Here is a 56766-nt window from a genome sequence, read left to right as displayed (position 1 = left end):
GGTACGCCGCCCTCAGCAGCCTGACCACGCGCTGCCGGCGAATGCCCGGAACTCCTCGTCCCGGCCCTTCTTCCGCTCTCCCATGAACACCCCCTCGCCCTTCCGGAGCCCGCGGCGGCCCCGGACCGTTGCCCGGCGTTCGCGATTCCGCACCGGCGGCTGTGACACTGGAGGGGCTCGAAAACCGAGGTGCGCTCCGCCGTACCTCCTTGCGAACCTAGAGGGATGCCCGCAGTGAGTTCTCCCGCAGTCCAGTCCGCCCCCGCACCCGCCGAGGGTCCCGGCATCGGTGAGCTGGCCGCCCGCCTGCCCGAGCTGACCCTGCGCGACCAGGTGCGGATCGGGCGCCGGCTGGAGGGGGCCCGTCGGGTCCGCAAGCCCGAGGCCCGACAGAAGATCGCCGCCGAGATCGCCGCCGACATCGACCGCGCCGAGCTGGTGGTCGAGCGGCGCCGGGGCGCCGTCCCGGAGATCAGCTATCCCGCCGAGCTGCCGGTCAGCCAGAAGAAGGACGACATCCTGGCGGCGATCCGGGACCACCAGGTGGTGATCGTCGCGGGCGAGACCGGCTCCGGCAAGACCACCCAGATCCCGAAGATCTGCCTGGAGCTCGGCCGCGGCGTGCGCGGTCTGGTCGGCCACACCCAGCCGCGCCGGATCGCCGCCCGGACGGTGGCCGAACGCGTCGCGGAGGAGTTGAACAGCCCGCTGGGCGAGGCGGTCGGCTGGAAGGTCCGGTTCACCGACCAGGTCGGCCAGGACACCCTGGTCAAGCTGATGACGGACGGCATCCTGCTGGCGGAGATCCAGACCGACCGCGACCTGCGCCAGTACGACACCCTGATCATCGACGAGGCGCACGAGCGCAGCCTCAACATCGACTTCCTGCTCGGCTACCTCAAGCAGCTGCTCCCCCGCCGCCCCGACCTCAAGGTCGTGATCACCTCCGCGACCATCGACCCGGAGCGCTTCGCCCGGCACTTCGGCGACGCCCCGGTCATCGAGGTGTCGGGTCGCACCTATCCGGTCGAGGTCCGCTACCGGCCGATCACTGAGGACGCGGACGACGACGACACGGCCGAGGCCGACCGCGACCGGGACCAGATCCAGGCGATCTGCGACGCCGCCCAGGAGCTCCAGGACGAGGGCCCGGGAGACATCCTGGTCTTCCTCTCCGGCGAGCGCGAGATCCGTGACACCGCCGACGCCCTCACCAGGCTCAAGCTGCGGGGCACCGAGATCCTGCCGCTGTACGCCCGGCTGAGCTCGGCCGAGCAGCACCGGGTGTTCCAGCGCTCCAACCTGCGCCGGATCGTGCTGGCCACCAACGTGGCCGAGACCTCGCTGACCGTCCCCGGCATCAAGTACGTGATCGACCCGGGCACCGCCCGGATCTCCCGCTACAGCCACCGCACCAAGGTGCAGCGGCTGCCGATCGAGGCGATCAGCCAGGCCAGCGCCAACCAGCGCAAGGGCCGCTGCGGCCGCACCTCGGACGGCATCTGCATCCGGCTGTACTCGGAGGAGGACTTCCTCTCCCGTCCCGAGTTCACCGACGCCGAGATCCTGCGCACCAACCTGGCCTCGGTGATCCTGCAGATGACCGCGGCCGGTCTCGGCGACATCTCCGCCTTCCCGTTCCTGGACCCGCCGGACTCCCGCAACATCAAGGACGGCGTGCACCTGCTGCACGAGCTGGGCGCGCTGAACCCGGAGGAAAAGGACCCGCGCGACCGCCTGACCCCGCTCGGCCGCAAGCTCGCCCAGCTGCCGGTGGACCCGCGGATGGCCCGCATGGTGCTGGAGGCGGACCGCAACGGCTGCGTACGCGACGTCATGGTGATCGCCGCCGCGCTCTCCATCCAGGACCCGCGGGAGCGGCCCGCCGAGAAGCGCCAGGCCGCCGACGACCGGCACCGCCGGTTCAACTCGGAGACCTCGGACTTCCTCTCCTACCTGGCGATGTGGCGCTACGTCCGGGAGCAGCAGAAGGAGCTGTCGTCCTCGGCCTTCCGCCGGATGTGCAAGGCCGAGTTCCTGAACTACCTCCGGATACGGGAGTGGCAGGACGTCTACACCCAACTGCGCACCGTGGCGAAGCAGTTGGGCGTCACCATCGAGGAGCCGCATCCGGACGCCGAGCCGGACGCCGACCGGATCCACCAGTCGCTGCTGGCCGGCCTGCTCTCCCACGTCGGCCTGTACGACGTGGAGAAGCGCGAATACGCCGGTGCGCGCGGCGCCCGCTTCGCGGTGTTCCCGGGCTCCGGCCTGTTCAAGAAGCCGCCGCGCTGGGTGATGTCGGCCGAGCTGGTGGAGACCTCCCGGCTGTGGGCGCGGATCAACGCGAAGATCGAGCCGGAGTGGGTGGAGCCGCTGGCCGGCCACCTGATCAAGCGCAGCTACAGCGAGCCGCACTGGGAGAAGAAGGCCGGCGCCGTCCTCGCGTACGAGAAGGTGACCCTCTACGGGGTGCCGATCGTGGCCCAGCGCAAGGTCAACTACGGACGGATCGACCCGGAGCTCTGCCGGGAGCTGTTCATCCGCAACGCCCTGGTCGAGGGCGACTGGGAGACCCACCACCGGTTCTTCGCCGAGAACCGCAAGCTGCTCGGCGAGGTCGAGGAGCTGGAGAACCGGGCCCGCCGCCGGGACATCCTGGTGGACGACCAGACCCTCTTCGACTTCTACGACGCCCGGCTGCCCGACGAGATCGTCTCCACCCGGCACTTCGACTCCTGGTGGAAGAAGACCCGGCACGAGCAGCCGGACCTGCTGAACTTCGAGAAGTCGATGCTGATCAACGACGCCGCGGACGGCGTCACCGAGGCCGACTACCCGGACTACTGGCAGCAGGGCAAGCTGCGCTTCAAGCTGACCTACCAGTTCGAGCCGGGCAGCGACGCGGACGGCGTGACCGTCCACATCCCGCTGCCGGTGCTCAACCAGGTCACCGCGGAGGGCTTCGACTGGCAGATCCCCGGGCTGCGGGAGGAACTGGTCACCGCCTACATCAAGTCGCTGCCGAAGGCGATCCGGCGCAACTTCGTGCCCGCGCCGGACTTCGCCAAGGCGGCGCTGCGCGAGGTGAAGGACCGCCAGGAGCCCCTGCTGCCGTCCCTGGAGCGCGCCCTGAAGCGTCTGACGGCCGTCACCGTGCCGCCGGAGGCCTGGGACGACGACCGGGTGCCGGACCACCTCAAGGTGACCTTCCGGGTGGTGGACGGCCGCCGCAAGCTCGCCGAGTCCAAGGACCTGGAGGAGCTGCGGCTGCGGCTCAAGCCGAAGCTCAAGGAGACGCTCTCCTCGGCGGCCTCCGGCCAGGGCATCGAGCAGAGCGGCCTGACCGCGTGGCCGGCCGGCCTGCCGGTGCTCCAGCGCACCTTCGAGCAGCGCTCCCGCGGCCACTCACTGCGCGCCTACCCGGCGCTGGTGGACGAGGGCGGGTCGGTGGGCGTCAAGCTGTTCGACACCCCGCAGGCGCAGGAGCAGGCGATGTGGGAGGGCACCCGCCGACTGCTGATGCTGACGGTCAACTCCCCCGCCAAGTCGATCCAGGGGCGGCTGGGCAACCAGGCGAAGCTGGCGCTGTCGCACAGCCCGCACGGCTCGATCGGCGCCCTGTTCGAGGACGTCGTGTCGGCCGCGACGGACCGGCTGATGGCCCTGGCCGGCGGCCCGGCCTGGGACGAGGCGGCCTTCGGCAAGCTGCACGACAAGGTGCGCGCGGACCTCTACGACCTGTCCGCGGACACCACGCTGAAGACGGCCACCGCGCTGATCGCCTTCCACAAGGCCTCGACCCGGCTGAAGACGGTGAGCAGCCCGGTGCTGCTGAACGCGGTGAACGACGTCCGGCTGCACCTGGCCTCGCTGGTGCACCCGGGCTTCGTGACGGCCACCGGCTGGCAGCGGCTGCCGGACCTCAAGCGCTACCTGCTGGCGGTGGACCGCCGGCTGGAGGCGCTGCCCAACCACCCCCAGCGGGACGCCCAGCAGCTGCTGAAGGTGCAGCAGGTGCAGCAGGCGTACGGGGAGCTGCTGGCGGCGGTGCCGGCCGGGCGGCAGCCCTCCGAGGAGGTCCGGGCGATCCGCTGGATGATCGAGGAGCTGCGGGTCAGCTTCTTCGCCCAGTCGCTGGGCACGCCGAGCCCGGTCTCGGAGAAGCGGATCATGAAGGCGATGGACGCCGCGCGGGCCACGCTCTGAGCTGTGGGCGGGCCTTCAGGAGCCAGTTCGACCTGGGGGCCCGCCATGGGCTACGATCTGTCTTGTTCGCAGCGCGGCAAGCGAGTGAACGAGATCAGAAAACTCTGGTCCCGTGGAGCAGTTGGTTAGCTCGCCACCCTGTCAAGGTGGAGGTCGCGGGTTCAAGTCCCGTCGGGATCGCCGTAAGCGCGAGAGGCCCGGAACCGTCAGGTTCCGGGCCTCTCGCTTTTCGTCGTCCGGTACTACCTCGGACCGGGTCCTGCTCGCAAGTGACAGTGCGTGTGACGGTCGCCACGCGACCCCTCCGGAGATCGGGCCCGGAACGGCCTGCGAGAGACGCCACTAATTTAATATGTAAAATTGCACTTCTATTCACTGTAAATCCCCCCCACCCCGTGAGCATCAAATCGTTATGCGGAGTTCAACATTCCGACGGCTGGAAGGCCTCCGGAGTACGACCGCGGAGCACGACAAAGGGACCGCCAACCGGACCCGGCGGAGTCCGGTTGGCGGCCCCTTTAAAGAGCCTTTGGCCTATCAGGCCTCAGTGCGCTGGGCGGGAATCCCGGCCAGCAGAGCGCGCACCTCCGCCTCACGGTAACGGCGGTGACCGCCGAGCGTGCGAATCGACGTCAGCTTGCCGGCCTTGGCCCAGCGGGTGACCGTCTTCGGGTCCACGCGGAACATGGTGGCAACCTCTGCCGGCGTCAGCAGGGGCTCAGCATCAGGGGTACGAGCGGTCATGAGCGGCCTCCTCGGGAGAACCGAACCAGGGCGGTTCTATCCTTCAAATTCTGCACCTTGGCCCGCGATGCCCGAAATGGCATAGACGGGCCGAGTCGGTTATAGGACGAACGGCTTGTCCTGGTGTCTACAACTACACCATCCGTCCAGCCCTATCGACCAAACCGCCAAAATTGACCCCTCACGGGTTCAAGGCCGACGGATGGCGATGGACCACCCCATAACGGACAGTCACGCGCCAGTAACGTCCGGTTACGAGGGGACCAGACCCTCCGTTTCCCCGCAAAGCACGCATCGACTCCAGAACCACCCAAAAGTGGGCACGCTCACGTGAAGTGGGGCTGGTTGTCCCATTTTTGCACATAGGGGTAAGTTCGCGTCAACGGTGAGTAGTGTCACGTTCGGCAGCTATTGACCCGAACCGGGACTTTGGTCAGCACGGTCACGGACCAAGGGCCCGACACAGTCATACACGGCCGGTCGGACGTCAGTTCGCGTGCCGCAGGGCCTGCACCCGGCGCCACCGCCCCGTCAGTTCCGCGTACACGCGCAGCGCCTCCGCCGTGTCCCCGGCCCGCAGCGCCCGCAGCCCCTCCTCCAGCTCCCCCGCCGAACGGTCCGCCAACAACCGCTCCGGCCCCAGCAGATGCACCAGCCCCCCGTAGTCCAGCTCCACCAGCGAACGCGGATGGAACTCCTCCAGCCACCGCCCGACCTGCTCCGCCCCCCGCGTCAACCGCCCGTCCGGCACCGCCTCGCGCAGCGCCCGGAAGGCCCGCGCCACCCGCCGCCGCGCCTGGGCCATCGGCACCAGGTAGAACAGCGCCGCCGGCCGCTCCCCCGCTCCTTCCCCCTCCTCCTCCGCTCCCCCCGGCACGAAGCACCGGTCCTCGTCCCCGAACGGCAGGAACCAGCTCACCGGCACCTCCCACCGGCTGGTCAGAATCCACGGCCGGGCGTCCGGGTGCTCGGCCAGCCAGCGCTCCCGATCCACCTCGGCGGCCGCCCGGACCACCGGTGGCACCGCGGTGTCCAGCAGGGCCACCGGAGCCCCCTCCCGCAGCTCCTCCAGCGCCTGCCAGCTGCGCAGCCTGGTCGCCCACGGGCACACGTACAGTACGCCGTCCACGGCCCGCAGGTACGCCCGCCCGCTCTCCCGCTCCGGCAGCGCCCGCGGTGTCCGGGCGGCCAGCTCCGCGAGTGCCGCCCGCTGCTCCTCCAGCACCGCCGCCGCCACCGGCCGCGCCGCCTCCGCGGCGTCCGGGCCGTGCTCCGCCGCGTACGCCTGCCAACGCGCCCGTTCGGGCTCCGGGTACGCGGCCAGCGGCTCGTAGACGCGCAGGTGGGCGGCGTAGGGCGGCTGTACGGAGGTGCGTACGACGGTCACGTCCTGCATGGTCGCACGCGCCGCCCGGGCCGGGGAGGGCACGGCGCCGAACGGTTCGCGCGCGCACCGCTGACGACCCCTCGTCTCACTCCTCGGACAACCGGTACAAGCTCGGACAAGAGGGCGGATCGGCACCCGGCACGCGACTACGCTTCGCCTTAGGCGCCCGCACCACAGCAGCGGGCCTTCCTTACTGGAGTCACCACAGTGACCGACGTGCAGACCCCCGCCTCGCACCCCGCACCCGGAGTGCTCAGCAGGATCTTCCGTACCGAGCAGGACGGCGCCCTCGGCGACGGCCACGAGCAGGTCGTCCTCTGCCACGACCGCAGCTCCGGACTCAAGGCGATCATCGCGATCCACTCCACCGCGCTGGGCCCGGCCCTCGGCGGCACCCGCTTCTTCCCGTACGCCTCCGAGGAGGCGGCCCTGGAGGACGCGCTGAACCTCTCCCGCGGGATGTCCTACAAGAACGCGCTGGCCGGGCTGGACCTCGGCGGCGGCAAGGCCGTCATCATCGGCGACCCGGAGAAGGACAAGAACGAGGCGATGCTCCGCGCCTACGGCCGCTTCGTGGAGTCCCTGCGCGGCCGCTACGTCACCGCCTGCGACGTGGGCACCTACGTCCAGGACATGGACGTCATCGCGCGCGAGACCGAGTTCGTGACCGGCCGCTCGCCCGAGCACGGCGGCGCCGGCGACTCCTCCATCCTGACCGCCTTCGGCGTCTTCCAGGGCATGCGGGCCTCCGCCCAGGCCCGTTGGGGCCAGCCGACCCTGCGCGGCAAGCGCGTCGGTGTCGCGGGCGTCGGCAAGGTCGGCCACTACCTGGTCGGCCACCTGGTCGCGGACGGCGCCACCGTCGTCATCACCGACGTCTCGGAGGCCGCCGTCAACCGCGTGCGCGCCGCCCACCCGGAGGTGGAGGTGGTCGCCGACACCGCCGCCCTGCTCCAGGCCAAGCTGGACGTCTACGCCCCCTGCGCCCTGGGCGGCGCGCTGACCGACGCCTCGGTGGCCGCGCTCGGCGAGCTCGGCACCTCGATCGTCTGCGGCGCCGCCAACAACCAGCTGGCCCACCCGGGCGTCGAGAAGGACCTGGCCGACCGCGGCATCCTCTACGCCCCGGACTACCTGGTGAACTCCGGCGGCGTGATCCAGGTCGCCGACGAGATCGAGGGCTTCAACTTCGAGCGGGCCAAGAACAAGGCCACCAAGATCTTCGACACCACCCTGGAGATCTTCACCCGGGCCGCCGCCGACGGCATTCCGCCGGCGGTCGCCGCCGACCGCCTCGCCGAGAAGCGGATGCGCGAGATCAGCGCGCTGCGCACGGTCCTGCTGCCGGGCGCCCGCCGCGCCTGACCGCCCCGGTCGCGGTGACCGGATGCGCGGGGGGCCCGCCCTCCCCCGTCCGCCCCGGATGCGCGGGGGACCACTTAGTGGCCCCCCGCGCATCACGATGTGGAACCGGATTCTCACTTCTCCGCCCGAACGGGTGATCCGACGCCTCCCTAGGGGGGATAATCGGTCCTGGAACGACGGACCTCGAACACCTACGGACAGCGTGCAAAACGCCGCAAAACATCCCCTGACCTGGGCAGACCCGGTCTCGGGTGCGGGCGGTGCGCGCCACGTCACACCGACGACGTACCGTCCAGCGGCGGAAACAGGTACCGTTAATGCTCCAAGGGACGGTCCTCCCATTCGGGCAGGCCGGTCCTGATCATGAACACGTGTCAGACTCGGGGCCGTGAGCCCCATCGTTGAGGGGGTCGACCCATGGGGCGCGGCCGGGCCAAGGCCAAGCAGACGAAGGTCGCCCGCGAGCTGAAGTACAACAGCGGCGGGTTCGACGCTAACCGTCTGTCCCACGAGCTGGGCGTATCGCCGTCCACCGCTTCGATCGACCCTGAGCCGATCGAGGAAGAGGACGACGACCCGTACGCGGAGTACGCCGCCCGCTACGGCGCCGTCGACGACGAGGACGACAACGAGCCGGGTGCCGGGTCGTCTCGGGCCTCCCGCCGCTCGTAACCCACAGCATCACCGGACCGGTCCGGGCGCCTCGAGCGCCGGGCCGGTCTTCGGCGTTCCCGCGCAGCCCCGTACGGCAGCAGTCCCGTGACGCCGCCCGGTAGCGCCGCCGCCCGTGACGCACCGCTCCGCGGACGCGAAGAGGGCCCCTCCGGCGTACCGGAGGGGCCCTCTCGCTCGTTCGGAGCCTTCGGCGGCTCAGTGGGGGCCGCCAGGGCCTGGGCGACGGCTTCCAGACGGCCCGGGGACCGTCAGCCCGCGGTGAAGCCCTCGTAGGCGTTGTAGAGGGCCGCGCCGCCGTCGTGCCCGTCGGTGCGCTCGACGACGTCACCGAGCAGCCAGGCCTCGACGCCGCGGTCCTCCAGCAGCGACAGCACCACGTCCACCGAGTGCGGCGGGACGACCGCGACCATGCCGACGCCCATGTTGAGCGTCTTCTCGATCTCCAGGGTGGCCACCTTGCCGACCTCCGCGACGGTCCGGAAGACCGGCAGCGGGGTCCAGGTGCCGCGGTCCAGGCGGGCGTGCAGGCCCTCCGGGATCACCCGGGCCAGGTTGGCCGCCAGCCCGCCACCGGTGACGTGCGAGAAGGCGTGCACCTCGGTGGCACGGATCAGCGCCAGGCAGTCCAGCGAGTAGATCCGGGTCGGCTCCAGCAGCTCCTCGCCGAGGGTGCGGCCGAACTCCTCGACCTTGCGGTCCAGCTTCCAGCCGGCCTCGTTCAGCAGCACGTGCCGGACCAGCGAGTAGCCGTTGGAGTGCAGGCCGGAGGCGGCCATCGCGATCACCACGTCGCCGGCCCGCACGCGCGCGGCGCCCAGCAGCTCGTCGGCCTCGACGACACCGGTGCCGGCGCCCGCGACGTCGTACTCGTCCGGCCCGAGCAGCCCCGGGTGCTCGGCGGTCTCGCCGCCCACCAGGGCGCAGCCGGCCAGGGCGCAGCCCTCGGCGATGCCCTTGACGATCGAGGCGACCCGCTCCGGGACGACCTTGCCGACGCAGATGTAGTCGGTCATGAACAGCGGCTCGGCGCCGCACACCACGATGTCGTCCACGACCATGCCGACCAGGTCGTGGCCGATGGTGTCGTGCTTGTCCATGGCGGCCGCGATGGCCACCTTGGTCCCCACGCCGTCGGTGGCCGAGGCCAGCAGCGGCCGCTGGTAGTCCTTGAAGGCGGACACGTCGAAGAGGCCGGCGAAGCCGCCCAGCCCACCGACCACCTCGGGGCGGTCGGCCTTCTTCACCCACTGCTTCATGAGCTCGACGGCGCGGTCGCCCGCCTCGATGTCGACGCCGGCGGCGGCGTAGGTGGCACCGGTCTGGTTGGAGGTCACTGCGTGCGGCCCTTCCGGGTCTGGTGGGGGTGGTTCGTACAGCGGAGGGGGGTGGAACGGCGGTGGGGCCCCGGTTCGCGGGGCCCCACCGTGGGAGCGCTTACGGCCTGCGCAGCGCGTCGGCCGCGCCCGCCCCGCCGAGCAGCGACTGGACGCCGTCCAGGTCGCTGCCGCTGGTCGGCTTGCCGCGCACGGCGGGCTCCTGCCGGCCGCCCTTGATCTCGGCCTCCAGCAGGAGCTTGCCGAGGAGCGCCGGGTCCGGCAGCTCCATCGGGTACTCGCCGTCGAAGCAGGCCCGGCAGAGCCTGTCCTTGGGCTGCTTGGTGGCCTCGATCATGCCGTCGATCGAGATGTAGGCGAGCGAGTCCGCGCCGAGGGTGCGGCCGATCTCCTCGATGGTCATGCCGTTGGCGATCAGCTCCGCGCGGGTGGCGAAGTCGATGCCGAAGAAGCAGGGCCACTTCACCGGCGGCGAGGAGATCCGGATGTGCACCTCGGCGGCGCCGGCCTCGCGCAGCATCTTCACCAGAGCGCGCTGGGTGTTGCCGCGCACGATCGAGTCGTCCACGACCACCAGGCGCTTGCCGGCGATGACCTCGCGCAGCGGGTTCAGCTTGAGCCGGATGCCGAGCTGGCGGATGGTCTGGCTGGGCTGGATGAAGGTGCGGCCCACGTAGGCGTTCTTCACCAGGCCGGAGCCGTACGGGATGCCGCTGGCCTCGGCGTAGCCGATCGCGGCAGGGGTGCCGGACTCGGGCGTCGCTATCACCAGGTCGGCCTCGACCGGGGCCTCCTTCGCCAGGCGGCGGCCCATCTCCACGCGGGAGAGGTGGACGTTGCGGCCGGCGATGGAGGTGTCGGGTCGGGCCAGGTACACGTACTCGAAGACGCAGCCCTTGGGCTTGGCCTCGGCGAACCGGGAGGTGCGCAGGCCGTTCTCGTCGACGGCGATCAGCTCGCCGGGCTCGACCTCGCGGATGAAGGAGGCGCCGACGATGTCCAGCGCCGCCGTCTCGGAGGCGACCACCCAGCCGCGCTCCAGCCGACCGAGCACCAGCGGGCGGATGCCCTGCGGGTCGCGGGCGGCGTAGAGGGTGTGCTCGTCCATGAAGACGAGCGAGAAGGCGCCCTTGACCTCGGGCAGCACGACCTTGGCCGTCTCCTCGATGGAGAGGTCCGGGTGGCCGGCCAGCAGCGCGGTCACCAGGTCGGTGTCGTTGGTCGCGGCGCTCCGGCCGGAGCGGGAAACGTGCTCCTCGCCGGGGAGTTCGGCGACCATGGCCGCCAGTTCGGCGGTGTTCACCAGGTTTCCGTTGTGCCCGAGGGCCAGCGAACCGTGCACGGTCGCCCGGAAGGTCGGCTGGGCGTTCTCCCAGACCGAGGAACCGGTGGTCGAGTAGCGGGCGTGTCCGACGGCGATATGCCCGTGCAACGACCCCAGCGAGGCCTCGTCGAAGACCTGGGAGACGAGTCCCATGTCCTTGAAGACGAGAATCTGGGAGCCGTTGCTCACTGCGATGCCCGCGGATTCCTGACCGCGGTGCTGCAGGGCGTAAAGGCCGAAGAACGTGAGCTTGGCGACCTCCTCGCCGGGAGCCCAGACACCGAAGACGCCACACGCGTCCTGGGGGCCTTTCTCACCGGGAAGAAGATCGTGGTTGAGTCTTCCGTCACCACGTGGCACGCCTTCGAGTCTAGGGCAGTTGGCACACGCTTCCGGAACCCCGGACTGCCGGGTTGTCCCGTCGCGCGGGAGTAACGCGCGTAGACAAAACCCCTTACCCGCTGGGGATTTCGGGTGGGGGGAATTCCGGCGGGCGGCGGTTGGCCTTGTGGTTCGCGCCCGTTGGGCGCTCCGGCGGGTAGTTCTGTACACAGAGCGCCGGTTGCGGGACGCGGGCGAACGTGAGCCTGCTCACCCGGGGTTCAGCCGGGGTTCACGCGGGGGCCCGTGGGCGGAGGCCGTCAGGCGGCCGGCAGCAGCAGGCCCCAGGAGTCCGGGTGCACCGTCCAGGTCCGGGCCCGGACGGGGCCGATCTGGTGGCCGTCCGCCTCGTAGCCGAAGCCGCGCCCCACCACCGAGACGCTCGCCGCCCGGGCACGCACCAGCGCGCCGGAGGCCCGGACCACCACTTCGAGGACGCCCGTGCCGTCGGCGGGGGCGTGGGCCGCGGCATTCGCGCCGCCGTTCGTGCCGCCGTTCGCGCCGCTGATTCCGTCGCCGCTCGCGCGCCCGCCGTTCGCCACACCGCCGTTCGGGCCGCCGATCGAGCCCCCGTTCGGGCCGCCGTTCGGGCCCCCGCCGCAGCGCAGGTTCAGCTGGACCAGCCGCACCGGCCGGTGCACGTCCGCCAGCAGCCGCCCGTCCGCCTCGACCCGGACCCGGGGGTTGTGGTCCACGGCTTCGTCGGTGAGTGCGGTCCCCTGCTCGGCCGCAGCCAATTTCGCCCATAGCGAACGCCAGCCCCCCGAACGGCCCACCAGACGGCGGGTGCCGGCCCCGGTGATCCGCACCCCGCCGAGGGCCACCCCGCCGCAGTCGTCCACCAGCAGGTCGAAGGTGCGCGGCGCACCCCAGAGCACCGCCCGCGCGGCCCGCACCGGCTCCCCCGGCACGCCGAGCGCCCGGGCCGTCGCGAGGTCCTCCGCCCGCCCGACCGGAACCATGCCCACCGGATCCGCGCCCAGCTCACGGTGGCGATGCAGGGCTTGCAGCACGCGCTGGAGGGCGAGGTCCGAACCGATCACCACCGGTCGCCGCCGACCCCGGTGCGAAAGCACCCGGTCGAGTTCGGACGGACTCTCCGGGTAGGCCACCTTCACGTCCGTACCCCCGCAGAGCACGTCCTTCGCGATCCGCACCGACTCGCCGTCGGTCTGCCGGGCCATCGGGTCGAGGAGCAGCAGGATCGGCTCGGGGCCGCTGGTTGCAGGCGTGGACAGGGACGACACGACCGGTCCTTCCTCAGGTAATCTCTCGGTGCAAGAGCCCCTTGCGCCGTAGCGCCAGGGGCTTCGTCTATCTCGGGGCAGACAGCGGCCTACGCAGGATGCCCCAACCGGAAGGGGTGTACGCCTGTGCCGGCACTCGTGCTCGTTGGCGCTCAGTGGGGGGACGAGGGCAAGGGGAAGGCCACCGACCTCCTCGGCGGCTCCGTCGACTACGTCGTCCGCTACCAGGGCGGCAACAACGCCGGTCACACGGTGGTCATCGGCGACCAGAAGTACGCCCTGCACCTGCTCCCCTCCGGCATCCTCAGCCCGAACGTCACGCCGGTGATCGGCAACGGCGTCGTGATCGACCCGGCCGTGCTGCTCTCCGAGCTCAGCGGCCTGAACGAGCGCGGCATCGACACCTCCAAGCTGCTGGTCTCGGGCAACGCCCACCTGATCACGCCGTACCACCGCACCCTGGACAAGGTCACCGAGCGCTTCCTCGGCAAGCGCCGGATCGGCACCACCGGCCGCGGCATCGGCCCGACCTACGCGGACAAGATCAACCGCGTCGGCATCCGGGTCCAGGACCTGTTCGACGAGTCGATCCTGCGCCAGAAGATCGAGGCGGCGCTGCACGACAAGAACCAGATCCTGGTCAAGCTGTACAACCGCCGCACCATCCCGGCCGACCTGGTGGTCGAGGAGTACCTGGGCTACGCGGAGAAGATCAAGCCCTTCCTCGCCGACACCACCCTCGTCCTGGACGAGGCGCTAAAGGCGAACAAGGTCGTCCTGCTGGAGGGCGGCCAGGGCACCCTGCTCGACGTGGACCACGGCACGTACCCCTTCGTGACCTCGTCGAACCCGACCGCGGGCGGCGCCTGCACCGGCGCCGGCATCGGCCCCACCAAGATCGACCGGGTCATCGGCATCCTCAAGGCCTACACCACCCGCGTCGGCTCCGGCCCGTTCCCGACCGAGCTGTTCGACGAGGACGGCGAGGCGCTGCGCCGCATCGGCGGCGAGCGCGGCGTCACCACCGGCCGTGACCGCCGCTGCGGCTGGTTCGACGCCGTGATCGCGCGCTACGCGACCCGGGTCAACGGCCTCACCGACTTCTTCCTGACCAAGCTCGACGTGCTGACCGGCTGGGAGCGGATCCCGGTCTGCGTCGCGTACGAGATCGACGGCAAGCGGGTCGAGGAACTCCCGTACAACCAGTCCGACTTCCACCACGCCAAGCCGGTCTACGAGACCCTGCCGGGCTGGAGCGAGGACATCAGCAAGGCGAAGACCTTCGCCGAGCTGCCCAAGAACGCCCAGGCGTACGTGAAGGCGCTGGAGGAGATGTCCGGCGCGCCGATCTCCGCCATCGGCGTCGGCCCGGGCCGGGACGAGACGATCCAGATCAACTCGTTCATCTGAGCCTGAGCACTGGCCGGCACCGGCTGAGCGCTTCGAGGGCCCTGTGGGACGCGAGTCCCGCAGGCCCTTCGCCGTGCCACCCCCCCGGCGTTTGAACTAGAACAAAAACCCATTGCATCTAGTGCAGTGGCGCGCTACGTTCGGATCATGACCGCGAAGTCGCCCACGCCCGTCCCCCTCACCGGCCGCCACATCCGCCTGGAGCCGCTGGACCGCCGCCACCTCGCCGACCTCTGGGCCACCGTCGGCTCCGACCCCGAGGTCTGGCGCTGGACGATGTCCCTCCCGCCCGGCTCCGAGCAGGAGCTCGGCGCGATCCTCGACGAGCGCATCGCGGAGGCGGCCCGGGGCGAGGCGGTGCACTTCGCCGCCGTGGACCTCGCGAGCGGCACGGCCGTCGGCATCACCGGGTACCACGACATCAGCACCAAGGACGAGTCCGTGGAGATCGGCGGCACCCTGTACGCCCGCTCGGTCTGGCGCACCGCGGTCAACACCGAGGCCAAGCTGCTGCTGCTCACCCACGCGTTCGAGGACCTGGGCATGGGCCGCGTCTTCTGGAAGACCGACGCCCTCAACGAGCGCTCCCGCAAGGCGATCGAGCGTCTCGGCGGCCGGTTCGAGGGCGTCTTCCGCCGCCACCGCCTCCGCCCCACCGGCAGCTGGCGCGACAGCGCCTACTTCTCGATGCTCACCGACGAGTGGCCGGCCGCCAAGTCCCGTCTGACGGAACGCCTTTCACGCGGCTGACCGCCCCGCCGCCGCTCCGGCACGCGGGTCCGCCGCCCCGGGCCGGCGTCCCGGACCTCGCCGGGGCGCGGCTACTTCCGCTCGCCGGCAGCCGAGTGGCGGGCGATGAACTCGCCCTTCACGGGGCGTGGTTCGCGGGGCTGGACGTTGACCAGCCAGACCAGCCAGCCTACGAAGAGGACGGCGAGCAGGAGCGCGGACAATCCGGCGACGAGAAGGGCATTCACCGGGTCGGCGAATTCCGGCGGGGAAGTCGCGGGCGGTGCGCCCCGCCGGGAAGAAGGCGGAGAGGCGGGAGAAGGGGCACGGCTGTCTCCGGTCGGTGATGCCGAACGCCCTGACCATGCACCTCGCGTGTCATTACGGCCGACTGGCAGGGCTGTAGGCGACTTGGCGACTGTTTAGACGACAACAAGTCAGTGAGTGACACGGATGACCATAGGGTCAGGGTGCCAGAGTTGCTACTGAGGGAGTGAACGTTCACTCCATCGTGGGGTATCCCCCGTTTCGCTGGCTAGGACCGGATCACCACGGCACACTTCACCGGAAGCATCGACCGCCAGCCGCGATCCGGAGAAGAGAGTCATGCCACCCCGCTTGTCGCCGACCGTGCGCCAGCAGCGCCTCGGGATCGAGCTGCGCAAGATGCGCGAACGCGTGGGCGTGACGCCCAAGACCCTGGCCGCCACGATCGGCACCGACCTGCCCAAGATCTCCCAGATGGAGAACGGGAAGTCGGGCATCAGCGCCGAACGGCTGCGGACCTGGGCGCGCGTCTGCGGCTGCCCCGACGGCCCGTACCTGGACGCGCTGATCGCCATGACCCAGGACCGGCGCAAGTACTGGTGGGACGGCTACCGGGGCAAGATGCCCAGCGGGATCGTCGACATCGCCGAGATGGAACACCACGCGGAGTCGCTGTCCATCCTGAACAGCACCTTCATCCCCGGCCTGCTCCAGACTCCGGAGTACGCGGCCGCGGTGTTCGAGCGCCTCCCCCCGCAGGCCCGGGCGGAGGCGGAGGTCCGGAGGGCGTTCCGGATCCGGCGCCAGCGGATCTTCGTCGACCACCCGAAGCCGTACAGTGCGATCCTCCACGAATCCGCGCTGCGAATGCAGTTCGGCGGCCCGGAAGTGCTGCGCGAGCAGTTGCGGAGCCTGCTGGAGAATTCCGAACGGCCAGGCGTGGAAATCCGGGTGATCCCGTTCAGCGTCCCCACCTACACCGGGTCCGGGGAGAGCCTGTACCTCGCCCGGGGGCCGGTTCCGGAGCTGGACACCGTCCAGATCGACCTCTCCCACGGGCCGAAGTTCGTGCACAGCGAAGCGGAATTGGTCTCCTACCGCCTGATCAAGGAGAGGACCGCGGCGATCGCGCTCGAGCCGGACGATTCCCGGCTCTTCATCCAGGCCTTGCTGAAAGACTTCGCATGAGTGCGTGGCGCAAGGCGTCCGCCAGCGGCGAGAGCACCGACTGCGTCGAGGTCAGGACCGCGGGCGGACTGGTGGAGATCCGGGAGTCGGACCGGCCCGAGGTGATCGTCCGGACCACTCCGCGCCAGTGGGCGGCGTTCGTCCGCGGGGTGAAGGCCGGGGAGTTCGACCGGTACGCCGAGTTCACCCGGCCGTGAGCCCGGCGCCCGCGCGCACGGGCCCGCACCGCCCACGCCCGTACGCGGGTCCGGCGGCGGTAGGCTTGGCAGCCCACTGGACCCCTGCGCCTGGCACAGCACTCCGGGTGGGGTGCGCGTGCGGGAGAAATCGGAGCATCCGAGGATGGCTCGGCACCTGATCACCAGCGCCCTTCCGTACATCAACGGGATCAAGCACCTGGGCAACATGGTCGGGTCCATGCTCCCGGCGGACGTCTACTCCCGCTACCTGCGGCAGCGCGGCCACGAGGTGCTCTACATCTGCGCCACCGACGAGCACGGCACGCCCGCCGAGCTGGCCGCGCAGGAGGCCGGGCTCCCGGTCGCCGAGTTCTGCGCCCGGGCCCACGACGCCCAGAAGGCGGTCTACGACGGCTTCGGGCTCTCCTTCGACCACTTCGGCCGCAGCTCCTCGCCGCAGAACCGGGAGATCACCCAGGAGATCGCCCGCGAACTGCACCGCAACGGCTTCATCGAGGAGCGCTCGATCCGCCAGGTGTACTCCAACGCCGACGGGCGCTTCCTGCCCGACCGCTACATCGTCGGCACCTGCCCGCACTGCGGCTACGACAAGGCGCGCGGTGACCAGTGCGAGAACTGCACCCGGGTGCTGGACCCGACCGACCTGCTGGAGCCGCGCTCGGCCATCAGCGGCAGCTCCGACCTGGAGGTCCGGGAGACCCGCCACCTGTTCCTGCTCCAGTCGGAGCTGACCGAGGACGTCGAGCGGTGGGTCGCCGGCCGCGCCGACGACTGGCCGGTGCTGGCCTCCTCGATCGCCCGCAAGTGGCTGACCGAGGGCCTGCAGGACCGCGCGATCACCCGCGACCTCGAGTGGGGCGTCCCGGTGCCGGCCGACGTGTGGCCCGAACTCGCCGCCGAGGGCAAGGTGTTCTACGTCTGGTTCGACGCTCCGATCGAGTACATCGGCGCCACCAAGGAGTGGGCCGACGCGGCCCCGGCCGGCCAGCCGCGGGACTGGAAGTCCTGGTGGTACGAGGCCGACGAGACCGTCCGCTACACCGAGTTCATGGGCAAGGACAACGTCCCGTTCCACACCGTGATGTTCCCCGCCACCATCCTCGGCTCGCGCCGCCCGTGGAAGAAGGTCGACTACGTCAAGGCCTTCAACTGGCTGACGTACTACGGCGGGAAGTTCTCCACCAGCCAGAAGCGCGGGATCTTCAGCGACGTGGCGCTCGAGCTGCTGCCGGCCGACTACTGGCGCTACTTCATGATGGCGCACGCGCCCGAGTCGGACGACTCCAGCTTCACCTGGGACCTCTTCGCCGCGGTGGTCAACAAGGACCTCGCCGACACCCTCGGGAACTTCGTCAACCGGGTGCTCTCCTTCAGCCGCAAGCGCTTCGGCGACGACGTCCCCGGCGGCCACCCGGCGGGCGAGGCCGAGCAGCGCCTCGGCGAGCAGATCGCCGCCCTGCTGGCCGACTACGAGGCCCAGCTGGACGGACTCAACTTCCGCAAGGCGGCGCAGGCCCTGCGCGCGCTCTGGAGCGCCGGCAACGCCTACCTGGACGAGAAGGCCCCCTGGCTGCAGGTGAAGACCGACCCGGAGGCGGCGGCGCTGACCCTGCGGACGGCGATGAACCTGATCCACCTGTACGCGGTGGTCTCCGAGCCCTTCATCCCGACCGCGGCGGCGGCGATGCGCGGCGCCTTCGCCCTGCCCGAGGACGCTCCGGCGGCCACCCGCACCTGGGTCGGCGCGGCGGAGGCCCGGTCGCTGGACCTCGTCCCGGCCGGGACGCCGTTCACGGTGCCGCCGGTGCTGTTCGCCAAGATCACGGACGAGGACCTGGCGGCCTGGACGGAGCGCTTCGGCGGCACGGAGGGCTAAGGGCCGCCCGTGGATTCCGGGGCCGGGCTCCGGAGCCGAGGTGGTGCAGGAGGCCGGCCGGGCAGGCAGCATGGTGCAGTGGCGGCGGGCGGGGCCTACAGGTCCTACCCGGCCGTCTCCTCCGCCACCCAGGCCAGGTAGCCGGGGCTGCCGGAGACCACCGGCACGGTGATCACCTCGGGCGTTTCGTACGAGTGCCGCCCGGCGACGAACCCGGCCAGGCGGTCGGCGAGTTCGGCCCGGGTCTTGAGGTCGATCCGCCACTCCTCGGCGTCCCGCACCTCGCCCTCCCACCAGTACACCGACCGGACGGGGTACACCTGGGCGCAGGCCGCCAGGCGCTCCCGCACCACGGCGGCGGCCAGTGACCGGGCCTGCTCCTCGCTCCCGTGGGTGGTGGTCACCACGACGAAGCCCCGCCGGTCCGCTGTGCTGTCGTTCGCTGTCATGCCCCGACGGTATCCCGGAGCCCCGCCGCCGCGGCCTCGGAAGCGCGGCGGCGGGGCGGCTCGGGGTGCCCGCCCGGGGGTCCGGGGTCAGGGCCTGCGGGCGGTGTGGACGGTCATGGCCGAGAGGTAGAAGGCGTCCGGACGGTTCAGGATGCCCGCCGGGGCGTCCTCGTCGAGCAGGGCGTCCAGGGTGGCGCGGTCCTCCGGGGTGAGCACCTCGGCCAGCTGGTCACGGCGGCGGTCGAGCTGGGCGTGCAGGTACTCGCGGACGGGGCGGCCGAGCGGCGCCGGGTGGTCGACCAGGAAGGTGCGGGTGCCGCTGGGGGTGAGTCCGGCCCGCCGCAGCATGGCCGGCCAGTCCTCGATCTCCTCGGTGGCGTCGGGCAGTTCGGCGCGCATCGCGCTGAAGCCGTCCTCGTGGGCCGCGTCCAGCCGGGACTGGAAGCCGGGCCGGCCGAGGCCGAAGTCCCGGGGCAGGAAGCGCGGCGGCAGACCGCTCTCGGCGACGGCGAGCAGCCCGCCGGGGCGCAGCCGCCCGCCCAGCGCGGTGAGCGCGGCCTGCTGGTCGCCGAGGTGGTGGATCGCGTTGCCGGACCAGATCAGGTCGGCCTCACCGAGCTTGTCGAACTCGGCTGGCAGATCGGCCTGTTGGGTGCCCAGCCGGCCGCCGGAGCGGGCTCGGGCGCGTTCCAGCAAAGCGGCCGACTGGTCGACGGCCACCACCTCGGCCGCCGGGAAGACGTCGGCGAGCATCCCGGCGATCACTCCGGGGCCGCTGCCGACGTCGAGGACCCGCCGGACGGCGCCCTCGCCGGCCAGGCCGGACAGCCAGCGCGCGGCCTCGGCGACGGCGCCGGCGCGCAGGTAGGCCTCCTGTTCCAGGTAGGCGGCGAGGGCGTCCCAGTCGAGGTCGGCGGCGGGGACGTGGCCGTGGCCGTGGCCGTGGCCGTGCTGGTGCTGCTGCTGGTACTGGTGCTGCTGGTGCTGGTGCTGCTGGTGCTGGTGCGGGGACATCGGTCTCCTCCGGTGGTGGGCTGACGAGAGCTTCCCGCTCAGGCGGGTACGGCGGCGCCGGACGCGCGGTGGTGGGCGACCGCCCGCTCGACCTCCTCCGCCACGAGGTCGTGGTTCAGCGCGAAGGCGGCCGCCGCGCCCATCCCGGCGGCGGTGACCAGCTGGGCGCGCGGGTCGGCGACGTTCCCGACCGCCCAGACGCCGGGCACGCTGGTGCGTCCCGTCCGGTCGGTGGTGACCCAGCCGTCGTCGGTCCGCGCGCAGTCGAGGCCGAACAGCAGCGCGTCCCGGGGCACCAGCCGGGGGAAGACGAACACCGCCTCGCGCGGGACCACCCGTCCGTCGGCGAGCTCGACGCCGTGCAGCCGCGCCTCGTCGGCGACCAGCCGGACGGGCCGGCCCTCGACCACCCGGACGCCCCGGGCGGCGAGCCGCTCGCGGTCGGCGCCGGTCAGCGCCAGGGAGTGCGCGAACAGCAGCACGTCCGGCGACCACTGCCGCAGGAGCAGCGCCTGGTCGACCGAGCCCGGCTCGGTGCCGAGCACGCCGAGCGGGCGGTCGCGGACCTCCCAGCCGTGGCAGTACGGGCAGTGCAGCACGTCGCGGCCCCACCGCTCGGCCAGGCCCGGCAGGTCGGGCAATCCGTCGCGCAGCCCGGTGGCCACGACCACCCGGCGGGCGTGCAGCACCGGCCCGCCGGCCAGGTGCACCGTGAAGCCGGGCTCGGCCGTTCCGGCGCGTTCGATGTGCTCGACCCGCCCGTCGATCAGGTTCACCCCGTAGCGGGCGGCCTCCTCGCGCCCGACCGCCAGCAGGGCCGCCGGGGGCATGCCGTCCCGGCTCAGGTAGCCGTGCAGGTGGGCGGCGGGGGCGTTGCGCGGCTCGCCCGCGTCCACCACCGCGACCCGCCGCCGGGCCCGGCCCAGCACCAGGGCCGCGTTCAGTCCCGCCGCCCCCGCGCCGACCACCACCGCGTCGTAACGCTCCGTCGTCCTCGTTCCGCTCATGGCGTTCACCTCCGACGCCAGGCTGCGACCGGCCCTCCGGTATCGGCAAGCTTTGTTGCCGTCCCAGCAAAAGCCTCCGGCGAGAGCCTCCTCCGGGGCCGTCGGTCAGCCGCCGGTCCGCCGCCAGTACCAGCGGGCCGCCACCGCCAGCGCCGCCCCGTACCCGGCGAAGGCACCGGCCCCCACCCACGCCACCTGGAGCGTCTGCGCGGTCGTCGCGAACTCGCCCCGCCGGATGCCGATCACTCCCGCGCTGCACAGCGCCAGGTAGCCGATCCCGACCAGCCCGTACGGCGCCAGCGTGGCCGCGCCCAGCAGCGCCGGGGTGAGCGGCAGCCAGCGGGGCACCCGGCGGCCGCGCAGCGGCAGTGTCCAGCGCGGGAAGACCCGCCCCCATGGCCGGACCAGCCCCCACAGCAGGAACACCCCGATCGCCGCCAGCAGCGCGGTGCCGTCCAGTCCCCAGGACTCCAGGGTCAGCCAGATCCCGGAGGAGCCGTTGTGCACGTAGCCGGCGTACATCTCGTCGCCGCTGACCCCGGCGAAGGTGCCGCCGAACGCCCAGACCAGCTTCATCACCACGTACGGCACGAAGGCCAGGCTCCCCGCCCAGGCGGCGAGTTGGACGGCCGCCGGAGCCGACTCCCCGGAGTTCTCCGGCGCCCCAGCCGTCGATGCCCGAGCCATCGGCGCCGCGGCCGTCGGCGCCCCGGCCGCGAGCGGCCGCGAGCGGGCGGCACCGGCCAGCAGCAGCGCCCCCGCCGCCGCCAGCGCCTTCTGCACCGCATCCGGGACGCTGTCCACGCCCTGCCCGAACAACAGCGTCACCACGTCCATCAGCAGGCTCCAGGCCGCCAGCACGGCCAGCCCGCACAGCGACCACAACACCCGCGTCACCCACCGCGCCGACCGCATCCGCCCGGCCGCCCACCCGGCCACGGCCGCCGCCAGCCCCACCCCGGCGACCAGCCACCCCGTCCAGCGGGCGCTCCACAGCTCCGTGCCGCTCAGCGCGCAGCCCACCCCGAACGCGGCGTAGCCGACCCCCCAAACCGCCGCCACTCGACCGCCGCTGACCAACCCTCGCTCCGTCATGGCCCCAGGCTCGCCCGCGCCGCCGCGCACCGGCCTCCGCCGGGACGACGATCCGGCTCCCCCTCCCGAGGGATCCCGGGACACCCCGGCACAGCACTTGCCTTGGAGCGCACTCCAACTCCTAGCCTCTGACCCGTCACCGCATCACCGACCCACCACCAGGGAGTACGACATGCGCTACCGCGTCCTCGGCGGCACCGGCATCGAGGTCAGCGCCTACTGCCTCGGCACGATGATGTTCGGCGCGATCGGCAACCCGGACCACGACGACTGCGCCCGGATCATCGACACCGCGCTCGACCGGGGCATCAACTTCGTCGACACCGCCGACATCTACTCGGCCGGCGAGTCGGAGGAGATCGTCGGGAAGGCCCTGGCCGCCCGTGGCGCCCGGGACGACGTCGTGCTCGCCACCAAGGCGCACTTCCCGATGGGCGAGGGCCGCAACCGCGGCGGCAACTCCCGGCGCTGGATCGTCCGCGAGGTCGAGGAGAGCCTGCGCCGACTGCGCACCGACTGGATCGACCTCTACCAGATCCACCGGCCGGACCACACCACGGACATCGAGGAGACCCTCTCCGTCCTCGGCGACCTCGTCCGGGCCGGAAAGATCCGGGCCTTCGGCTGCTCGACCTTCCCTGCCGAGCAGATCACGGACGCCCATCACGTCGCCGAGCGCCGGGCCCTGCCGCGCTTCCGCACCGAGCAGCCGCCGTACTCGCTGCTCGCCCGCGGCGTGGAGCGGGACGTGCTGCCGGTGGTGCAACGGCTCGGCATGGGCGCGCTGACCTGGGGTCCGCTGGCCGGCGGCTTCCTCACCGGCCGCTACCGCAAGGGCCGGGAGATCGACCTCAGCCGCGGCCGCGCCGCCCTCAACCCGGGCCGCTTCGACCCGGCGCTGCCCGCCACGGCCGCCAAGCTGGACGCGGTCGAGGCCTTCACCGAGCTCGCCGAGGAGCTCGGCCGCACCCTGCCCGAGCTGGCCGTGGCCTTCCCGCTGGCCCACCCTGCGGTCACCTCGGTGATCATCGGCCCGCGCACCATGGAGCAGCTCGAGTCCGCCCTCAAGGGCGCCGACCTGGTCCTGGACGACGCCGTGCTGGACCGGATCGACGCCATCGTCCCGCCCGGCACGGACCTCTACCGGGCCGACGGCGCCTGGCAGCCGCCGGCCCTCACCACGCCGGGCCTGCGCCGCCGCCCGACCGCCGAGCGCTCGGCGGGCTGAGGTCCCAAGGTCCGGAGCGTTCCACGCACCCGGCGGGTCAGCGCTCGGCCGCCCGGGCGGGCTCGGCCCTCGGCGCGGCGAAGCAGTGGACCAGGACAGTACGGCCCGACGCCCACCGCTGCTCGCCGCTGCCGAGCGGGGTCCAGCCGAGGCGCCGGTAGAGGGCCACGGCGGCGGTGTCGGTAGCGAGCACGTCCAGCACCGGGTGCAGCCCGAGCGCCCGCGCGTGCACCACGGCGCGCGCCAGCAGATGGGCGCCGGCGCCGTGGCCGCGCGCCGTCGGGGCGACGTACAGCCGGCCGATCACGGCGGTCAGTTCCGGGCGCCCGCCCGTCCGCAGGCTCCACAGCCCGGGGGCCGCATCGCCCGGGGCGCTGCGGCAGAGCCCGACGTGCCCGGTGAGCCGGCCGTCCGCCTCGGCCACCCAGGCGGCCAGCAGGCCGGCGGGGGTGAGCCAGGCGGCGGGCCGCTCGGGCCAGTCGGCGGGATAGCCGTCGACGGCGTGGACGTCGGCCAGCACCCGGGCGCAGTCGGCGAGGTCGGCGGCGCGGCGCCGTCGCACGCCCACCCCCGTACCGTTCCACCGGGAGCCGGACGCGACGACGTTGGCGCGTTCTTCAAGGTCAGCCATGCCGGTACGTTACCGGCCGCTCCTCACCGCCGCAGCAGGTCGATCACCCCGGTCAGGTCCTCCTCACCGCTGCCGAGCTCCAACCGGCGCTCCATCAGCCGGAAGTAGGGCTCCAGCAGTTCCGGGCTCACCCCCTGCTCCTCGGCGGTGCGCAGCAGCGTGCCCTTGCCCGCGACCTGCATCGCCAGGTTGGACACCACGCCCTTGGTGTAGTCGCCGCTCTCCAGTTGCTCGGCGGTCGTGGCGATGCTCCCGGACATCGCCGTGACGTAGTCGCGGAGCAGCGGCGCGAGGTCGCCCGGTGCGACGGCCTCGCCGCGGAACAGGGCGAAGGCGTGCGCGACGCCGGCGAACATCCCGTACATCGCGCTGAGCAGCGCCACGTCGTGCAGCGCCGCGTACCCGGCGTCCTCGCCCACGTACCGGGTGCCGGCCGGGGCGGCGAGGGTCGCCGGTGCTCCTCGAACAGCTCGGCGGAGCCGCTGTAGAAGACGTACGGCCCGGCCGCCGGGACGCCGATCATCGGCGGGACGGCCATGATCCCGCCGTCCAGGTAACGGGCGCCGCGGCGCCCGGCCCAGGCGGCGCGGGCCCGGGCCTGATCGGGCGTGCTGGTGATCAGGTTGACCAGGTCCTTGCCGGTCAGGTCGATGTCGGCCAGGGCCTCGTCCACGGAGGCGTCGTCGAGCAGGCAGACGACGACCAGCCGGTTGGCCGCGACGGCCTCGGCGGCGGTCGCGGCGACGGTGGCGCCGCGGACGGCGAGGGCGTCGGCGCTGGCAGAGGTGCGGTTCCAGACGGTCAGCGGGTGCCCGGCGGTGAGCCAGGCCCCGGCCAGCGCGGTACCCATCGCGCCGAGGCCGAGCAGGGTCAGCGGGGTCAGCGGGGTCGGGCGGATTTCGTCAACGGTGTTCGGTGCCATGCCGATCAGCCTCCGCGCCGGCCCGGTGGACGATCAAGTACGCACTTCGGAGTGGGTGGTTACCCTGGGGTGAGCATCGAGGTCGGAAGGGGTGGGCATGGCGACGGTGCGGAGGCCGGGGTCGTACGTCTGCGGGGTCGACGCCGCGATGGACGTCATCGGCGGCAAGTGGAAGGTGCTGATCCTCTGGGCTCTGGGCGAGCGCCCGAACTGCCGGTTCGGCGAGCTGCGCCGCCTGGTGCCGGGAATCACCGAGAAGGTGCTGGCCGCCCACCTGCGCGAGCTGGAGGCGGACGGCATCGTGCACCGGCAGGCGTACGAGGAGGTGCCGCCCCGGGTCGAGTACGCGCTGACCGAGGCGGGGCGACGGCTCAACGCGGCCCTGTCACCGCTGGGCGACTGGGGGCGGGAGCACGTCCTCGGCGGGGCGCCGCACCCGGTGTAGCCCGGGCGCGGGCGCCGGGGGCTCAGTCCTCCTCCGCCGCCAGGTGGTCCACGCAGGCCGCGACGGCGAGCAGCAGACCGGTGTCGGCGCCGTCCGCGATCTCCACCCCGTAGGTGTCGCGGATCCGGAACCACTTGCGCGAGATCCGGGCGAGCTCGTCGCCGTGGTCGTTCTCGATCCGGTAGTCCTTGTCGATCAGATCGCCGTGGATCTTCAGCTCGCCCCCCGAGGCCAGCTCTACCAGGTACTTGTCCCGGAACGGGGTGAACAGCTTCTCCCGGACGGTCGCGATCGTCTCGCCGTGGGCGTCCTCGATCCTCATCGCGTCGCGGACGGTGAGCATCTTCTCCTTCACCACTGCGACCACCCGCCCGTGCGCGTCCTTCAGCTCGAAGGTGTGCCGCAGCCGCAGCACCTTGCCGTCGACCAGGTAGGCCTTCTCCCCCCGTTCGTCCTCGATCCAGTAGTCGTCGCCGACCGCGAACAGCTTCTCCCTGACCACGTACCGCACCACAGTCTCCTCCGTCGTCGGATGTCGGACCCCATTCGACCCGACCCCCCACCCCGCGGGAAGTACCGGCGCGGATCCGCGTTCAATACCGGCATGCGTCCCGCCCTCATCACCCCGCTGCGCAGCGAGCGCCTCGACCTCCTGCCGATCGGCCCCGAGCACGCCGACGAACTGGCCACCGCCCTCGCCGACCCGGCCCTCCACACCTTCACCGGCGGCCGTCCGGCCACCCCCGAGGAGCTGCGCGCCCGCTGCGCCCGACTCGCCGCCGGCTCCCCCGACCCGGCCGAGCACTGGGGCAACTGGGTCCTGCGGCTGCGCGCCGACGGCGCCCTGACCGGCTACGTCCAGACCACCGTCCGCCCCGGGGCCGCCGAACTCGCCTGGGTGGTCGGCACCCCCTGGCAGGGCCGCGGCCTCGCCACCGACGCCGCCCGGACCCTCCTCGCCCACCTGACCACCCTCGGCACCACCACCGTCCTCGCCCACATCCACCCCGGCCACCACGCCTCCGCCCGCGTCGCCCACGCCCTGGGCCTGCGCCCCACCCCCCACACCCAGGACGGCGAAACCCGCTGGCAGACAGACCTCCCCCAGCCGTAACCCGAACCCGCGCCCGAGCCCGCGCCCTCCCCCGGCCCCACCTCGGAATGCCCGCCGCCACCCATGGGGTTGGATACAGGCATGGCATCTCGTGCACGTGTACGCGTTCCCGAGCTGGTCGGGGCAGGCGGTTGGCTGAACACCGGCGGCAAGGAGCTCACGCTCGCCGACTTCCGGGGCAAGATCACCATCTTGGACTTCTGGAAGTCCTACACAATGTAGGGATCTCCAGAGGGGGCGTACGTGCACCACCACACCCTGTGTGACCTGTACCTTCGGCTGTCCTTGGACCGGGACGGCAAGACGGCGATCGAACGGCAGGAAGCCGACTGCCGCGCCTGGGCCGAACGCAACGGCCTGACGGTCCGCAAGGTCCACATCGACCGGGGGCGCTCCGGCTTCAAGGACGTCGAGCGCAAGGGCTTCGACTCCGCCCTTGCCTCCGTGACTGCGGGAGTCGTCGGGACCCTGATCGTCTGGAAGCTCGACCGGCTGTCCCGCAAGGGCATCGGCCAAGTGGGCAAGGTCCTGGACGACATCGAGAAGGCTGGCGGCCGCCTGGTCTCCGTCGTCGACGGACTCGACACCTCGAACGACTCGGCCCGCATGGTCGTCGCCATGCTCGCCGAACTCGCCCGCTCCGAGTCAAAGAACCTCGGCACCCGCGTGGCCCACGCGAAGCGGCACCTGCGCCGACAGGGCCAGTGGATCGGCGGACAGCCCCCGTACGGGCTGCTGGTCGACCCCACCACCAAGAAGCTGGTCCACGACCCGGAGACAGCCGTCTACGCCCGCCTGATCGCAGATGACGCGCTGGCCGGCAAGTCCCTGGTCCAGATCGCCCGGCTGCTCAACGAGTACGACATCCCCTCAGCGCGGGGCGGCCAGTGGAACGCCGCAAGCATCATGAACCTGGTCAAGTCGCCCGCCTTCGCCGGGCTCATGCCCGAGACGGAAACCATCGAAGCCGAGGACGGCAGCCGCAAGTTCACAAGCCGCGTGTTCCCCTACCGAGACCCCGAAACGCTGGACACGGTCAGCATCGGCGAGGGGATCATCACGGTCGGCGAGCGCGAGCGGATCATCCGGCAGCTCGAATCCCGGACTCGCACCCACGCAGGCAAGCGGATGCCGAAGCCCAACGGAACGGCGCTGCTCACCAGCCTGGTGTTCTGCGACGTGCCCGGGTGCGGTCGTCGGATGCACAAGGTCGGCAACAGCTACCAGTGCATGGCCCGCCGAGCGGGCAACCAGTGCCCCGGAGCCAGCGCCATGGCCGACCGGGTGGACGAGTACGTGTCCGAGCGCTTCCTCTCGCTGCTCCCCGCCCTGGAGCCGGACGACCCCATGCTGGTGGCTATCGCCGACCGCTGGGTGAAGCGGACAGACCCCGAAACCTTTGCCAAGCGGGACGCCATAGCCGACGAAATAGCCGACCAGGAAGCCCGGTTGGCCGATCTGGAAGACGCACGCTACGTCCGTGGCGAGTTCGACCGCCCTGGTGCCCTCGACCGCTACGAACGCCTCGCCGCCCGACTCCAGAGCCGCATCGACGGCCTGCGCGCCGACCTCACGGCCCTCCCGTTCCCGGCCGTCGACATCTCCCCACTGCTGGACAGCGAGTTGCTACTCCCCGCTTGGAAGGCTTCGACGCAGGATCAGAAGCGGGACCGCCTGTCCCTGGCCATAGACGGCGTGTTCATCAGCAAGGGCGAGCGGGGGAAGCGCTTCGTCCCGGAGCAGCGGGTCCGCATCAAGTGGGCCGAGATCAAGGAGTAGCCACAAGCCCCTGAGCGCCCCTCTGGCGCCCCTGTAGCCCCGTCTGACCCCCCGTGGTCCGGCGGGGTTTCTTCGTGCCCGTAGACGGCCGCGCAGCCGTTCGGCTTGCACCGGCCTGGCTGCGCCGCTCGCCGGCCTGCGCCCCGGAAATCCGGTGGTGGGCTGTCCAGCGCTCCTGGCAGCGTGTGTGACCTGCGGGATTGCTGTCAGGGGCGCCGGTTAGGGTCACGTGCGACGCCTGCACTTCGGTCACGGTTTCGTCGGGGGTATGACGAAGCCATGTTCGGGGGGGGTGGGGTCTGCCTTGCGCTGCTTTGCTTCTTTGCCCCCGGTCCGCTGTGTGGCCCTGACCCTTGTGGTTGCTGGCCCGCAACGCCCTCGCCGAGACGCTTCATGATCAACAAAAACGGAAAGGCGGGTTCGCTTGTCGGCCCTTGATGAGTCACGCGCGACATGCTCCGAGTGTGGTGCTCCGCGTCCCCGTCCCGACCGTGCGACGTGCGGTGAGGCGTTGTGTGTCGAGTCGGCCCGGTTGCGGGTTGCGGCCCGTCGCGCGCGTGAGGCGGTGCGTGCTGCTGCTGGTGCTCCCCGCTGCCACCGCTGCGACCAGCGGCACGGGCGAGAGGCGTGGGCGTTGTACTGCGCTCGATGTGCCGAAGAGGTGGACGAGTCGCGTCGGGCGGAGCGCCGGAAGCTGGGGGAGAGCAGGCGCCAGAAGGCTGCCGAGAAGCCCTGTCAGGGGCCGAAGTGCTCGAATCCCGTGGGGCTGTCGGCGAACAATGACCGGTCCTACTGCTCGGAGCAGTGCCGCCGTGCCGCTGAGCACGTACGTAAGCGCGCCCGGACCAAGCCTCAGCCGGTGCCGTGCCGTCGTTGCGGGAAGCCAGTGATTCTCAAGTTCCGTGATGGGGTTTGTAGTTCGTGCCAGAGGGTGCAGCGCACGGTAGCCCGCCGGGTCACGCTGCAACGGAAGGTGCGTGCCGCGCATGGGGACGCCGGGTGCTTCCACTGCTCTGCCCCGCTGCTCGACGGGGGCGTGATTGATCACCTGGAGCCCATATCGCGGGGTGGCCTTTCGACGGTGGCGAACATGCGGGTGGTCTGCGTGCTGTGCAACTCGTCGAAGAAGGATCAGCTGATGGACGAGTGGTCTCCACCACTGCTGACTGAGCACTGACCGCCCCAGGCGGGTACCCCCCTCCGCCTATAAGCCGTACCGGCAGGGAGGGAAAACTCTCGCGTGGCTGATCGGAGCGTTTGCGCGGGGCCCTGTCATCACCGTGCGTCGCGATCCCCATCCCCATCCTCACCGTTCGTAGTGGCGAGGGGTGAAAGTGTCGGAAATTTGGGCTTCTCCCCTTTCCTTCTTACTCGCGTTAAGGGGTTTGGAAATAAGGGGTTAGTCGGGCACTTTGGCCACTCCGGGGCGGCGAGGGGGAGGGGGATGACCCCGACGATGCACCCCGCCAACCGGTTAGGTGCTGGGCCTTCCGGTCCATACGGGTCTGGGGCGGGTGGCCACCCCCGGCACTCCCGGCGCGAGTCGACCGCTACAGGGGTCTCTGTGACGTTGGGTCACCCTCGCCGACCGTCTCAGAAACGATGGTTTGCGAGACGACCTCTCGGCAGGGTGCAGCGGCCCCGATTTGGTGTTCAAAACCCGTCTCAAAACTTTCTCGAAGCCCATGGCGTTATGAGACGAGTTCTGAGACGATTGAGACATGACGACGACCAAGACCACCGGCCACCTGATCGGCTACGCCCGTGTCTCCACCGATGACCAGGAAGCGCAGCTCCAGCACGACGCGCTGACCGAGGCGGGTTGTGCCCGGATCTTCACCGACAAGGCCAGCGGGAAGAACACTGACCGTCCGGAGCTGTCGGCCGTCCTGGACTACCTCCGCCCCGGGGACACCTTGTGCGTGTGGAAGCTGGACCGCTTCGCCCGGTCGCTGATCGACCTCGTGACGATGGTGGACGCTCTCTCGGCGCGCGGGATCGGCTTCAAGGTGCTGACGGGCGCGCTGGCGAGCATCGACCCGAACACTCCGGACGGCCGTCTCATGCTCCAGGTGGTTGGCGCGATGGCAGAGTTCGAGCGGTCGCTGATCAAGGACCGCACCCGCGCCGGACTGGAGGCAGCCAAGGCTCAGGGGCGGACCGGCGGGCGGCCGTCCGTGATCAGTGAGGACAAGCTGACCATTGCCCGTGCTCGCCGGGCGAAGGGGGAGAGTGTGAGCAGCATCGCGAAGGCGCTCGGGATCAGTCGGGCGACGCTGTACCGCCACCTGGAGAACGCCGAGTCGTAGCCGCTGCGTCCGTCGTGAGCCGTCTGCCCCGCTGTGGGCGGGCGGCTTCTTTGCTGTCTCCAGCACCCGGGGCGTGGGCGTTGTGAAAGTTCACGGCGTGTGGCCGCTGGCGATCCCGGTCCCAGCTCGAAAGACACGTCCTGGGTGTGATGCCCTTTCCAGGCCCCAAGCCGCTAACTTGACTTCGGGCTAGACGAGTTCGTTTCAGGAACGCCAAAGAAAAGCACCTTCAAGGCGGTCCTAAGCCCTGTTAATGGGCGTTGCGACTGACCCCAGCGCTACCGACAAGAGCCCCTGCACCGTCCCCCTTCTCTGGTGAGGTCAGATGCCGAGGCTCTTCCCCGTGTGCGCTGAGGCGGCTACGCCTCCGGCGGCACGCTGTAGCGGATCAGGGCGTCGTCCGCCGTGGACTTGTCCAACAGGCGCAGTTCCCACGGTCCGGAGTTGACGTCGAAGTCCTTGCCGAAGCCGACCCACTTGCCGGCCATGCGGCGGCCGGTCGGGTCGACCAGCAACTGAATGGCACCGTGGTACCTGGCCCCCTGGTAGTAGCCGTCCTGTGCGGTCTGTTCCACCCAGGAACCCGTCACGACGTTCCGATCAACAGTGAGATCGAATGACAGCGGCGAGTCAGGGTTGGACGACGCGCCGGGCAGGGATCGCCCCGTGATCCGGTTTCCGTTCTGGGACAGCACGACGTGATGCAGGCCGGTGAAGGTGTTCTCCCGGCTGCTGCTGTAGAACTCGTAGTGGCTGACCCATACCCCCGAGTAGTCCTCACCCGTGGGCGCGGGCACCGCCTGCACGGGCACGCCCGGTTCGTCACTGGTCACGTCGTGCCCTCCCGTACCGTCCACGCTGACTCTTGGCGGCAACTGTGGCGACTCGAAGCCGAGGCGGTCAACGGGAATCTTGGTGACAGCCTCAAGGGCCCGAACGTACACCGGGCGGGGATATCTCACCTCCCCTGACTCCCAGCGCTGCACCAGGCGCTTGCTGGCGTCGTTCGGCTCTCCTTGGTCCTCCCCGACTGCCCGCAGCCGCTTCGCGAACTCGTCCTGGCTGAGACGGAGCCCGAGGCGTACGGCCCGAAGGGTCTCATTCGGCGTAGTCATGACTAGAAGATATGCCCAAACGTCGTCTAAGGACGCCGAAATGACGTCTTGCCAGGACGCTGGAGGGACGCCTTCACGCCGTCGCAATGGTTCACCTGGTCGGGGCACGATCGGTCTGCTGGCAGTCGGGGATTACGGGACCGGAGTCGGAGAGCGGTGACGATGACACGCGAGGAACATGAAGCCGATCGGCACAGCCGACCGCCCGGCAAGCGCGCCAGCCCGGCCTTGATCGCCGCATGCCGCGCCGACTACCGCAAAGCCAAGGCGGACGACGACCGGCGCCCCTCGGACCCCTTCAAGTACGCCCCGCTGGGGTGGGAGGACGTGACCAGTGGCGCCGCCTGATGCCCAGCCAAGGTGCGCGGTGTGCGCTGCCTTCGACAAGATCGACAGGGAGTTCGCGAAGTCGCCCGAACTCCCGGATCAGTCGGTGCTGCGCGCGATTGAGCTGCGTCGTCTGGACCACGAACTCACGTGCAAGGTGGTGGCGGCCCGTGTCTCTGCCTGAGCAACCGTCGTCGCCGACCGAGGACGAGATCCGGCAGCACCGCCGACAGTCCGAAGAGGCAGCAGACCTCCTTGAGACGGCGCTGAGGGTCGCCCGGATGCCCGTTCCTCAGGGACTCAGCCCGGCGTACGGACTCATCGGGCAGGGGTACGGCCCTCGGCTGGTCCTGGGCACCCTGGGCCTGTACCAGGCGCAGCAGTGGATTGAGGCGCTTCACCGGCACGCCCGCGCGCACGGGTACGTGATGGACGCGTGCGGCTTGGCCTCGCAGGTTCTCGCCGAGTTCCGTGTTCCCACGCTCTCCGGAGATGGCACGCACTCGGTGCGTGAGGAACTGGGCCAGTGAGCGGACCGGAGTTCCTGTCTGCTGGCTGGGCACACTTCCTGGGCGGCCCGGTGCCGTACGACGCCCCGCAGACGGCCGACGACGACCCTACTGGGGCCGCTGGGCCTTAACTGCCCTGTGCTGCGTGTTTGGCTCGCTCGAACGTGCCCTGCTACCTTGCTTGTTGAGACAGCCCAACGGCGCAAGTGGGCCACTCTCGCCGGGCCACGGCTGGAGGGTATCCAGACGACCAGGGACGCCATGCCTCTCTGAATCGTGCTGGGGGTAATACCCTTACAGCGTCCTCCAGCACCGCACGAACTTGAGCTTCTGACGCCGGCAGATCTCAACTCTGACCCCCGCATACAGGGTGGTCGGGTTGAGGCTGCCCTTCCTTCGGCTCATCCGGACCACCCTTCCAGCTAGGAAGGCCGTAGGTCCCATGAGCACTGAACCCGAGTCCCCCTCGCCGTCCCGCACACTGCGCAGCCTCTGGGTCGCTGTCGCTGCCTTGTTCTCGTTGGTCGTGGCACTCGTGGGCGGCATCCTTTCCTTCGCGCAGGGAACCGCGATCCCCGGCGTCGTCCTCTACGGAGGTGGGATCTTCGGTGGGTGTATGGCACTCGCCCTCGTCGTTCTCGGGAAGCTCGGCATCCTGGAGTGACCGGCTGGTCTGCGCACCACCATCGGTCGCTCCCCAGCGAGCCGGGCCGGTCTGCGCCCCGCTCGGAATGCTTCCACAGGCCGATGAGGTTGGATGAGGGCATGGCTTCTCGTGCACGTGTCCGCGCCCCCGAGCTGGTCGGCGCTGGTGGATGGCTCAACACAGGCGGCAAGGAACTCAAGCTTGCCGACCTGCGAGGTAAGTGTGTCGTACTAGACTTCTGGACCTTCTGCTGCATCAACTGTCTGCACGTCCTGGACGAGTTGCGGGAGCTGGAGGAGAAGCACCGCGACACCGTGGTGATCGTCGGCGTGCACTCGCCGAAGTTCGTGCACGAGGCCGACCACCAGGCCGTGGTGGACGCCGTCGCCCGGTACGAGGTGCACCACCCGGTGCTGGACGACCCGGCGCTGGTGACGTGGAAGCAGTACGCGGTGCGGGCCTGGCCGACGCTGGTCGTGATCGACCCGGAGGGGTACGTGGTCGCCCAGCACGCCGGCGAGGGGCACGCCCACGCGATCGCCCGCCTGGTCGAGGAGTTGGAGGCCGAGCACGCCGCCAAGGGCACGCTGCGCCGCGGCGACGGCCCGTACGTGGCGCCCGAGCCGACCGCCGGGGACCTGAAGTTCCCGGGCAAGGCCGCCCGGCTGGCGAACGGCCACTTCCTGGTCGCGGACTCCGGCCACCACTCGCTGGTCGAGCTGGCCGAGGACGGCGAGACGGTGGTGCGCCGGATCGGCGACGGGGAGCGCGGCCTGGTGGACGGCACCAGTCCCCGGTTCAGCGAGCCTCAGGGCCTGGCCCTGCTGCCGGAGGGCCACGACTACGACGTGATCGTCGCCGACACGGTCAACCACGCGCTGCGCGGCGTCCGGCTGGCCGACGGGAGCGTGACCACCCTGGCCGGCACCGGCCGTCAGTGGTGGCAGGGCTCGGCCACCGAGGGCCCGGCCCGCGAGGTGGACCTCTCCTCGCCCTGGGACGTCGCCTGGTTCGACGGCCGGGTGTGGATCGCGATGGCCGGCGTCCACCAGCTGTGGGCGTATGACCCGGCCGCCGGCACGGTCGGCGTGGCGGCCGGCACCACCAACGAGGGCCTGGTGGACGGCCCGGTCGCCGAGGCCTGGTTCGCCCAGCCCTCCGGACTGGCGGTCTCCGCGGACGGCGAGAAGCTCTGGGTGGCGGACTCCGAGACCTCGGCGCTCCGCTCGGTTTCACGTGGAACCGGGACGGTCGAAACCGCCGTCGGCACCGGGCTGTTCGACTTCGGTCACCGCGACGGCGCCGCCGAGCAGGCGCTGCTCCAGCACCCGCTGGGCGTCACCGTGCTGCCGGACGGCTCGGTCGCGATCGCGGACACCTACAACCACGCGCTGCGCCGCTTCGACCCGGCGACCGGCGAGGTCACCACCCTCGCCACCGACCTGCGCGAACCCTCCGGGGCGGTGCTGGTGGACGGCGACATCGTGGTCGTGGAGTCGGCCCGGCACCGGCTGACCAGGCTGCGGCTGCCCGAGGAGGCCGTCCAGGTCGAGTCCGTGGCGCACCGCACCCAGCGCGCGGCCACCGAGGTTGCGCCCGGCGCCTTCCGGCTGGACGTGGTCTTCGAGGCGCCGAGCGGCCAGAAGCTCGACGAGCGCTACGGCCCGTCCACCCGGCTGCTGGTCAGCTCCACCCCGCCCGAACTGCTGCTCTCCGGCGCGGGCGCGGACTCCGACCTCTCCCGCGAGCTGGTGCTCTCCGACCAGGTCACCGAGGGCGTGCTGCACGTCTCGGCGATGGCGGCCTCCTGCGACGACGACCCGGAGATCGAGTACCCGGCCTGCCACGTGCACCAGCAGGACTGGGGCGTGCCGGTGAAGCTGGCCGCCGACGGCGTCCGCCGCCTCCCGCTGGTCCTGGCCGGGCTGGAGTAACCCCGACCCGACAGGAAGGGGCGGGGCTCGGCGTTCGCGCCGGGCCCCGCCCCTTTCGTCAGGACTCAGCCCTCCAGGAACGCCTTGATCGCGCTCGCCAGCAGGTGCGGGTCCTCCGCGCCGCACAGCTCGCGCGCCGAGTGCATGGACAGCGCCGCGATGCCGCAGTCCACCGTCCGGATGCCCAGCCGCGCCGCCGTGATCGGGCCGATGGTCGTCCCGCAGGGCATGGCGTTGTTGGAGACGAAGGTCTGCCACGGCACGCCGGCCTTCTCGCAGGCGGCCGCGAACACCGCCCGGCCGACGCCGTCGGTCGCGTAGCGGTTGTTGACGTTGACCTTGAGCATCGGCCCGCCGTTGGGCATCGGGTGGTGGCCCGGTTCGTGCCGCTCGGTGTAGTTGGGGTGGACGGCATGGCCCATGTCCGAGGAGAGGCAGACGGTGCCGGCCAGCGCCCGGGCGCGGTCCTCCGGGTCGCCGCCGCGGGCGTGGATCGTCCGGTCGATGACGTTGCCGAGCAGCGGGCTCTGCGCGCCGGTGTCGGACTCGCTGCCGGTCTCCTCGTGGTCGAAGGCGGCCAGCACCGGCACGTACGGCAGCTCGACGTCGCCCTCGGCGGCGGCCGTGGCGACGGCGGCGAGCGCGGCGGTGGCCGCGTGCACCGACAGCAGGTTGTCCAGCCGGGGGGCGGCCAGCAGTTCCTGGTCGCGGCCCAGGTAGGAGGGCGGCTGGACGTCGTGGGTCATGAGGTCCCAGCCGATCACGTCCTCGACGGCCAGGCCGGCCCGCTCGGCGACGTAGGCGATCAGCGCGCCTTCGTCCACCGGGCCGAGGCCCCAGATCGGGGTGACGTGGCGCTGCCGGTCGAGCTTCATGCCGTCGTTGACCTGGCGGTCCAGGTGGATGGCGAGCTGCGGCACGCGCAGCAGCGGCTCGTCCAACTGGACGAGCCGCGCACTTCCGTCCCTGAGCGCGAGTCTGCCGGACAGCCCGAGGTCACGGTCGAGCCAGGTGTTCAGCGGCACCCCGCCGTAGATCTCCACCGCGACCTGCCGCCAGCCCGCCGAGCCGGTGTCCGGCAGCGGCTTGACCCGCAGGTTGGGCGAGTCGGTGTGGGTGCCGACGATGCGGAACGGCGTCTCGGGGCCGGCTCCCTCCGGCAGGTACCAGGCGATCAGCGCACCGCCGCGGATCAGGTAGCGCCCGCCGGCCGCCCCGTCCCAGGCGTCCGTCTCGGCGACCTGACGGAACCCCGCCTTCTCCAGGCGCTCGGCCGCACTCGCGACCGCGTGGTACGGGGACGGCGAGGTGCCGAGGAACGCGATCAGGTCGTCGGTGTGCGTCCGGTCGAAGAATGCCCGGCGGGCGGCGGTCGACATACTGCTCCTGGGTCGAGGGAGGGCCGAAGCCGGATGGGGAGTCGGCTTCGCCCCTTGAGCATATGCCCGTACACGGACATGGCATTCGGACGCTCTCATCGGTGCGGAAGCCGGACACACCGGTGGGCCGGCCGCTGTGAACTGCTATCCACGAAGCCCTCACCGGCAGGGTTCCGTTCGGCCCGTCCGGGTGCCACCGGCCACGTCAAGTCTCCGTCAGCGGTGCCGCGTTGACGATGACGACGCGAGAACGGCGACGCCAGAACACCGAAGGGCCCGGTGGCAGCCGGGCCCTTCGGTGTGAGGGTTTCGTCAGGCAGTCAGGAGGTGCCGCTCGCGGCGCGCCCCGAGGAGGGGGTGGCGGGCGACGGGTGGGCGTGGCCTAGAAGGCCTCCTCCGCCAGCTCCATGATCTCGTTGTCGATGCCCTCGGCGATCGCCCGCTGCGGGGCGACGGTCGGCAGGACGTTCTTGGCGAAGAAGCGGGCCGCCGCGACCTTGCCCTGGTAGAACGGCACGTCCTTCTCGGAGGCGCCGGCCTCCAGCTTGGCCAGGGCCACCGCGGCCTGGCGCAGCAGCAGCCAGCCGACCACGACGTCGCCGGAGACCATCAGCAGGCGGGTGGTGTTGAGGCCCACCTTGTACATGTTCTTGACGTCCTGCTCGACCGAGGAGAGGTCGGCGAGCAGCTTGCCGACGATCGCCTCCAGGTCACCGGCGGCGGTGGCGAGCAGCTTGCGCTCGGCGGCCAGGGCGTCGCCGCCCTCGGCCGAGGCGAGGAACTTCTGGATCTGCTCGGACAGCGCGGTCAGCGCCTGGCCGCCGTCCTTGACGATCTTGCGGAAGAAGAAGTCCTGGCCCTGGATCGCCGTGGTGCCCTCGTAGAGGGTGTCGATCTTGGCGTCGCGGATGTACTGCTCGATCGGGTACTCCTGCAGGTAGCCGGAGCCACCGAAGGTCTGCAGGGACTGGGCGAGCTGCTCGTAGGACTTCTCCGAGCCGTAGCCCTTGACGATCGGCAGGAGCAGGTCGTTGAGGCGCTCGGCGGCCTCGTCGGTCTCACCGCGCAGCTTGGCGGCCATCATGTCGTCCTGGACCGACGCGGTGAACAGGACCAGCGCGCGCATGCCCTCGGCGTAAGCCTTCTGGGTGAGCAGCGAGCGGCGCACGTCCGGGTGGTGGGTGATGGTGACGCGCGGGGCGGTCTTGTCCAGGAACTGCGAGATGTCGGCGCCCTGCACGCGCTCCTTGGCGTACTCCAGGGCGTTCAGGTAGCCGGTGGAGAGGGTGGCGATGGCCTTCGTGCCGACCATCATGCGGGCGAACTCGATGATCTTGAACATCTGGCGGATGCCGTCGACCTTCTCGCCGAGCAGCCAGCCCTTGGCCGGGTGCTTGGCACCGAAGGTCATCTCGCAGGTGTTCGAGGCCTTGAGGCCCATCTTGTGCTCGACGTTGGTGGCGTAGACGCCGTTGCGCTCGCCGAGCTCGCCGGTCTCCCAGTCGAAGTCGAACTTCGGGACGATGAACAGGCCCAGGCCCTTGGTGCCCGGCTTACCGCCCTCGGGGCGGGCCAGCACCATGTGGATGATGTTCTCGGACATGTCGTGCTCGCCCGAGGTGATGAAGCGCTTCACGCCTTCGATGTGCCAGGAGCCGTCCTCCTGCCTGATCGCCTTGGTGCGACCGGCGCCGACGTCGGAGCCCGCGTCGGGCTCGGTGAGGACCATGGTGGAGCCCCACAGGCGGTCGGTCATCCGCTTGGCGATCTCGAGCTGCTCCTCGGTGCCCTCCTCGGCGATGACGCCGGCGAAGGCCGGGCCGGAGGAGTACATCCAGATGGCCGGGTTCGAGCCCAGGATCTGCTCGGCGAAGGCCCAGATCAGCGAGTTCGGGGTGACCTGGCCGCCGATGGACTCCGGGATGCCCAGGCGCCACCACTCGGCGTCCATGAAGGTCTGGTAGCTCTTCTTGAACGCGGCCGGGATCGGGGCCGTGTTGGTCTCCGGGTCGAAGACCGGCGGGTTGCGGTCGGTGTCGGTGAAGGACGCGGCGAGGTCGTTCTCGGCGAGGCGCGCGATCTCGCTGAGGATGTTCTTCGCGGTGTCGACGTCCATGTCGGCGAACGGTCCGGTGCCGTACACCTGGTCGCGACCGAACACCTCGAAGAGGTTGAACTCCACGTCCCGCAGGTTGGACTTGTAGTGACCCATGGCCTGTTTTCTCCGGTTCGTCGCTTCCGGGTGACCGCCTCGTTTCGGGCGTCCCGTACCCACCAGTAGGCATCATGATGCTACCCAGCGGTAACTTGGGCAAGCCCCTGAGGGTGAATCGCCTATGAACGTGGTCACGTCCCACAGCCGGCGCGGCCACTCCTTGTCAGGATCGGCGCCAGCGCGGGCGGCTGCGCTCCCGCTAGCCTGTCCGTGTGTACGGATATGACCAGAACGCATACCCGGGCGACCCCTACCAGCAGCAGGCGGGTCCGCAGCCGGGCATGAACGGCATGCCCGGACCCGACGCGTACGGCGCGCAGGGGCAGGCGTCCCAGCAGTCGCTGTACCCGGAGCCCTCCCCGCCGTCGCTGGCGGACGCCGTCCGGGCCTTCACCACCGGCTCGATGGCGGTCGAGGACTTCCAGGCGATCTTCATCACCTCGAAGGTGCACTGCCCGCGCGGCGACCGCCCCGGCTTCCTGGCGCTGCACAACACGCCGACGCCGGTGATCCCGATGTTCAGCTCGCTCAAGGAACTGCGCCGCTACGCCGGCAAGGACTCCAAGCACTTCACGGTCACCGGCGCCGAGGTGCTGGACCTGCTGCCGACCGGCTACGGCTTCGCGCTGGACATGGAGGGCGAGCACCGGATGGTGTTCGACGCCAAGGCGGTCGAGCAGATGGTCGACTTCACCATGCGCCGCATGTACGGCTGACGGATCCTGGGAGGGAAGCCCCGCGCTTCCCCGTCACCACATAGTTCAAGTTTCAACTTGCTTGTTGTTGAGGATTGAACTAACCTCGTGCACGTAGGCCAGAAACCCCCCGAAGGAGGCCGACATGCCCGCCGTGACCGTCGACAACCCGCTGACCCTTCCGCGCGTCACCACGCCGGACCAGGCCGTCGCGAGCGCCCGGCCCGTCCTCACCGTGGCCACCGCCCCCGAGGGCTACGAGGGCGAGGGCTTCCCCGTCCGCCGCGCCTTCGCCAAGATCAACACCAAGTTCCTCGACCCGTTCATCATGATGGACCAGATGGGCGAGGTGGACTACGCGGCCGGCGAGCCCAAGGGCACCCCGTGGCACCCGCACCGCGGCTTCGAGACGGTCACCTACATCATCGACGGAACGTTCGTCCACCAGGACTCGCACGGCGGCGGCGGCGTCATCACCGACGGCGACACCCAGTGGATGACCGCCGGCTCCGGCCTCCTCCACATCGAGACCCCCCCGGAGTCCCTGGTGATGTCCGGCGGCCTCTTCCACGGCCTCCAGCTGTGGGTCAACCTGCCCGCCTCCGACAAGATGATCGCCCCGAAGTACCAGGACATCCGCGGCGGCAGCGTCAAGCTGCTCAGCTCCGAGGACGGCGGCGCACTGCTCCGGGTCATCGCCGGCGAGATCGACGGCCACCAGGGCCCCGGCGCCACCCACACCCCGATCACCATGATCCACGCCTCGCTCAGCCCCGGCGCCCAGATCACCCTGCCCTGGCGCGCCGACTTCAACGCCCTCGCCTACGGCCTCGCCGGCAAGGGCTCCGCCGGCCAGGAACACCGCCCCTTCGGCATGGGCCAGGCCGTCGTCTTCGGCGACGGCGACTCCCTCACCATCCGCGCCGACGACACCCAGGACTCCCGCAACCCCAACTTCGAGGTCGTCCTCCTCGGCGGCCTCCCGATCCGCGAACCCGTCGCCTGGTACGGCCCGTTCGTGATGAACAGCCACCACGAACTCCAGCAGGCCATGGACGACTTCCAAGCCGGCCGCCTCGGCACCATCCCCACCGACGCCCACTGAGTCACAACCCAGGTCCGCGAGGCGTGCGCCATGTCCTGACTGCTCCGCCCAGTCGGGACATGGCCGCGGTCGACCGGGCCTGGTCCACCTCTGACGCTGCCGGGTGACCCGGACGTGGGTGGAGTCGGTCACGACCACCAACCAGTCGAGCCGACGGGCGAACCGGAACCTTCACAGCAGGACCAGATGGAGCCGGTCCCACAGACCGGCGTGGTTCCGCCTTCCGTTGCTGCTTCGCGAAGGGAGGCCGCCCCGGTCGGGGCCGGGGCGGCTGGGGCCCAGAACCGCAACCGCGGCTATCCCCAGTTCGAGGCAGGTTCCACCGACGACCACACCCCGATCGACGTCGCGCCCGAAAAGCGGACGATGCGGCTCGGATGTCCGACCATCCGAGCCGCACCTGTGGAGCGCGTCAGCGAGGGGAACCGTAGCGAAGGTCAACGAGGGCGCCCGCCAGGCCGCCGACCGTGACGGCGGGCACGATCGCCGCCCAGGTGTCACCGGCCACCGCTCCTGAGATCACCACTAGGGCAATGACAGCCGATGCGGTTACCCGGGCGGGCAGTGACCGCGGCAGCAGCTGGACCGGCCGGCCGCTCCGCCGCAATCGGGTCAACCTCACGGCGAGCAGAACAGCTGCGGCCACAAGGAGCGGCGGCACCATTGCGTGCGCGGAAATTCCCATGGCTGTGTTCGCCCCTCTCCGACGGTTACTTGCAGTCTTCGTCAGAGTACTCGTACGCCGTGAACATCGGAATCTTGACCTCAACGCACTGGTTGTCGTTCTGAGCGTTCCAAGCGACACGAGAGATGTTTGCGGCATTCAGAACGCCGTACACATTGAACGGCGGCGGAGCGGCGACGAAGACAGCCGCGAGAAAGGCCGAGTCGGCCGCGACATGGCCGGTCTCGTTCTTGTCGAAGTAGACGGTGCCTGTGACCCAACCCCAGGTCCACTTCGGGTCCGCGACAACCGGGTACGCCGTCTTCTCGTCAGTCGCGACGGACTGAACGAGTGTGTTGCCATCGAGGCGGTAGCCGGTGTTCAGGGACTTGCCGGTCGCGTCCTTGGCCCATGGTGCGTCGATGTGACCCATTGCGAAGGCGCCGCCGGCGCCACCGGCCTGGACGATGTCGTAGCCGCCGCCGGCCGCGACGAGGTGCGCCCCCGTCGGCAGGCTCAGGTCGAAGCGCTGTTCGGTCGGCGCGCCGGAGTCCTTGAGCGTGACGAGCGCGCGGGCACCACCGTCGGTGGTGGCCTGTACCGCGAGGTCGGTGCCGCGTGCCGCGTTCGGGTAGACCGTCGTGCCCTCGGCCGTGGTGAGACCGGCGGTGCCACGTGCCGCAGGCAGGGCCAGCGTCACGGTGCTGCCGTTAGCAGCCGTGACCGAGATGCTTCCGTCAGCGGCGGTCGGCGCCGTCACGACGACGCTCCCCCCGGGCTTCGAAACCCGGGCCGTCGCGCCCCCCGCGCCAACGGTGCTCCGGGCGATGTCTGCGGTTCCGGTGGCCCGCTGCACAACGTCGGCCGCGTGAGCGGCCTGGCTTGTCCCGGATTGCGGTTCCGCCTGAGCGCTTGTGGCACCCACCAGGCCGGTGAGTGCGAGTGCGAGTGCCATGGAGCTGATGGCAGCCATGGAACGGCGTGTACGCATGGAGATGTAACCCCCCTCTTGGCCGCACACATTCTGAGGCCCCCTGCCTCAAGTGCGGCGGATGTGATCCGAACGTACACGCCTATCGAGAGATTGACACGAACTTTCGAACCGGGTCGCAACGAATATTCCGGACGGGATAATTCCGAGTGCCGCGGGCTTTTGAGGATGTTTTCATTCCGGATAACCCTGCAGGCTCGGAGGAGTCGCCGACAGGGCCGGACCGGCATGCGCTGAGCCCGGTCACCGTCGGCGGGCCCTCCGCGATACGTTGATCCTTTCGACTGCGGGATCGGACCGGTGGCCGGGAGGCTTCTGAGCGGAAGGGGTGGGGCGGCGACGTGGGGGAGGACCTGAGGGGCTGGGTTCGCGTGCCGGTGGGGCCCGATGCGGGCCGCTGGGCCACGCGCGGGCGGTGCCGACGGGTCCTCCTGGTGGTCCACAACGTGACCGCGGCGACGCGGCTGCTGGACGTGCTTCCGCTGTTCCGTGACGACCTCCGGATCCAGATCCTGGCGAGCTGCACCGGATCGTCGCCTTTTCAGTCCGGGGTGGCGGAGTTGCTCGCCTCGGCCGGTGTGCCGGTACTGCCCTGGGAGCAGGCGCTCTCGGTGCCTGTGGATCTGGCGATATCGGCCAGCTTTGGCGGCCAACTGAGCTTCCTGAAGGGCGAGTTGGCGGTTCTCTCTCATGGCGTTGGATACAATAAGAAGCTGGCCGGACACCGGACACCGGACACCGGACACCGGACACCGTGTTCGGGCTGGGGCCGGAGTGGCTCCTCTCCGAGGACGGCACTCCGATCGCGGACGCCATGGTGTTCTCGCATCCCGAGCAGATCGCACGGCTCGCCGAGTCGTGTCCCGAGGCCCTGCCGACCGCGGTGTTGGCCGGCGATCCGTGCTTCGACCGCATCCTCGCCGCCCGCCGTCACCGGGACCGGTACCGGCGGGCCCTGGGTGTGCGTCCCGGGCAGCGCCTCGTTCTGCTGAACTCCACCTGGAACCCGACCTCGCTCTTCGGTGACGCCGGCCCCGAGGACGTCCTCCCCCTTCTGCTGCCCCGGCTGACGTCCGAACTCCCCGTGGACGAGTACCGGGTGGCGGCCGTCCTCCACCCGAACATCTGGCACGGCCACGGCCCCGGCCAGGTGCGCCTCTGGCTGGACAGGGCCCGCCGGGCCGGACTCGCCCTCATCGATCCGCTCGAGGGCTGGCGCCAGGCCCTGATCGCCGCGGACGTGGTCCTGGGCGACTTCGGTTCGGTCAGCTACTACGCCGCCGCGTGCGGCACGCCGGTCCTGCTGGGGGCGGCCGACCCGGCGGTACTAGGGGCGTCGTCGCCGGTCGCCGCGTTCGTCCGGTCCGCGCCCCGACTCGATCCGTACGGCGCGCTGCTGCCCCAGGTGGAGAAGCTGTTGGCCGAACACCGTCCCCTGGAAGGACCGGCCACGCTGACGAGTTCGGTTCCGGGTCGATCGGCGGCGCTGTTGCGCGGTCTCTTCTACCGGCTGATCGGCATCACCGAGCCGGCCGCCCCGGCGGTGCTCGATCCGCTGCCGCTGCCGCCGTACGAGCCGCCGCTGCGCACCGCACCGCTGCGTGTCCTCACCCGCACCGCCGTGGACGGCAGCGTGGCCGTCCAGCGCTTCGCCGAGCCCCGGTACGAGCCCCCGGGGGAGGGCGAGGGCCACCTCGCGGTGCACGAGGAGACCCTCGATCCCGGTGTCCTGGAGCTCGCCGACGTCATCTTCCGGTACGGCGAGGCCGACGATCCCCGGTTCGGTTCTCCCTGCCGGTGGGCCGCCGAGGTGCTCGACCGCTACCGGTCCGCCTCCCTCGCCGCCTACGTCACCGGCCCCCGAACGTGCACCGTGCTGCACCGCAGCGGTCTGCTGCTCGAGTCGGCGGCCGAAACGGACGGCGACCCGGCCGCGCACGCTTCGGCGCTGCACGCCCGGCTGGGCGCCGGCTCGAGCCCCGCGGAGCTGGTCGCGACCGGGCTGACCGTCGGGACGGGCAGTCACCGGGAACGGGTGCGGGTCACTGTTCTTCGGGGAGGCACCGGGCCCGCAGGGCCGCCAGGTAGGTGAGGTGGATGGTGGCGTTCTCCCGGCTCAGCAGGGCGACCGCCTCGTCGATCAGGGGGAGCGCCGCGTCGTGCTCGGCCGTGTCGAGGTGGAGCTCGGCCAGGTCGGTCAGCACGCGGGCGGTGTTGTAGCCCTCCCCGCTGGCACGGAAGAACTCCAGTGCGGTCCCGAGCCGTTGCCGCGCCGCGTCGAACCGGCCGAGGCCCCGCAGCGCCCGTCCGCGATGGCGGTGCAGCAGCGCGTGCGCCCGCGGCAGATCGGCGGCGCCGTCGTCGTCCGGGCCGATCCCGTCGAGCAGCCCGTCGGCCTCCTCGAAGCAGTCCAGGGCGGGCTGGAAGCGCCACTGGCGCAGCCGCAGCAGGCCCAGCGATTCGACGGCCGTCGCCCGTCCGCGCAGGTGGCCCGCCCGGGCCTCGTCCTCGGCGGCCGCCAGCAACTCCCGTTCGGCCTCCTCGTCCTGCCGCGACTCCATGAGGGCGAAGGCGAGTTGGGTGCGCATCCGGCCGGCCGTCCGGGTGCCCGGGCAGTGCCGTCCGGCCGTACGGGCCCCGGCCCGCAGCGCGGGCAGCAGGGCATCGTGGCAGCCCGCCTTGAGCTGCACGGCCCAGAGCGCCTCGACGGTCTGGCAGACGGTGTCGAAGCGGCCGAACTCCTCGGCGGCGAGCACGGCTTCCACCAGGTTCCCGAGTTCGGCTACCAGGGCGGCGACGGCCGCGCCCTCGTCCTCGTAAGGGCCCGGACCGAGCTCGGCGTACAGCGGGCCGAGGTGCCAACGTTCCTTCAGCGCCGCGTAGTCCGCCTGGACGGCGAAGCGCAGGTACCAGTCCACGGCGCGGGCCACGGCGGCGGCGCAGCCCGCCAGGCCGTCCTCGCGGGCCGCGGCCTCCTCGGCGTGGGCGCGCACCGCCGGCCGGTAGCGGTACCGGCCGTCCCCGGTGCTCTCCAGCAGGTGCTGGTCGGCGAGTTCGGCCAGCGCCCGTTCCGCCTCCGTCTCGGGGACGTCGGCGGCGGCGGCCACGGCGCCCGCGTTGAGGGCCGGCCAAGGACGCAGTGAACCCAGCCGGTAGACCAGGGCCGCGTCCGGCCCGAGCCGGCGGTACACCTCCTCGGCCGCCGCCCGCACCGGGGACGACGGGGAGGGCGCGGAAGACGAGGACGACGCGGACGCCGTGCCGGCGCCGCCGAAGGAACCCGCCGTCAGGTGCGCGGCGACGGCCCGAAGGGCGAACGGTGAACCGGCGCACCGCTCCAGTACGGTGGGAAGGGCGGCGCGGGCCGTCGTGACGGCCGGCCGTCCCGCGAGCTCGGTGAGCAGGCGCTTGGCGTCCTTGTCGGACAGCGGGCCGACGGGGATGGTGACGGCGTCCAATCCGGTCAGCGGACGGCGGGCGACGATCAGGGTGAACACCCCGGGTGCGGGCGTGATCAGCGGCTGGACCTGGGCCGCCGACTGCGCGTGGTCGAGCACGACCAGCATGCGGCGGCCGGCGAGCAGGGAGCGGAACAGGTCGATCCGGTCGTCCACCGCGGGCGGAAGGTCCTCGGCCGGCACACCGAGGCGCGACAGGAAGTGCCTCAGGACCGTCGCGCTCGTCGGGGCGGTGTTCGCCGATCCGCCCCGGAGGTCCGTGTACAGGGTCCCGTCCGGGAACCGGCGGGTCTCGCGGCCGCCCCAGTGGAAGGCGAGGGCGCTGGTGCCGATCCCCTCCGGTCCGTGCAGGACGGCCACCTTCGGGAGACCGTCGGGCTTGCGGTCGGCCTCGCGGTCCAGCAGGGCCAGCGGCCCCTTGCGATCGGTGAAGAACCGGGCCGAGGCAGGGAGCAGCCGCGGCACGCCGTGTGCCACCGCCCCGGCGGTGCCTCTCCCGCTCATCACGGCGGCGAGCGCCCTGGCCTGCTCGGGGTTGCGGAGCGCTTCCGCCACCAGCAGCCCCGCGACGGACTCGCGTTCGGCCTGTCCGACCGGGGCCGGCACCTCCCGCCCCACCGCCCGGGCGACCAGCCCGCCGACCGTCTCCCAGGCCCGTTTGCCCGCCTCGTTGGCCATCCCCGCGCCGGCCGCGCCCAGGAAAGCCGTCACCGCCGACAACGACAGTGGATCCACCCGCACCCACCCCCCGGTCCTTCGTAGGGCGGGGTCCGGCCACCGCCCCGGTCTGTTGCGTCCGGCCCAACGGTAGCCTGCCGTACCGGCCGTACGAGGAGACCCGGCCCTGCCGGCGCCGCGCCGAGGAGGACGGGCTACAGCAGCGCGTAGACCGCCGAGGCGTCGTCGTGGGTCTTGCCGCGCGGCCAGCGCTCACAGGCGGCGTCCGCGCGCTCCACCTGCCGGACCTGGGCGATCAGTTCACCCGGCCCGGACTCCGCGAGCAGCCGCAGCACGTCGCCCCAACTGCCCAGCCCGAAGCGCTCGGTGTAGCGGGAGGCGCCGTCGGTGAGCGCGGCCAGGGCGTGCAGCCGGTCCAGCCGGACGAAGCCGGTCTCGGCGTGCTGGGCGGCGCGCGGGCTGGCGGCGGCGATCCACGGCCCGTTGCCCCGGTTGCGGGCGGCGCGTACGGCCAGCGCGTACTCCAGGTGCAGCGCGGCCCGCTCGGCCGAGCCCGGGACGGTCGCCCAGATCTGGCGGCGCAGTTCCTCCCCGCCGGGGAAGCGCTGGTTGTCGCCGATCACCTTGGGCGGGGCGTCCTTGAACTCCAGCACCAGCAGCGAGTCGCCGAGCACCAGGTACTCGAGCGACTCGCCGTGCCGCCGGACCGCGACCACCATCGCGGCGGGTGTGTTGGGGTGGGCGAGGTCGCAGCGGCCGCCGTGCAGCGCGGCCGTCTCCACGATGGCGTCGGCCAGGCACTCGGCGATCGAGCGGTCCACCCGGTCGGTGAGCCGGGCGAGCAGGTGCACCCCCAGCCGGCGGACGTACCAGGCTGTTCCGTGCCGGCACCCGGACTCCAGGCCGACCGGCGAACTGGCGCCGTCCAGCAGGACCAGCGCCTCCGGCGAGGCCGCCGCGAAGTCCTCGCTCTCCCGGTCGGGCCGCCGTGCTTCCCCTGCGAGCTGTAGCTGCATCCCGACAGTGTGGCCGCCGCCCCCGGCCCGCGCCCAGACCCTTGCGCGGGTGTGGCGCGGGCCGGGGCCCGCCGCCCGGTGGCAGCCGGGGCAATTCGGCCATACCGTCGGATAGCGACTGGACAATTCGGCCAATCGGGGCCGATCAGGTTTGGCACCACCTTCGGGTGTCCGGTCGGCCCGGGAGTGACGAGGAGCGGAACATGTTCTGGCAGTTCATCGTGGTGCTGGCCGCCTCGCTCGGCTTTCCGACCGCCGCACTGTTCTTCCTGATCGGCGGACCGCGCTTCCCGGACGAGCGACGCGACCGGTAAAGGGCCAGTCGCCCACTGCGACGAAAACCAGCGCCCCGAAAACCAGCGCCCCGGCAACCAGCGCCCGGGCGGTCGGGGCTCAGGCCTTCCAGGCCGGGTCGCGGCCGAGCAGCGCCAGGGCGCGGTCGAACCGGCGGCCGGTGGCGCCGGGTTCGCGGCCCGGTCGGAAGGCCCGGCCGGGCGCCCGGGCCTCCGGTGTGTTCGGGACGGCCTCCGTCACCGCCAGCAGGGCGCCGACCAGCGCGTCGTCACCGTCCACCGCGGCGACCAGCGCTTCCGGGGTGCCGAGCGCCGCTGCGACGTCCCAGCCGTGCACCAGGGTGTCGAGCAGGTGGAAGCCCACCGCCTGGGCGAGCGGGAACGGGCCGTCGGCGCGGATCTCGGGCAGCCAGAGCGGACGGTCGACGGCGGCCGCCTCCCGGAAGGCGGCGGTGAGTTCCGCGCCGGTCCGGCGGAAGGCGTCCGCCGGGTCCGGGTCGACCTGGGCGTCCGCGAACAGTGCGAGGTCCGGCCCGGCGCCGCGGGCGGCTGCGGCGAAACCCCGGTGCTGGCCGACGCAGTGCTCCAGCAGCCGGCGCAGCGTCCAACCGGCGCAGGGGGTGGGCAGGTCCAGCTGCTCCGGGCGTACCGTGTCCACCACTCCGGCGGCCAACTCCATGGCGTGGGCGTGCAATTCGACGAGCTTCGTTTCGGCGAGCTTCATGCGGCAGCGACCTCCAGGCCGGCGGTGATGAATCCGATCACCTGATCAACGACGGCCGGCTCCGCGATGATCCGCCGATGGCCGAGGTTCTGAGTCAGCACCAGGTCGAGCCGGCCCCCGAACGCCCTCCGCAGCCGGTGCGCCTGGGCCACCGGAACGACCCGGTCACCCTCGTCGTGCAGCACCAGGACCGGCAGATCGATGGCGGCCGCCTGGCGGGCGGCGTCGTAGCGCTCCCAGGCACCGGCGTCCCCGGCGAACAGCTCCTGCTCGATCCGGCGGCGCAGCGCCCGTTCCACGGTGGCGTTGAGGCCGAGCCCGGCGCAGAACGCGGCCGGGAAGAAGCCGACCTCGGACACCCCGGAGACGGCCGCCAGCCGGCCCGCCGCCAGGCCGTCGGCCAGTGCGCCGAAGGCCGCGCAGACGCCCAGCGAGTGCGCTACCACGGCCTCGAACGGGCCGTACCGCTCCTGGAGTCGCACCGCGACCTCGCGGAATTCCAGCACGCTGGTGCTGCGCCCGCCGGAGTCGCCGTGGCCGGGCGCGTCGAAGGACAGGGCGCTGAGGCCGAGCGCCCGCAGTCGGGGCACGAAGGGCGCGAAGCGGGAGGCCCGGGAGCGCCAGCCGTGCAGCAGCAGGACGGGGCGCTCCCCGCTGCCCCAGCGGTAGCCGACGACGTGCTTGCCGTTGACGGCCAGCGGTTCGAGGTCGGCCCGCCGGTGGACCTCCTCCTCGGCGGGGCGGACCCGACTGCGCCGGAGCGGGCGCCGGAAGAGTTCGAAGGCCGCCCGGCCGGCCAGGTCGGGGGCGATCCGGGCGGTGTGGTTGAGGGTGGTGCGGATCAGTGCCTGGGTCGGGTCCATCGGGCCTCCCGGTCGGTGCTGACGGGTGTTCCTGCGGGGCCTTGCGGGTGGTGCCTCGCGCCGCGTCCTTGCCTCGGGCGCTCGGCGGACTTGCTCGGCGTCCTTACTCGGCGCGAGATATTAGCACGATCGTTCGTTCATCTTTGCGGCTATGCCGAGCGGCCACGCACTACCCTGACGACAGGCACTGCGAGCAGAACGGGGCGGACGATGGCCGGACCGACCACCGACGGAAGGGTCCTGCGCGGCGAGGAGACCCGCCGGGCCGTGCTCCGCCGCGCCGTCGGCATCGCCTCCGTCGAAGGCCTGGAAGCGCTCTCCATCGGCCGCCTCGCCACCGACCTCGGCCTCAGCAAGAGCGGCGTCTTCGCAGGCTTCGGCTCCAAGGAGGAACTGCAGCTCGCCACCGTCCGGGCCGCCCGCCGGATCTTCGCCGACGCCGTGATCAGCCCGGTCGCCGACACCCCGCCCGGCCTCGCCCGGGCCCGCGCCCTGTGCGAGAGCTGGCTGGACTACTCCCGCAGCCGGGTCTTCCCCGGCGGCTGCTTCTTCTACGAGGTCACCGCCGAGTTCGACGCCCGCCCCGGCGCCGTCCGGGACGCCCTGGCCGCCTGCGCCCGGGAATGGCACGAGACCGTCACGGCCGCCCTCGCCGAAGCCCGTACGGCCGGTGCCCTGCGCCCTGACGCCGACCCGGGCGACCTCGCCTTCGCCCTGATCGCGATCCTGGAGACCGCCAACTCGCAGGCGGTGCTGCACGACGAGGACACCCCGTACCAGCGGGCCGGCCGCCTCCTCCTGCGCCTCCTGCGCACCGAGGCCGCCGACCCGGCCGACCCGGCCCTGGCCGCCCAGGCCGTCTAGGCCTCCTTCGAGCCCGGCCCCTCCTCCGAGCCCAACGCCCGCTCCAGCCCGGCGGCTTGGGCGAGCAGCCGCTCGTCGCCACCCGCCGCACCGACCACCTGGAGGCCGAGCGGCAGCCCGGCCGCGGACCGCCCGGCCGGCAGGCTCAGCGCCGGCAGGCCGAGGAAGCTCCACGGCAACGACATCACCGCATCCCCGGTGCTGTGCAGGCCCTCCGGCGCGCCGCCGGTCGCGGACGGCGCCAGCCACAGGTCCACCCCGGCCCCGGCCGTCGCGGCCGCCACCCGCTCGCGCAGCCGCTCCCGGAACGCCAGCCCGGCCGCCCGGTCCTCCGGCGCGATCCCCTGGCCGACCCGGATGCTCGCCACCGTCTCCGGCCGGTACAGGCCGCCGAACCGGGCGAACCAGTCCGCGTGGCTGCGGGCCAGCTCGTAGCGGTTGACGGCCTGCACCTGCCGGCCGATCTCGACGAAGTCGGGGAACAGCGGCACCCGGCACACCGTCAGCCCGGCCCGTCGCAGCCGCTCCAGCCACTCCTCGAAGTCGCGCAGCGCCGCCGGCTCGGCCCGCTCCAGGTACGTGCCGTCCGGCACCCCGAGCACGGGCGCGGGCACGCCGGCCTCGGGCTCGGGCTCGGGCTCGGGCCGCCAGTCGTCACAGAGCAGCGGGGCCGCCAGCGCCACACCCGCCAGATCGGCGGTGAACACACCCAGGGTGTCCAGGCTGGGCGCGTTCGGGATCACGCCCGCGAACGGAATCCGCCCGTACGTCGGCCGGAAACCCACCACGCCGCAGTACGCGGCCGGGCGGATCACCGAACCGACCGTCTGGGTGCCGATCGCCAACGGCACCAGGCCCGCCGCCACCGCCGCCGCCGAACCACTGCTGGAACCGCCCGGGCTGTGCCCCGGATGGTGCGGATTGCGGGTCGGCCCCGGGGCGCTCGCGGCGAACTCGGCGGTCACCGTCTTGCCCGCGACCATCGCCCCCGCCGCCAGCAGGCGATCCACCACCACGGCCTGCGGGCCCGCCAGCACCCCCGGCGGCAACGCCGAACCGCCGTGCGTGGGCAGCCCGTCCACGTGCACGACGTCCTTCACCCCCACCGCCACCCCGTATAGCGGCGGCCGCGCGGCCGGCTGCGGGTAGTGCGCCCCCAACTCCCGCGCCCGCGCCGTCAGTCGGTCGTGCCGGCCGGGCTCCGGTACGAAGGCGTGGATCAGCGGGTCCACCCGCTCGACCAGCGCGCAGAGCCGGTCCACGTACTCGGGCAGGCCCGGCGCACCCGACCGCAGCCCGGCGGCCTCACGGGTCAACAAGCGTGGCTGGACGAGGGATTGTGTCATTTCGTCCGCGGTAGCCCTGCTCACGGCGGCGCCGACTCCCGGTCGCCCGGCTGCACCGGCTTCGCCGGGTGCCACAGGCTCACCGGGTTCGCGGGGTTCGTCCGCACGCCGGTCTCACTGGTGCTCGGCCGCCAGGTAGGGCTGCTCACGCAGGAAGTACGCCCCACAGGTGTGGCAGCACAGTTCGGGGGTCTTCCCCCAGTCCACCGCCTCCCGCACCGGCGCGTCCGGATCGAGCTCCCGCCCGCACATCGCCACGTCCTGCCCGCCCCGGACCATGTGCCACAGCCGCACCCCGCCGGCCTCGCCGTCGGCGCCGTACTCGGCTCGCATCTGATGCATCATGCACCCCATCGTCCGACCGTCCCCGAGCCCCGGCAACCGGAGGCCGCGCAGCACGTTCCCCCGCTCGGAATCCAGCCACCGGCGCCCGGTAGGGTACCCGGACGCGACCAGCGCCGACGGCCTCCGCCGCAGCCTCAAGTCGCCCCAAATCAGCCGTATTTCACCCAAGCTGGAGCCTTTGAACGTGCGCTCTTCCCGTCTCCTGGCCGGGTCCACGCTGGTGGCGCTCTCGCTCGGCGCCACCGTCTGCGCGACCTCCGCGAGCGCCGTCGGGATCCCCCCGACCCCCACCGCGAGCGCCACCCCGAGCGCGACCACCCCGCCCAGCACCACGGCGGCCACCCCCGGTACCCCTGCTCCGACGGCCACGGCCACGGCCACGAGCACGGCGAAGCCGACGAACCTGCCGACCCCGCCGGCCCCGAAGCCGGCCCCCGGCGACGACTGCCACGGCGGCGTCTACCAGAGCTCGCTGCTCAAGGCCACCGGCACCGGCCTGTACGGCACCACCCTGATCAAGGGGGGCCCGGCCGCCGAGATCACCCTGACCTGGGAGAACAAGAGCGGCGTCGACCTGCCCGCCGTCCACAACTCCTTCTACGTCACCGACGAGTTCGACGGGCCCCGGCCGGTCGACTGGAGCACCGAGTTCTTCGACGTCCAGCTGGACACCGGTGACGGATGGAAGCCCGCGAAGCTCGACGACCGGAGCCTGCGGGTGTCCGACTTCAAGCTGGCCAAGGGGCAGAAGCTCACCTACAAGGTCCGCATCGCCGCCACCGCGAAGGCCCCGGTCGGTCGCTACGGCGCGAACTACGAAGCCGGCTCGGACACCTTCGTCAACGACAAGGTCCCCACCCCGGCCAACAACAAGCCGCAGGCCTGCACCCAGTTCCTCGACGACTACGAGGGCGAGTTCCACGTCGCCGAGGCCGGCGGCGCCACCACGGCGGCCACCGTCCCCGCCTCCGCCTCCGCGTCGGCCCCCGCCGGTCCGGAGCTGGCCCACACCGGCGCAGACTCCAGCACCCTGCCGATCGCCCTGGGCGGCGCGGCGGCGCTGGCGGCCGGTGCCGGAACCGTGTTCGTCCTGCGCCGTCGCAAGGCCGGCGCGCACAGCTGATCCACCCCGGACGAACCCGAGGGGCGGGGACAACCGTTCCCGCCCCTCGGCGGTCTACCCCCGGAGAGCGACCCCGACCCGACCGCTGGAGCCCCCGATGCGACCCGCCCGCCTTCCCGCCGCCTGCACCCTCCTCGTGCTCACCGCCGGCCCGGTCGCCCTCAGCACGGTCCCCGCCCTCGCCGCCGACGCCTCTCCCACGGCCGCGCCGTCGGCGGCTCCCTCCGGGGCCCCCTCGGTGACTCCCTCGCTGACGCCGCCCACCCCGGCCCCGTCCGGCAACTCCTCCGTCACGCCGGCTCCCTCCGCGACGCCGACCGCCACCGGCTCCCCCACCGACTGCCCCGAAGGACCGACGCCCGTCGCCATGCCGGTCACCAGCACCAGCACCGGCCCCGGCCAGCTCTCGGTCACCTTCGACAACACCACCACCGCGACGGTCAAGGAACTCGCCACCACCGTCGCCCTCGCCGACGGCGGCGCCACCGTGCTCCCCGCCGAACTCCGCACCCCCGGCGGCACCTGGAAGCCCCTCACCATCGCCGGCACGCCGACCAACACCGGCACCTACCCGGTCGCCCCCGGCCAGAAGTTCACCCTCCAACTCCGCGCCGACACCCTCGGCGACCACCGCCTCACCTTCACCGCCAAGTCGGAGCTCCTCCCCAGCGGCTCCGCCCCGGCGAAGAAGTACACCTGCCCCCAGCTCACCGCCGCCTACACCAACCGCACCCCCACCGCGCCCACCCCGGCCCACCTCGCCGACACCGGCGCCGGCACCGCCTCCCGCCCCCTCGCCGTCGCTGGCACCACCGCCCTCCTCCTCGGCACCACCCTCCTCCTCCTGACCCGCCGCCGGTCCATCCAGGCCTGACCACCCGAGAACTCCGAGGGCAGGCAGCTCAGCGGCAGGGTGCGCCCTCGCACGGCTGAGCGGGGACTATGCCGTGGGCGAGCGCGCCCCATGGCCGGCAGCCAGAGCGCCGAGCAACGCGGCACGCGGCGAGAAGCCCGTGAACCGCCCTGAACGTCATCCGGCCGACGGCCCGAGAGCGCTGCGGGCGCGAGTCGGCCGCGCCCTGCCGAGAGGAAGACTCGTCCCGGCTGGCGGCCAGAACTGCGACGCTCCGGGGCCTTCGGCCGGGAGGTGCCCCAGGGCCGGTGGGCATTTCGCCGTGCTGTCCGTCCAGGGAGCATCGCGGGCTGGGAGCGCCGCGAGTGCGATGGGACCGCGCTCTGCCGTGGGGGACCACACCTCCCGGCTGGCGGCCCGAGCGATGAGCCATGGCCACGCGACGAAGCGCCTACGGCCGCCAGGGCACTCCGAGCCAGAGTCGCGGAAGCGCCGTGAGCCCGCGAGCGCCGGCGGGAGGCACATGGCCCGTCGAGGGCAGTCAGGAGGCGGCCCGCAGGAGGGCGTCGTCCCGCCACTTGAGGATCTTGTCGAAGCTCACGATGGCGCCCCGGAGGGGGTGGTTGCGGAGCTGGACGTGGTCGGTGAGGGCGTGGATGAGGAAGAGGCCCCGGCCGGATTCGGCGGTGAGGTCGGGGAGGGTGTCGAGGTCCACCGGGCGGAGGGTGGGGGCCGGGGGGCGGCAGGGGAGGACGTGGGTGTCGTAGGGGTGGCCGTCGCGGCGGGGGCGGTGGGCGGTGAGGATGCGGGCCGGGACGGTGGCTCGGGCTCGGCGGGAGCGGCGGGGTGCCCGGGCGGCCGTGGCCGGGCGGGCCGGGATGGGGGCGGCCGGGCGGCGGGCGGGCGGGGCGGACGCCGGCAGGCCGGGGCCGGAGTCGGTGACCTCGATCCGCAGGCGGTCGCCGCTGATCGAGGCGGTGACCTGGAAGCTCTCGTCGGGCCGGCCGGTGGCGCCGTGTTCGACGGCGTTGGCGCAGGCCTCGGTGAGGGCGACGCCGAGGTCGTCGGCGATCTGCGGGTCGACGCCCGCCGTCGCCATCGCACCGAGCAGGATGCGCCGGGCCAGCGGCACGCTGGCCGGGTCGCGCTTGAGGTGCAGAGTCCACCAGATGTCCACGGGAGGTCCCTCCTGGCTGCGGCTCCACATACAACTAGGTATCTCCGGGCGATTCGGCGGTGAACCGTGCCCGGGGGCGGGTACCGCCCGTTCGGCGGATGGACTGGGGACGGGGTCTGTGCCGAAGAGCGCACACCCGGTGGTCCACGCCGCTGCCGAACGGGGCATTCGTAGGGATTTCCCCCCTGCCGCTGTCGGCGGTGTACGCGATGAGATGATGGCCCGGCCATGACTGCCCTCCCCGCCGCCCCGTTCCCGGGCGCCTCCGTACCGGTCCGGCCGGTGGGGGCCGCCGCCTGGGACCTGCGGCTTGCCCGGGCGGTTCCGTTCGCGGTGGTGTGCACGCTGATCGCGGCCGCCGGGCACGCCCTGGCGGGTGGCGGCGACGTGCCGCCGGCCGCGCTGGCGACGGGCTTCGCCGCGGTGCTGGTGCTCGCGGTGGCGTGCGGTGGGCGGGAGCGTTCGCTGCCGGCCATCGCCGGGGCGCTCGGCGCGGGGCAGCTCGGACTGCACTGCCTCTTCCACGGTTTCGGCGGCTTCGGCGGCGGTGCGCAGCACGCTGCGATGACGATGCCGCAGGCGGCCGGCCGGCTGATCTGCAACGAGGCCCGGCCGGGCACGCTGATCGGCCTGTCCGGTGGTGTGTCCCCGGAGCAGTTGGTCTCCTCGGCGGGCCTGGATGCGCACGCGTACGCCGTCGCGCCCTGGTGGCAGGGCGGGGTGCTCGGGATGACCCCGTCGATGCTGGCCGGGCACCTGGCCGCCGCGCTGGTGGCGGGCTGGTGGCTGCGGCGCGGCGAGGCGGCACTGTGGCGGCTGGTGCGGGTGGCCGCGTCGGCGGCCCGGGAGCACTGGGCGGCGCCGCTGCGGTCGGCGTTGGTGCTGGTGGCCGCGCTGCTGCGCGGTCTGTTCGGCGTGGCCGGCCCGGTCCGCCGGTTCGGGGCCAGGGGCGGCGAGGGGCTGCTCCCGGCGGGTGCGGTGCTGCGGCACAGCGTGGTGCGGCGTGGTCCGCCGTGCGGGGTCTTCGCGCACTGACCCGGTGTCGCCCGTACCGCTGACCGGTACCGGGCCGGGCGTGCGCGGTGTCCGGGCCGTTCCGTCCGTTCCAGGGTCGGCGGCCCCAGGTTCCGCCCCACACGTCCCCACGTGCGGCCCCGCCGCGGCACGGTTTCCCGTGGCCCGGTGCAGGAGGCCGCCGCACTCCGATCGGAGACCCCCGCATCATGCGTTCCCTTCCCGCCCGTCGTCTCACCGCCGTCGCCCTGACCGCCGCCGCCTCCGTGGTGGCGCTGGCCGGCCCGGCCTTCGCGCACGTCACCGTGAACCCGGGCTCGGCCGCCCAGGGCGGTTACGCGGCCGTGAACTTCCAGGTGCCGAACGAGAGCGACACGGCGAGCACGGTGAAGCTGGAGGTCAACCTCCCGCTGGACCACCCGCTGGCCTCCGTCCGGACCCTGCCGATGCCGGGCTGGACCGCCAACATCGAGAAGTCGAAGCTCGACAAGCCGCTCAAGGTGCACGGCAGCGACGTCAACGAGGCCGTCTCCAAGATCACCTGGACCGCCGACGCCGGTACCAAGATCGCCCCCGGCCAGTTCCAGGAGTTCCGGGTCTCGATCGGCCCGCTGCCGACCGACTCCGACAGCCTGGTCTTCAAGGCCCTGCAGACCTACGACAACGGCGACGTCGTCCGCTGGATCGACGAGGCGCCGGTCGGCCAGCCCGAGCCGGCCCACCCGGCCCCGGTGCTGAAGCTCACCAAGGCCGCCGCCGCTGACGGCCACGGCGTCACCGCCACCGCCACCCCGGCCGCCGGCACCCACGGGGACAGCGCCGACCACGCCGCCGCCGCGGACGGCAACGGCAAGTCCAGCGACAACACCGCCCGCACCCTGGGCGTGGTCGGCATCGTGGTCGGCGTGATCGGCGCCGCCGTCGGCGTGCTCGGCCTGCGCCGCAAGAGCAGCGGCTCCGCCTCCTGATCCCCGCGCCGGGGGGGGGGGGGGGGCCCCCCGGGGGGGGGGGGGTGGGGGTACCCAGCACATGGTAGGGAGGACCAGGTCACGCACCACAAAACCCCACCACACCCCACGATCCCGGGGGGCCGCGACGCTGTC

49 protein-coding genes, 1 tRNA gene and 2 pseudogenes (1 of these 52 only partly in view) are annotated in these 56766 nt (G+C 71.8%); 27 read left to right on the top strand and 25 right to left on the bottom strand.

All coding sequences use genetic code 11. The annotated features are described in order from the left end of the window. Nucleotides 1-84: pseudogene (locus ACZ4WV_RS26885) on the bottom strand (SigE family RNA polymerase sigma factor); it reaches 434 nt to the left of the window's first position. 141 nt (nt 85-225) lie between these two features. Between ACZ4WV_RS26885 and hrpA the strand changes: the two are divergent. Both hrpA and ACZ4WV_RS26875 read left to right on the top strand, forming a co-directional pair. Next, nucleotides 226-4209, top strand: coding sequence for an ATP-dependent RNA helicase HrpA (hrpA, locus tag ACZ4WV_RS26880; RefSeq protein ID WP_465751004.1), 3984 nt, complete (start codon nt 226-228; stop codon nt 4207-4209). Nucleotides 4210-4315: 106 nt separating this feature from the next. Continuing rightward, nucleotides 4316-4389, top strand: a tRNA-Asp gene (locus ACZ4WV_RS26875). Between the two features lie 357 nt (nt 4390-4746). Here the strand turns inward: ACZ4WV_RS26875 and bldC are convergent. Next, nucleotides 4747-4953, bottom strand: coding sequence for a developmental transcriptional regulator BldC (gene bldC / locus ACZ4WV_RS26870; RefSeq protein ID WP_014137253.1), 207 nt, complete (start codon nt 4951-4953; stop codon nt 4747-4749). Between the two features lie 487 nt (nt 4954-5440). After that, nucleotides 5441-6340, bottom strand: a complete 900-nt coding sequence (locus ACZ4WV_RS26865) for a DUF8083 family protein (RefSeq protein WP_465751002.1) — start codon at nt 6338-6340, stop codon at nt 5441-5443. Nucleotides 6341-6547: 207 nt separating this feature from the next. On the opposite strand from ACZ4WV_RS26865, the gene ACZ4WV_RS26860 reads away from it, so the two are divergent. Together ACZ4WV_RS26860 and ACZ4WV_RS26855 are read left to right on the top strand one after the other, a co-directional pair. Beyond that, nucleotides 6548-7705 (top strand): Glu/Leu/Phe/Val dehydrogenase dimerization domain-containing protein, encoded by a 1158-nt coding sequence (locus ACZ4WV_RS26860; protein ID WP_465751000.1) that lies wholly within the window; start codon nt 6548-6550, stop codon nt 7703-7705. A gap of 417 nt (nt 7706-8122) precedes the next feature. Further along, on the top strand, nt 8123-8377 hold the full coding sequence (locus ACZ4WV_RS26855) for a DUF3073 domain-containing protein (RefSeq protein ID WP_465750998.1): 255 nt from the start codon (nt 8123-8125) through the stop codon (nt 8375-8377). A gap of 251 nt (nt 8378-8628) precedes the next feature. Here the strand turns inward: ACZ4WV_RS26855 and purM are convergent, their stop codons facing one another. The 3 genes from purM to ACZ4WV_RS26840 all read right to left on the bottom strand — a co-directional run bounded on the left by purM (nt 8629) and on the right by ACZ4WV_RS26840 (nt 12666). Then, entirely contained in the window at nt 8629-9714 is a 1086-nt protein-coding gene (gene purM / locus ACZ4WV_RS26850) for a phosphoribosylformylglycinamidine cyclo-ligase (protein WP_465750996.1), read from the bottom strand. A gap of 100 nt (nt 9715-9814) precedes the next feature. Beyond that, on the bottom strand, nt 9815-11398 hold the full coding sequence (purF, locus tag ACZ4WV_RS26845) for an amidophosphoribosyltransferase (RefSeq protein ID WP_465750994.1): 1584 nt from the start codon (nt 11396-11398) through the stop codon (nt 9815-9817). A 281-nt stretch (nt 11399-11679) separates the two neighbouring features. Next, nucleotides 11680-12666, bottom strand: a complete 987-nt coding sequence (locus tag ACZ4WV_RS26840) for a hypothetical protein (RefSeq protein ID WP_465750992.1) — start codon at nt 12664-12666, stop codon at nt 11680-11682. Nucleotides 12667-12792: 126 nt separating this feature from the next. Here ACZ4WV_RS26840 and ACZ4WV_RS26835 point away from each other — a divergent pair, with 126 nt between their 5' ends. Together ACZ4WV_RS26835 and ACZ4WV_RS26830 are read left to right on the top strand one after the other, a co-directional pair. Continuing rightward, nucleotides 12793-14076, top strand: coding sequence for an adenylosuccinate synthase (locus tag ACZ4WV_RS26835; RefSeq protein WP_465750990.1), 1284 nt, complete (start codon nt 12793-12795; stop codon nt 14074-14076). 147 nt (nt 14077-14223) lie between these two features. Then, nucleotides 14224-14826 carry a GNAT family N-acetyltransferase gene (locus tag ACZ4WV_RS26830; RefSeq protein ID WP_465750988.1) on the top strand — a complete coding sequence of 201 codons (603 nt, stop codon included), beginning with the start codon at nt 14224-14226 and terminating at the stop codon, nt 14824-14826. A 71-nt stretch (nt 14827-14897) separates the two neighbouring features. Here ACZ4WV_RS26830 and ACZ4WV_RS26825 read toward each other — a convergent pair whose 3' ends face one another. Next, nucleotides 14898-15053, bottom strand: a complete 156-nt coding sequence (locus ACZ4WV_RS26825) for a hypothetical protein (RefSeq protein WP_465750986.1) — start codon at nt 15051-15053, stop codon at nt 14898-14900. Between the two features lie 358 nt (nt 15054-15411). On the opposite strand from ACZ4WV_RS26825, the gene ACZ4WV_RS26820 reads away from it, so the two are divergent. The 3 genes from ACZ4WV_RS26820 to metG all read left to right on the top strand — a co-directional run bounded on the left by ACZ4WV_RS26820 (nt 15412) and on the right by metG (nt 18336). Continuing rightward, complete coding sequence (locus ACZ4WV_RS26820; protein WP_465750984.1) at nt 15412-16260, top strand: helix-turn-helix domain-containing protein; 849 nt, start codon at nt 15412-15414, stop codon at nt 16258-16260. Then, complete coding sequence (locus ACZ4WV_RS26815) at nt 16257-16457, top strand: DUF397 domain-containing protein (RefSeq protein ID WP_465750982.1); 201 nt, start codon at nt 16257-16259, stop codon at nt 16455-16457. Before ACZ4WV_RS26820 ends, ACZ4WV_RS26815 begins: the two co-directional genes overlap by 4 nt. 145 nt (nt 16458-16602) lie before the next feature. Continuing rightward, the gene (metG, locus tag ACZ4WV_RS26810; protein ID WP_465750980.1) at nt 16603-18336 is read left to right on the top strand and encodes a methionine--tRNA ligase; all 1734 of its coding nucleotides are present in this window, start codon (nt 16603-16605) and stop codon (nt 18334-18336) included. Nucleotides 18337-18440: 104 nt separating this feature from the next. Here metG and cutA read toward each other — a convergent pair whose 3' ends face one another. The 4 genes from cutA to ACZ4WV_RS26790 form a co-directional block, all read right to left on the bottom strand. Continuing rightward, nucleotides 18441-18785 (bottom strand): divalent-cation tolerance protein CutA, encoded by a 345-nt coding sequence (gene cutA, locus ACZ4WV_RS26805; protein ID WP_465750978.1) that lies wholly within the window; start codon nt 18783-18785, stop codon nt 18441-18443. A gap of 87 nt (nt 18786-18872) precedes the next feature. Further along, nucleotides 18873-19799 carry a class I SAM-dependent methyltransferase gene (locus ACZ4WV_RS26800; protein ID WP_465750976.1) on the bottom strand — a complete coding sequence of 309 codons (927 nt, stop codon included), beginning with the start codon at nt 19797-19799 and terminating at the stop codon, nt 18873-18875. Nucleotides 19800-19837: 38 nt separating this feature from the next. Further along, a complete protein-coding gene (locus tag ACZ4WV_RS26795; RefSeq protein WP_465750974.1) occupies nt 19838-20806 on the bottom strand; it encodes an NAD(P)/FAD-dependent oxidoreductase in 969 nt (322 codons plus the stop codon). A 105-nt stretch (nt 20807-20911) separates the two neighbouring features. Further along, nucleotides 20912-21901: a hypothetical protein gene (locus ACZ4WV_RS26790; protein ID WP_465750973.1), complete on the bottom strand. Its 990-nt coding sequence runs from the start codon at nt 21899-21901 to the stop codon at nt 20912-20914. A gap of 172 nt (nt 21902-22073) precedes the next feature. On the opposite strand from ACZ4WV_RS26790, the gene ACZ4WV_RS26785 reads away from it, so the two are divergent. Beyond that, nucleotides 22074-23129, top strand: coding sequence for an aldo/keto reductase (locus ACZ4WV_RS26785; RefSeq protein ID WP_465750971.1), 1056 nt, complete (start codon nt 22074-22076; stop codon nt 23127-23129). Nucleotides 23130-23166: 37 nt separating this feature from the next. Here ACZ4WV_RS26785 and ACZ4WV_RS26780 read toward each other — a convergent pair whose 3' ends face one another. After that, nucleotides 23167-23760, bottom strand: a complete 594-nt coding sequence (locus ACZ4WV_RS26780) for a GNAT family N-acetyltransferase (RefSeq protein ID WP_465750969.1) — start codon at nt 23758-23760, stop codon at nt 23167-23169. A 23-nt stretch (nt 23761-23783) separates the two neighbouring features. Further along, nucleotides 23784-24682, bottom strand: a pseudogene (locus ACZ4WV_RS26775) (NAD(P)-dependent oxidoreductase). A 97-nt stretch (nt 24683-24779) separates the two neighbouring features. On the opposite strand from ACZ4WV_RS26775, the gene ACZ4WV_RS26770 reads away from it, so the two are divergent. Next, the gene (locus ACZ4WV_RS26770; protein ID WP_465750967.1) at nt 24780-25127 is read left to right on the top strand and encodes a winged helix-turn-helix transcriptional regulator; all 348 of its coding nucleotides are present in this window, start codon (nt 24780-24782) and stop codon (nt 25125-25127) included. A 22-nt stretch (nt 25128-25149) separates the two neighbouring features. On the opposite strand, the gene ACZ4WV_RS26765 is transcribed toward ACZ4WV_RS26770, so the two are convergent. Then, nucleotides 25150-25638: an LURP-one-related/scramblase family protein gene (locus ACZ4WV_RS26765; protein ID WP_465750965.1), complete on the bottom strand. Its 489-nt coding sequence runs from the start codon at nt 25636-25638 to the stop codon at nt 25150-25152. Nucleotides 25639-25731: 93 nt separating this feature from the next. Here ACZ4WV_RS26765 and ACZ4WV_RS26760 point away from each other — a divergent pair, with 93 nt between their 5' ends. From ACZ4WV_RS26760 to ACZ4WV_RS26745, 4 genes are all read left to right on the top strand, one after another. After that, nucleotides 25732-26241 carry a GNAT family N-acetyltransferase gene (locus ACZ4WV_RS26760; RefSeq protein WP_465750964.1) on the top strand — a complete coding sequence of 170 codons (510 nt, stop codon included), beginning with the start codon at nt 25732-25734 and terminating at the stop codon, nt 26239-26241. Between the two features lie 243 nt (nt 26242-26484). Continuing rightward, nucleotides 26485-28020 carry a recombinase family protein gene (locus tag ACZ4WV_RS26755; protein WP_465750962.1) on the top strand — a complete coding sequence of 512 codons (1536 nt, stop codon included), beginning with the start codon at nt 26485-26487 and terminating at the stop codon, nt 28018-28020. A gap of 565 nt (nt 28021-28585) precedes the next feature. After that, nucleotides 28586-29197: an HNH endonuclease gene (locus tag ACZ4WV_RS26750; protein ID WP_465750960.1), complete on the top strand. Its 612-nt coding sequence runs from the start codon at nt 28586-28588 to the stop codon at nt 29195-29197. A 544-nt stretch (nt 29198-29741) separates the two neighbouring features. After that, nucleotides 29742-30329, top strand: coding sequence for a recombinase family protein (locus ACZ4WV_RS26745; RefSeq protein WP_465750958.1), 588 nt, complete (start codon nt 29742-29744; stop codon nt 30327-30329). Nucleotides 30330-30688: 359 nt separating this feature from the next. Here the strand turns inward: ACZ4WV_RS26745 and ACZ4WV_RS26740 are convergent, their stop codons facing one another. Continuing rightward, nucleotides 30689-31444, bottom strand: coding sequence for a helix-turn-helix domain-containing protein (locus ACZ4WV_RS26740; protein WP_465750956.1), 756 nt, complete (start codon nt 31442-31444; stop codon nt 30689-30691). A gap of 162 nt (nt 31445-31606) precedes the next feature. Here ACZ4WV_RS26740 and ACZ4WV_RS26735 point away from each other — a divergent pair, with 162 nt between their 5' ends. The 4 genes from ACZ4WV_RS26735 (at nt 31607) to ACZ4WV_RS26720 (ending at nt 34860) form a co-directional block, all read left to right on the top strand. Next, nucleotides 31607-31792 (top strand): hypothetical protein, encoded by a 186-nt coding sequence (locus tag ACZ4WV_RS26735; RefSeq protein WP_224281149.1) that lies wholly within the window; start codon nt 31607-31609, stop codon nt 31790-31792. A gap of 19 nt (nt 31793-31811) precedes the next feature. Further along, nucleotides 31812-31955, top strand: a complete 144-nt coding sequence (locus ACZ4WV_RS26730; protein WP_224281150.1) for a hypothetical protein — start codon at nt 31812-31814, stop codon at nt 31953-31955. Next, nucleotides 31942-32301: a hypothetical protein gene (locus ACZ4WV_RS26725; protein ID WP_465750953.1), complete on the top strand. Its 360-nt coding sequence runs from the start codon at nt 31942-31944 to the stop codon at nt 32299-32301. The genes ACZ4WV_RS26730 and ACZ4WV_RS26725 overlap by 14 nt, the downstream gene beginning before the upstream one ends. 744 nt (nt 32302-33045) lie before the next feature. Continuing rightward, nucleotides 33046-34860: an NHL domain-containing thioredoxin family protein gene (locus ACZ4WV_RS26720; RefSeq protein WP_465750951.1), complete on the top strand. Its 1815-nt coding sequence runs from the start codon at nt 33046-33048 to the stop codon at nt 34858-34860. A 65-nt stretch (nt 34861-34925) separates the two neighbouring features. On the opposite strand, the gene ACZ4WV_RS26715 is transcribed toward ACZ4WV_RS26720, so the two are convergent. Together ACZ4WV_RS26715 and ACZ4WV_RS26710 are read right to left on the bottom strand one after the other, a co-directional pair. Then, a complete protein-coding gene (locus tag ACZ4WV_RS26715; RefSeq protein ID WP_465750949.1) occupies nt 34926-36239 on the bottom strand; it encodes a M18 family aminopeptidase in 1314 nt (437 codons plus the stop codon). Between the two features lie 382 nt (nt 36240-36621). Next, a complete protein-coding gene (locus tag ACZ4WV_RS26710) occupies nt 36622-38451 on the bottom strand; it encodes an acyl-CoA dehydrogenase (RefSeq protein WP_465750948.1) in 1830 nt (609 codons plus the stop codon). A gap of 215 nt (nt 38452-38666) precedes the next feature. Between ACZ4WV_RS26710 and ACZ4WV_RS26705 the strand changes: the two genes are divergently transcribed. Then, entirely contained in the window at nt 38667-39170 is a 504-nt protein-coding gene (locus tag ACZ4WV_RS26705) for an SseB family protein (RefSeq protein WP_380609006.1), read from the top strand. A gap of 124 nt (nt 39171-39294) precedes the next feature. Then, entirely contained in the window at nt 39295-40254 is a 960-nt protein-coding gene (locus tag ACZ4WV_RS26700; RefSeq protein ID WP_465750946.1) for a pirin family protein, read from the top strand. A 710-nt stretch (nt 40255-40964) separates the two neighbouring features. Here the strand turns inward: ACZ4WV_RS26700 and ACZ4WV_RS26695 are convergent. Next, nucleotides 40965-41891 (bottom strand): hypothetical protein, encoded by a 927-nt coding sequence (locus ACZ4WV_RS26695; protein WP_465750944.1) that lies wholly within the window; start codon nt 41889-41891, stop codon nt 40965-40967. 772 nt (nt 41892-42663) lie between these two features. Here ACZ4WV_RS26695 and ACZ4WV_RS26690 point away from each other — a divergent pair. Beyond that, entirely contained in the window at nt 42664-44001 is a 1338-nt protein-coding gene (locus tag ACZ4WV_RS26690; protein WP_465750942.1) for a hypothetical protein, read from the top strand. On the opposite strand, the gene ACZ4WV_RS26685 is transcribed toward ACZ4WV_RS26690, so the two are convergent. The 4 genes from ACZ4WV_RS26685 to ACZ4WV_RS26670 all read right to left on the bottom strand — a co-directional run bounded on the left by ACZ4WV_RS26685 (nt 43952) and on the right by ACZ4WV_RS26670 (nt 48941). Next, nucleotides 43952-46108, bottom strand: coding sequence for a tetratricopeptide repeat protein (locus ACZ4WV_RS26685; protein ID WP_465750940.1), 2157 nt, complete (start codon nt 46106-46108; stop codon nt 43952-43954). The genes ACZ4WV_RS26690 and ACZ4WV_RS26685 overlap by 50 nt on opposite strands. A 131-nt stretch (nt 46109-46239) precedes the next feature. Continuing rightward, nucleotides 46240-47061, bottom strand: coding sequence for an integrase (locus tag ACZ4WV_RS26680; RefSeq protein ID WP_465750938.1), 822 nt, complete (start codon nt 47059-47061; stop codon nt 46240-46242). A gap of 393 nt (nt 47062-47454) precedes the next feature. Continuing rightward, nucleotides 47455-48078, bottom strand: a complete 624-nt coding sequence (locus tag ACZ4WV_RS26675; RefSeq protein ID WP_465750936.1) for a TIGR03086 family metal-binding protein — start codon at nt 48076-48078, stop codon at nt 47455-47457. Further along, nucleotides 48075-48941, bottom strand: coding sequence for an alpha/beta hydrolase (locus ACZ4WV_RS26670; RefSeq protein ID WP_465750934.1), 867 nt, complete (start codon nt 48939-48941; stop codon nt 48075-48077). Before ACZ4WV_RS26670 ends, ACZ4WV_RS26675 begins: the two co-directional genes overlap by 4 nt. Before the next feature lie 210 nt (nt 48942-49151). Here ACZ4WV_RS26670 and ACZ4WV_RS26665 point away from each other — a divergent pair, with 210 nt between their 5' ends. Then, nucleotides 49152-49805 (top strand): TetR/AcrR family transcriptional regulator, encoded by a 654-nt coding sequence (locus ACZ4WV_RS26665; RefSeq protein WP_465750932.1) that lies wholly within the window; start codon nt 49152-49154, stop codon nt 49803-49805. Here the strand turns inward: ACZ4WV_RS26665 and ACZ4WV_RS26660 are convergent. Further along, complete coding sequence (locus tag ACZ4WV_RS26660) at nt 49802-51121, bottom strand: amidase (protein ID WP_465750930.1); 1320 nt, start codon at nt 51119-51121, stop codon at nt 49802-49804. The genes ACZ4WV_RS26665 and ACZ4WV_RS26660 overlap by 4 nt on opposite strands. Nucleotides 51122-51265: 144 nt before the next feature. Next, nucleotides 51266-51496 carry a hypothetical protein gene (locus ACZ4WV_RS26655; RefSeq protein WP_465750929.1) on the bottom strand — a complete coding sequence of 77 codons (231 nt, stop codon included), beginning with the start codon at nt 51494-51496 and terminating at the stop codon, nt 51266-51268. Between the two features lie 184 nt (nt 51497-51680). On the opposite strand from ACZ4WV_RS26655, the gene ACZ4WV_RS26650 reads away from it, so the two are divergent. Then, nucleotides 51681-52619, top strand: coding sequence for an LPXTG cell wall anchor domain-containing protein (locus ACZ4WV_RS26650; protein ID WP_465750927.1), 939 nt, complete (start codon nt 51681-51683; stop codon nt 52617-52619). Between the two features lie 97 nt (nt 52620-52716). Continuing rightward, the gene (locus ACZ4WV_RS26645) at nt 52717-53493 is read left to right on the top strand and encodes an LPXTG cell wall anchor domain-containing protein (protein ID WP_465750926.1); all 777 of its coding nucleotides are present in this window, start codon (nt 52717-52719) and stop codon (nt 53491-53493) included. Nucleotides 53494-54013: 520 nt separating this feature from the next. Here ACZ4WV_RS26645 and ACZ4WV_RS26640 read toward each other — a convergent pair. Continuing rightward, nucleotides 54014-54649, bottom strand: a complete 636-nt coding sequence (locus ACZ4WV_RS26640) for an ATP-binding protein (RefSeq protein WP_465750924.1) — start codon at nt 54647-54649, stop codon at nt 54014-54016. A 228-nt stretch (nt 54650-54877) separates the two neighbouring features. Here ACZ4WV_RS26640 and ACZ4WV_RS26635 point away from each other — a divergent pair, with 228 nt between their 5' ends. Beyond that, nucleotides 54878-55684, top strand: a complete 807-nt coding sequence (locus ACZ4WV_RS26635) for a hypothetical protein (RefSeq protein ID WP_465750922.1) — start codon at nt 54878-54880, stop codon at nt 55682-55684. Nucleotides 55685-55872: 188 nt separating this feature from the next. Further along, complete coding sequence (locus ACZ4WV_RS26630; RefSeq protein WP_465750920.1) at nt 55873-56631, top strand: YcnI family copper-binding membrane protein; 759 nt, start codon at nt 55873-55875, stop codon at nt 56629-56631. Nucleotides 56632-56766: the final 135 nt, after the last annotated feature.

Source organism: Kitasatospora sp. NPDC029312 (genome assembly GCF_055569215.1).
Note: the sequence above shows the minus strand (reverse complement) of the source record. Positions and strands in the feature narration are given on the sequence as shown.

Excerpts from the sequence above, each read along its gene's own strand:
- hrpA (WP_465751004.1), top strand. The coding sequence starts at position 226 with ATGCCCGCAGTGAGTTCTCCCGCAGTCCAGTCCGCCCCCGCACCCGCC.
- bldC (WP_014137253.1), bottom strand. The coding sequence starts at position 4,953 with ATGACCGCTCGTACCCCTGATGCTGAGCCCCTGCTGACGCCGGCAGAG.
- ACZ4WV_RS26855 (WP_465750998.1), top strand. The coding sequence starts at position 8,123 with ATGGGGCGCGGCCGGGCCAAGGCCAAGCAGACGAAGGTCGCCCGCGAG.
- ACZ4WV_RS26830 (WP_465750988.1), top strand. The coding sequence starts at position 14,224 with ATGACCGCGAAGTCGCCCACGCCCGTCCCCCTCACCGGCCGCCACATC.
- ACZ4WV_RS26820 (WP_465750984.1), top strand. The coding sequence starts at position 15,412 with ATGCCACCCCGCTTGTCGCCGACCGTGCGCCAGCAGCGCCTCGGGATC.
- ACZ4WV_RS26815 (WP_465750982.1), top strand. The coding sequence starts at position 16,257 with ATGAGTGCGTGGCGCAAGGCGTCCGCCAGCGGCGAGAGCACCGACTGC.
- metG (WP_465750980.1), top strand. The coding sequence starts at position 16,603 with ATGGCTCGGCACCTGATCACCAGCGCCCTTCCGTACATCAACGGGATC.
- cutA (WP_465750978.1), bottom strand. The coding sequence starts at position 18,785 with ATGACAGCGAACGACAGCACAGCGGACCGGCGGGGCTTCGTCGTGGTG.
- ACZ4WV_RS26800 (WP_465750976.1), bottom strand. The coding sequence starts at position 19,799 with ATGTCCCCGCACCAGCACCAGCAGCACCAGCACCAGCAGCACCAGTAC.
- ACZ4WV_RS26795 (WP_465750974.1), bottom strand. The coding sequence starts at position 20,806 with ATGAGCGGAACGAGGACGACGGAGCGTTACGACGCGGTGGTGGTCGGC.
- ACZ4WV_RS26790 (WP_465750973.1), bottom strand. The coding sequence starts at position 21,901 with ATGACGGAGCGAGGGTTGGTCAGCGGCGGTCGAGTGGCGGCGGTTTGG.
- ACZ4WV_RS26785 (WP_465750971.1), top strand. The coding sequence starts at position 22,074 with ATGCGCTACCGCGTCCTCGGCGGCACCGGCATCGAGGTCAGCGCCTAC.
- ACZ4WV_RS26780 (WP_465750969.1), bottom strand. The coding sequence starts at position 23,760 with ATGGCTGACCTTGAAGAACGCGCCAACGTCGTCGCGTCCGGCTCCCGG.
- ACZ4WV_RS26770 (WP_465750967.1), top strand. The coding sequence starts at position 24,780 with ATGGCGACGGTGCGGAGGCCGGGGTCGTACGTCTGCGGGGTCGACGCC.
- ACZ4WV_RS26760 (WP_465750964.1), top strand. The coding sequence starts at position 25,732 with ATGCGTCCCGCCCTCATCACCCCGCTGCGCAGCGAGCGCCTCGACCTC.
- ACZ4WV_RS26745 (WP_465750958.1), top strand. The coding sequence starts at position 29,742 with ATGACGACGACCAAGACCACCGGCCACCTGATCGGCTACGCCCGTGTC.
- ACZ4WV_RS26740 (WP_465750956.1), bottom strand. The coding sequence starts at position 31,444 with ATGACTACGCCGAATGAGACCCTTCGGGCCGTACGCCTCGGGCTCCGT.
- ACZ4WV_RS26735 (WP_224281149.1), top strand. The coding sequence starts at position 31,607 with ATGACACGCGAGGAACATGAAGCCGATCGGCACAGCCGACCGCCCGGC.
- ACZ4WV_RS26720 (WP_465750951.1), top strand. The coding sequence starts at position 33,046 with ATGGCTTCTCGTGCACGTGTCCGCGCCCCCGAGCTGGTCGGCGCTGGT.
- ACZ4WV_RS26715 (WP_465750949.1), bottom strand. The coding sequence starts at position 36,239 with ATGTCGACCGCCGCCCGCCGGGCATTCTTCGACCGGACGCACACCGAC.
- ACZ4WV_RS26710 (WP_465750948.1), bottom strand. The coding sequence starts at position 38,451 with ATGGGTCACTACAAGTCCAACCTGCGGGACGTGGAGTTCAACCTCTTC.
- ACZ4WV_RS26700 (WP_465750946.1), top strand. The coding sequence starts at position 39,295 with ATGCCCGCCGTGACCGTCGACAACCCGCTGACCCTTCCGCGCGTCACC.
- ACZ4WV_RS26695 (WP_465750944.1), bottom strand. The coding sequence starts at position 41,891 with ATGGCTGCCATCAGCTCCATGGCACTCGCACTCGCACTCACCGGCCTG.
- ACZ4WV_RS26680 (WP_465750938.1), bottom strand. The coding sequence starts at position 47,061 with ATGCAGCTACAGCTCGCAGGGGAAGCACGGCGGCCCGACCGGGAGAGC.
- ACZ4WV_RS26675 (WP_465750936.1), bottom strand. The coding sequence starts at position 48,078 with ATGAAGCTCGCCGAAACGAAGCTCGTCGAATTGCACGCCCACGCCATG.
- ACZ4WV_RS26670 (WP_465750934.1), bottom strand. The coding sequence starts at position 48,941 with ATGGACCCGACCCAGGCACTGATCCGCACCACCCTCAACCACACCGCC.
- ACZ4WV_RS26665 (WP_465750932.1), top strand. The coding sequence starts at position 49,152 with ATGGCCGGACCGACCACCGACGGAAGGGTCCTGCGCGGCGAGGAGACC.
- ACZ4WV_RS26655 (WP_465750929.1), bottom strand. The coding sequence starts at position 51,496 with ATGATGCATCAGATGCGAGCCGAGTACGGCGCCGACGGCGAGGCCGGC.
- ACZ4WV_RS26645 (WP_465750926.1), top strand. The coding sequence starts at position 52,717 with ATGCGACCCGCCCGCCTTCCCGCCGCCTGCACCCTCCTCGTGCTCACC.
- ACZ4WV_RS26635 (WP_465750922.1), top strand. The coding sequence starts at position 54,878 with ATGACTGCCCTCCCCGCCGCCCCGTTCCCGGGCGCCTCCGTACCGGTC.
- ACZ4WV_RS26630 (WP_465750920.1), top strand. The coding sequence starts at position 55,873 with ATGCGTTCCCTTCCCGCCCGTCGTCTCACCGCCGTCGCCCTGACCGCC.